General features: G+C 61.4%; 46 protein-coding genes. 22 read left to right on the top strand and 24 right to left on the bottom strand.

Features of this window, described 5'->3' with window-relative positions; translation table 11 throughout:
* Nucleotides 1-69: 69 nt before the first annotated feature.
* Nucleotides 70-369 carry a DUF1905 domain-containing protein gene (locus AC1D3C_RS28985; RefSeq protein ID WP_173426752.1) on the bottom strand — a complete coding sequence of 100 codons (300 nt, stop codon included), beginning with the start codon at nt 367-369 and terminating at the stop codon, nt 70-72.
* A 149-nt stretch (nt 370-518) separates the two neighbouring features.
* Here AC1D3C_RS28985 and AC1D3C_RS28980 point away from each other — a divergent pair, with 149 nt between their 5' ends.
* Complete coding sequence (locus AC1D3C_RS28980; RefSeq protein ID WP_477485295.1) at nt 519-989, top strand: SRPBCC family protein; 471 nt, start codon at nt 519-521, stop codon at nt 987-989.
* A gap of 120 nt (nt 990-1,109) precedes the next feature.
* Here AC1D3C_RS28980 and AC1D3C_RS28975 read toward each other — a convergent pair whose 3' ends face one another.
* Nucleotides 1,110-2,483 (bottom strand): GGDEF domain-containing response regulator, encoded by a 1,374-nt coding sequence (locus AC1D3C_RS28975; RefSeq protein ID WP_477485294.1) that lies wholly within the window; start codon nt 2,481-2,483, stop codon nt 1,110-1,112.
* A 254-nt stretch (nt 2,484-2,737) separates the two neighbouring features.
* On the opposite strand from AC1D3C_RS28975, the gene AC1D3C_RS28970 reads away from it, so the two are divergent.
* Nucleotides 2,738-3,781, top strand: a complete 1,044-nt coding sequence (locus AC1D3C_RS28970; RefSeq protein ID WP_477485296.1) for an LLM class flavin-dependent oxidoreductase — start codon at nt 2,738-2,740, stop codon at nt 3,779-3,781.
* Nucleotides 3,782-3,850: 69 nt separating this feature from the next.
* The gene (gene map / locus AC1D3C_RS28965; RefSeq protein WP_477485293.1) at nt 3,851-4,606 is read left to right on the top strand and encodes a type I methionyl aminopeptidase; all 756 of its coding nucleotides are present in this window, start codon (nt 3,851-3,853) and stop codon (nt 4,604-4,606) included.
* Between the two features lie 28 nt (nt 4,607-4,634).
* On the opposite strand, the gene AC1D3C_RS28960 is transcribed toward map, so the two are convergent.
* Nucleotides 4,635-4,850 (bottom strand): hypothetical protein, encoded by a 216-nt coding sequence (locus tag AC1D3C_RS28960; protein WP_038544383.1) that lies wholly within the window; start codon nt 4,848-4,850, stop codon nt 4,635-4,637.
* A gap of 202 nt (nt 4,851-5,052) precedes the next feature.
* Here AC1D3C_RS28960 and AC1D3C_RS28955 point away from each other — a divergent pair, with 202 nt between their 5' ends.
* Both AC1D3C_RS28955 and sbmA read left to right on the top strand, forming a co-directional pair.
* Nucleotides 5,053-6,228 (top strand): YbfB/YjiJ family MFS transporter, encoded by a 1,176-nt coding sequence (locus tag AC1D3C_RS28955; RefSeq protein ID WP_477485292.1) that lies wholly within the window; start codon nt 5,053-5,055, stop codon nt 6,226-6,228.
* Nucleotides 6,229-6,357: 129 nt separating this feature from the next.
* Nucleotides 6,358-7,629 carry a peptide antibiotic transporter SbmA gene (gene sbmA, locus AC1D3C_RS28950; protein WP_247035743.1) on the top strand — a complete coding sequence of 424 codons (1,272 nt, stop codon included), beginning with the start codon at nt 6,358-6,360 and terminating at the stop codon, nt 7,627-7,629.
* A 647-nt stretch (nt 7,630-8,276) separates the two neighbouring features.
* Here the strand turns inward: sbmA and AC1D3C_RS28945 are convergent.
* Nucleotides 8,277-9,275 carry a polysaccharide deacetylase family protein gene (locus tag AC1D3C_RS28945; RefSeq protein ID WP_477485291.1) on the bottom strand — a complete coding sequence of 333 codons (999 nt, stop codon included), beginning with the start codon at nt 9,273-9,275 and terminating at the stop codon, nt 8,277-8,279.
* A gap of 265 nt (nt 9,276-9,540) precedes the next feature.
* On the opposite strand from AC1D3C_RS28945, the gene AC1D3C_RS28940 reads away from it, so the two are divergent.
* Entirely contained in the window at nt 9,541-10,212 is a 672-nt protein-coding gene (locus AC1D3C_RS28940) for a tetratricopeptide repeat protein (RefSeq protein ID WP_477485290.1), read from the top strand.
* A 31-nt stretch (nt 10,213-10,243) separates the two neighbouring features.
* Entirely contained in the window at nt 10,244-11,671 is a 1,428-nt protein-coding gene (der, locus tag AC1D3C_RS28935) for a ribosome biogenesis GTPase Der (RefSeq protein ID WP_255759527.1), read from the top strand.
* A gap of 321 nt (nt 11,672-11,992) precedes the next feature.
* Here the strand turns inward: der and AC1D3C_RS28930 are convergent, their stop codons facing one another.
* Nucleotides 11,993-13,054, bottom strand: a complete 1,062-nt coding sequence (locus AC1D3C_RS28930) for a glycosyltransferase family 4 protein (protein WP_247138675.1) — start codon at nt 13,052-13,054, stop codon at nt 11,993-11,995.
* Between the two features lie 168 nt (nt 13,055-13,222).
* Here AC1D3C_RS28930 and AC1D3C_RS28925 point away from each other — a divergent pair, with 168 nt between their 5' ends.
* On the top strand, nt 13,223-13,630 hold the full coding sequence (locus AC1D3C_RS28925) for an OsmC family protein (RefSeq protein ID WP_477485289.1): 408 nt from the start codon (nt 13,223-13,225) through the stop codon (nt 13,628-13,630).
* A 114-nt stretch (nt 13,631-13,744) separates the two neighbouring features.
* Nucleotides 13,745-14,083 carry a hypothetical protein gene (locus tag AC1D3C_RS28920; protein WP_247138677.1) on the top strand — a complete coding sequence of 113 codons (339 nt, stop codon included), beginning with the start codon at nt 13,745-13,747 and terminating at the stop codon, nt 14,081-14,083.
* Between the two features lie 145 nt (nt 14,084-14,228).
* Here the strand turns inward: AC1D3C_RS28920 and AC1D3C_RS28915 are convergent, their stop codons facing one another.
* Both AC1D3C_RS28915 and AC1D3C_RS28910 read right to left on the bottom strand, forming a co-directional pair.
* Complete coding sequence (locus AC1D3C_RS28915; protein ID WP_477485288.1) at nt 14,229-14,747, bottom strand: hypothetical protein; 519 nt, start codon at nt 14,745-14,747, stop codon at nt 14,229-14,231.
* A gap of 155 nt (nt 14,748-14,902) precedes the next feature.
* On the bottom strand, nt 14,903-15,817 hold the full coding sequence (locus AC1D3C_RS28910) for a sugar kinase (protein WP_477485287.1): 915 nt from the start codon (nt 15,815-15,817) through the stop codon (nt 14,903-14,905).
* Between the two features lie 155 nt (nt 15,818-15,972).
* Here AC1D3C_RS28910 and bglA point away from each other — a divergent pair, with 155 nt between their 5' ends.
* Nucleotides 15,973-17,622, top strand: coding sequence for a beta-galactosidase BglA (gene bglA, locus AC1D3C_RS28905; RefSeq protein ID WP_477485286.1), 1,650 nt, complete (start codon nt 15,973-15,975; stop codon nt 17,620-17,622).
* 7 nt (nt 17,623-17,629) lie between these two features.
* Here bglA and AC1D3C_RS28900 read toward each other — a convergent pair whose 3' ends face one another.
* From AC1D3C_RS28900 to AC1D3C_RS28885, 4 genes are all read right to left on the bottom strand, one after another.
* A complete protein-coding gene (locus tag AC1D3C_RS28900; protein WP_477485285.1) occupies nt 17,630-18,043 on the bottom strand; it encodes a GFA family protein in 414 nt (137 codons plus the stop codon).
* Between the two features lie 105 nt (nt 18,044-18,148).
* Entirely contained in the window at nt 18,149-18,682 is a 534-nt protein-coding gene (locus tag AC1D3C_RS28895; RefSeq protein WP_477485284.1) for an SRPBCC family protein, read from the bottom strand.
* Entirely contained in the window at nt 18,679-19,104 is a 426-nt protein-coding gene (locus AC1D3C_RS28890) for an ArsR/SmtB family transcription factor (RefSeq protein ID WP_477485283.1), read from the bottom strand. Before AC1D3C_RS28890 ends, AC1D3C_RS28895 begins: the two co-directional genes overlap by 4 nt.
* A gap of 78 nt (nt 19,105-19,182) precedes the next feature.
* Nucleotides 19,183-20,085, bottom strand: coding sequence for an AraC family transcriptional regulator (locus AC1D3C_RS28885; RefSeq protein WP_477485282.1), 903 nt, complete (start codon nt 20,083-20,085; stop codon nt 19,183-19,185).
* Between the two features lie 209 nt (nt 20,086-20,294).
* Between AC1D3C_RS28885 and AC1D3C_RS28880 the strand changes: the two genes are divergently transcribed.
* Nucleotides 20,295-20,432, top strand: coding sequence for a hypothetical protein (locus tag AC1D3C_RS28880; RefSeq protein ID WP_477485281.1), 138 nt, complete (start codon nt 20,295-20,297; stop codon nt 20,430-20,432).
* Nucleotides 20,425-20,763 (top strand): Atu4866 domain-containing protein, encoded by a 339-nt coding sequence (locus AC1D3C_RS28875; protein WP_477485280.1) that lies wholly within the window; start codon nt 20,425-20,427, stop codon nt 20,761-20,763. Before AC1D3C_RS28880 ends, AC1D3C_RS28875 begins: the two co-directional genes overlap by 8 nt.
* A 16-nt stretch (nt 20,764-20,779) precedes the next feature.
* Here the strand turns inward: AC1D3C_RS28875 and AC1D3C_RS28870 are convergent, their stop codons facing one another.
* The 5 genes from AC1D3C_RS28870 to AC1D3C_RS28850 form a co-directional block, all read right to left on the bottom strand.
* Nucleotides 20,780-20,980 (bottom strand): hypothetical protein, encoded by a 201-nt coding sequence (locus AC1D3C_RS28870; RefSeq protein ID WP_038544353.1) that lies wholly within the window; start codon nt 20,978-20,980, stop codon nt 20,780-20,782.
* An 18-nt stretch (nt 20,981-20,998) separates the two neighbouring features.
* Nucleotides 20,999-21,244: a DUF2442 domain-containing protein gene (locus tag AC1D3C_RS28865; RefSeq protein ID WP_038544351.1), complete on the bottom strand. Its 246-nt coding sequence runs from the start codon at nt 21,242-21,244 to the stop codon at nt 20,999-21,001.
* Entirely contained in the window at nt 21,225-21,557 is a 333-nt protein-coding gene (locus AC1D3C_RS28860; protein ID WP_244446558.1) for a DUF4160 domain-containing protein, read from the bottom strand. Before AC1D3C_RS28860 ends, AC1D3C_RS28865 begins: the two co-directional genes overlap by 20 nt.
* Nucleotides 21,550-23,247 (bottom strand): adenine deaminase, encoded by a 1,698-nt coding sequence (ade, locus tag AC1D3C_RS28855; protein ID WP_477485279.1) that lies wholly within the window; start codon nt 23,245-23,247, stop codon nt 21,550-21,552. The genes AC1D3C_RS28860 and ade overlap by 8 nt, the downstream gene beginning before the upstream one ends.
* Nucleotides 23,248-23,328: 81 nt before the next feature.
* The gene (locus AC1D3C_RS28850) at nt 23,329-24,288 is read right to left on the bottom strand and encodes a threonine ammonia-lyase (protein WP_477485278.1); all 960 of its coding nucleotides are present in this window, start codon (nt 24,286-24,288) and stop codon (nt 23,329-23,331) included.
* Nucleotides 24,289-24,387: 99 nt separating this feature from the next.
* On the opposite strand from AC1D3C_RS28850, the gene AC1D3C_RS28845 reads away from it, so the two are divergent.
* Nucleotides 24,388-24,849 (top strand): Lrp/AsnC family transcriptional regulator, encoded by a 462-nt coding sequence (locus AC1D3C_RS28845; protein ID WP_247035680.1) that lies wholly within the window; start codon nt 24,388-24,390, stop codon nt 24,847-24,849.
* A gap of 79 nt (nt 24,850-24,928) precedes the next feature.
* Here the strand turns inward: AC1D3C_RS28845 and AC1D3C_RS28840 are convergent, their stop codons facing one another.
* Entirely contained in the window at nt 24,929-26,035 is a 1,107-nt protein-coding gene (locus AC1D3C_RS28840) for a branched-chain amino acid ABC transporter substrate-binding protein (protein ID WP_477485277.1), read from the bottom strand.
* A 33-nt stretch (nt 26,036-26,068) separates the two neighbouring features.
* Here AC1D3C_RS28840 and AC1D3C_RS28835 point away from each other — a divergent pair, with 33 nt between their 5' ends.
* On the top strand, nt 26,069-26,302 hold the full coding sequence (locus tag AC1D3C_RS28835) for a hypothetical protein (protein WP_477485276.1): 234 nt from the start codon (nt 26,069-26,071) through the stop codon (nt 26,300-26,302).
* Nucleotides 26,303-26,314: 12 nt separating this feature from the next.
* Here the strand turns inward: AC1D3C_RS28835 and AC1D3C_RS28830 are convergent, their stop codons facing one another.
* A complete protein-coding gene (locus tag AC1D3C_RS28830) occupies nt 26,315-26,755 on the bottom strand; it encodes a MarR family winged helix-turn-helix transcriptional regulator (protein ID WP_477485275.1) in 441 nt (146 codons plus the stop codon).
* A 274-nt stretch (nt 26,756-27,029) separates the two neighbouring features.
* Here AC1D3C_RS28830 and AC1D3C_RS28825 point away from each other — a divergent pair, with 274 nt between their 5' ends.
* Entirely contained in the window at nt 27,030-27,869 is an 840-nt protein-coding gene (locus tag AC1D3C_RS28825; protein ID WP_477485274.1) for an alpha/beta fold hydrolase, read from the top strand.
* A 121-nt stretch (nt 27,870-27,990) separates the two neighbouring features.
* Complete coding sequence (locus AC1D3C_RS28820) at nt 27,991-28,671, top strand: response regulator (RefSeq protein ID WP_477485273.1); 681 nt, start codon at nt 27,991-27,993, stop codon at nt 28,669-28,671.
* 58 nt (nt 28,672-28,729) lie between these two features.
* Here AC1D3C_RS28820 and aptA read toward each other — a convergent pair whose 3' ends face one another.
* Entirely contained in the window at nt 28,730-30,058 is a 1,329-nt protein-coding gene (gene aptA, locus AC1D3C_RS28815; protein WP_105429228.1) for an omega-aminotransferase AptA, read from the bottom strand.
* Between the two features lie 318 nt (nt 30,059-30,376).
* On the opposite strand from aptA, the gene AC1D3C_RS28810 reads away from it, so the two are divergent.
* Both AC1D3C_RS28810 and AC1D3C_RS28805 read left to right on the top strand, forming a co-directional pair.
* Nucleotides 30,377-32,380: a GAF domain-containing protein gene (locus AC1D3C_RS28810; protein ID WP_477485272.1), complete on the top strand. Its 2,004-nt coding sequence runs from the start codon at nt 30,377-30,379 to the stop codon at nt 32,378-32,380.
* Between the two features lie 4 nt (nt 32,381-32,384).
* Nucleotides 32,385-32,765, top strand: a complete 381-nt coding sequence (locus AC1D3C_RS28805; RefSeq protein WP_038588450.1) for a response regulator — start codon at nt 32,385-32,387, stop codon at nt 32,763-32,765.
* A gap of 124 nt (nt 32,766-32,889) precedes the next feature.
* Here AC1D3C_RS28805 and AC1D3C_RS28800 read toward each other — a convergent pair whose 3' ends face one another.
* The 5 genes from AC1D3C_RS28800 to choX form a co-directional block, all read right to left on the bottom strand.
* The gene (locus AC1D3C_RS28800; protein ID WP_038544336.1) at nt 32,890-33,210 is read right to left on the bottom strand and encodes an ArsR/SmtB family transcription factor; all 321 of its coding nucleotides are present in this window, start codon (nt 33,208-33,210) and stop codon (nt 32,890-32,892) included.
* Nucleotides 33,211-33,333: 123 nt separating this feature from the next.
* Nucleotides 33,334-34,092 carry a HugZ family pyridoxamine 5'-phosphate oxidase gene (locus AC1D3C_RS28795; RefSeq protein WP_038544334.1) on the bottom strand — a complete coding sequence of 253 codons (759 nt, stop codon included), beginning with the start codon at nt 34,090-34,092 and terminating at the stop codon, nt 33,334-33,336.
* A gap of 102 nt (nt 34,093-34,194) precedes the next feature.
* Complete coding sequence (gene choV / locus AC1D3C_RS28790; protein WP_038544332.1) at nt 34,195-35,259, bottom strand: choline ABC transporter ATP-binding protein; 1,065 nt, start codon at nt 35,257-35,259, stop codon at nt 34,195-34,197.
* On the bottom strand, nt 35,256-36,098 hold the full coding sequence (gene choW / locus AC1D3C_RS28785) for a choline ABC transporter permease subunit (protein WP_038549479.1): 843 nt from the start codon (nt 36,096-36,098) through the stop codon (nt 35,256-35,258). The genes choV and choW overlap by 4 nt, the downstream gene beginning before the upstream one ends.
* A gap of 81 nt (nt 36,099-36,179) precedes the next feature.
* Nucleotides 36,180-37,136 (bottom strand): choline ABC transporter substrate-binding protein, encoded by a 957-nt coding sequence (choX, locus tag AC1D3C_RS28780; protein WP_038544330.1) that lies wholly within the window; start codon nt 37,134-37,136, stop codon nt 36,180-36,182.
* Between the two features lie 197 nt (nt 37,137-37,333).
* Here choX and AC1D3C_RS28775 point away from each other — a divergent pair, with 197 nt between their 5' ends.
* The 4 genes from AC1D3C_RS28775 to AC1D3C_RS28760 all read left to right on the top strand — a co-directional run bounded on the left by AC1D3C_RS28775 (nt 37,334) and on the right by AC1D3C_RS28760 (nt 40,644).
* The gene (locus tag AC1D3C_RS28775) at nt 37,334-37,915 is read left to right on the top strand and encodes a thymidine kinase (RefSeq protein WP_038544328.1); all 582 of its coding nucleotides are present in this window, start codon (nt 37,334-37,336) and stop codon (nt 37,913-37,915) included.
* 160 nt (nt 37,916-38,075) lie between these two features.
* Nucleotides 38,076-38,522 carry a pseudoazurin gene (locus AC1D3C_RS28770; RefSeq protein WP_477485271.1) on the top strand — a complete coding sequence of 149 codons (447 nt, stop codon included), beginning with the start codon at nt 38,076-38,078 and terminating at the stop codon, nt 38,520-38,522.
* Between the two features lie 111 nt (nt 38,523-38,633).
* On the top strand, nt 38,634-39,572 hold the full coding sequence (locus tag AC1D3C_RS28765; RefSeq protein WP_477485270.1) for a hypothetical protein: 939 nt from the start codon (nt 38,634-38,636) through the stop codon (nt 39,570-39,572).
* Nucleotides 39,573-39,651: 79 nt separating this feature from the next.
* The gene (locus AC1D3C_RS28760; protein ID WP_477485269.1) at nt 39,652-40,644 is read left to right on the top strand and encodes an IS481 family transposase; all 993 of its coding nucleotides are present in this window, start codon (nt 39,652-39,654) and stop codon (nt 40,642-40,644) included.

Genomic DNA, 40,644 nt, shown 5'->3' with positions numbered 1-40,644 from the left:
CCCCAACCCCTCCCCACAAGGGGGAGGGGCTCCTCGCATCGCCTCATATTCCACATGCAATGCTCTCCGCTACCGCCTCGGCTGCCGTAACGTCATCTCCACGGCAATCGTGTCGCCTGCGGTAATTCCGGTCTTTTTCCGCACCGCGTCCTTCAATGGCAGCAGATAGGTTTCGTCCTTCGGGAAGAGCGACGTGTAGAAGGAGACGCCGCCGATCGTGGCGTCGACCGGAATTACGCCCCAGCCGTAGCTCACGAGCTTCGATAGTCGCCTGATCTCCTCCGCATGGTTCGGCGGGAGCGGCGCGAAGAAGAACGGGGACGGGCCGCGCCAGTGGATGACCGTCGCCTCAAATATGAACTGGACCATTGCCCCTCCCGATGCCTGTYACCCGGTTCCGAAAATATTTGCTGCAGACCCTTAAAAAATTACATGACACTTGTCGGATATCGTTCTCGTCACACGTCCTAGGTTCAACATCGGATGAGATGTTTTGTGAAACTCGAGGGAGACCGACGATGACCGAGAATACCGCCAAGCACGCGCTGCAGATCGTCCGCGAGATGAACGTGCCGGCCGACAAGCTCTACAAGGCCTGGACCACGCCGGAACGCATGGGCGAATGGTTCTGTCCGCAGCCCTGGAAGGTGACCGAAGCCCGGATGGACATCCGTGCAGGCGGATCGAGCTTCATCCTGATGGAAGGGCCGAACGGTGAGAAGATCCCCAATTATGGGATCTATCTGGAAGTGGTGCCGAACAAGAAACTGGTCTTCACCGACGCCTATACCAGCGCCTGGGTGCCGTCGGAAAAGCCGTTCATGACTGCAGTCGTCGAATTCGAGGACCTCGGCAACGGCCGCACGAAATATATCGCGACGGCCTATCACTGGACGGAGGAAGACAAGAATGCCCATCAGCAGATGGGCTTCGAGGAAGGCTGGGGTATCGTTGCCAGACAGCTCGAAGAGATCGCCAAGACGTTCTGAAGCAGAGAGTTGTCGCCCGGGTGAGGCTCGGGCGGCTTCGCCGGTCTCAAGGCGCTTTCGGGATTGATTCAGAAGGCTGCCGTAAGTCTTTGAAAACGGATTCGAACTTCGTTTGGCAATTCACCGGGTGCCGGGGCGCCGGGTCACTCGGGTACGGGGTTCCTCCGGTTCCTGCGCCTGGGGGATCAGCGCTTCCGGTATCGTCAGGCTTGAATAGACGCGGTTGCGGCCGTTCTTTTTTGCCATGTAGAGAAGCTGATCGGCGGCGTTGAGCTGGTTGCCGAAGGTCTCGCGCTCCTCCATTTCCATGACGCCGATGGAGATGGTCACCGATATGTCCTTGTCCTGCAGGGGGATGGTGGTGGTTTGGACGCGGCTGCGTACCTGTTCGCAGAAGGAATGAGCCTGGAAGGCGTTGGTGTCCTTCATGTAGATTGCGAACTCTTCGCCGCCGAGGCGGGCAGCGAGGTATCGCTTGTCGATGGTCATCTCCCTGAGGGTGCTGGCAAGACGCTTCAGCACCTGGTCGCCGGCCTCGTGGCCGTAGGTGTCGTTGACCGACTTGAAATGGTCGATGTCGAGGATGGCAACCGCGTCGTTTGGCGGTGCAGGCTCCAGGGGCGGGTTCTTTTCGAAGAAGAAGCGGCGGTTTGCGAGACCCGTCAGATGGTCTCGTTCCGCCAGATAACGCAGCCGCTTCAGCTGGGTCAGCGTTTCGACATTGTTGTCGATGCGGCATTGCAGCTCTTCCGGGACGAAGGGACGGTAGATGAAATCCGACGCTCCGGCTTTCAGGAAGCTTGCGGAGAGGCCGCGGTCGGTCGAAGACGAAACCCCGATAATGCGCAGTTCGTCCGAAGGCCGGGTTGCACGAATGCGCCTCGTCAGCTCGTGTCCGTCCATGTCGGGCATGTTGTAGTCGGTGATCACCAGTTCGATCGACGGATTGTCGGCAAGGATATCCAGAGCCTGCTTGCCGGAGTGCGCTTCGAGGACACGAAAATTCTGCCGCTGCATGATCTCGACCAGACCGGAACGGGCCCATCTCGCGTCATCGACGACGAGAACGGAGAAGGCGTTGTTGGTCAGGATGCGGTTCACGGTCCTGACGACCGTATCGACCGTCGTGTTGTCGCTCTTGACGATGTAGTCGATGATCTTCCGCTCGGTGTAGCGGATGGTGGTCTCAGTCTCGGAGGTTGCCGTGAAGACGATTGTCGGAACCGCGTATTCGGCCAGCAGGGCAAGGATCTCGCCGTTTGGCGCATCGGGCAGGTTGAGGCCGGTCAGGGCCAGGGTGAACTTCTGCCCCTCCAGCAGCATACGAGCTTGAGCCAGGCTCGCACAGCAAAAGGTCCTGCCGGCAGTCTCCCGCTCGAGCCGTTGTCGCAGCAAGGCCGAAAGGGCGGCGGAATCCTCCACGATAAGGATGTCATTCGACGATTGCAGGTTCGGAACGTCCGAGTCCGGCCGATTTCCGGTGCCGTCATTCATTCGATTTACCTAAACTATTGTCTCTGCTGGCCGGGGAGTCTATGCCCGATCGATTACCATTCCCTTAGGTGCTAAACCTATATTTGTGTCCGAAATCTTACAGTCCCGTGCGAGTTGTCAAATTATGGCACAGGTGCTGCCGGTCGGGCCGTGCGCCTATCCATTCCATCGAACGATGCCTTCGAAAGAATAGCATTTGCGCCTGACGTGCCCGATAACTATCTGACGGGCATCAACGAATGGATTTCTTCAAGATGGAACTCGGACTTCATACTTTTGGCGATGTCGATGCCGCAGCACTGGACAAGGGCGCGGAAGGCGCAAGGCGGATCAAGGATCTGCTGGAGGAGATCGCACTTGCCGACCAGGTGGGGCTCGACGTGTTCGGGCTCGGCGAACATCACCGCCCGGACTATGTTGTCTCGTCGCCCTCGACCGTGCTTGCCGCGGCGGCCGCGATCACCAAGAATATCCGGCTGACCAGCGCCGTCTCGGTGCTCTCGTCCGACGATCCGGTGCGGGTCTTCCAGCAGTTTTCGACCGTCGATCTGATTTCGAATGGCCGGGCGGAGATCATGGCGGGCCGCGGCTCGTTCATCGAATCCTATCCGCTGTTCGGCTACGACCTCGGCGACTATGACGAGCTGTTTTCCGAAAAGCTCGATCTGCTGCTCGCCATCCGCGACGAGGAGATCGTCACCTGGCAGGGGGAGAAGCGCGCGCCGATCAACGGCCGCGGCGTCTATCCGCGCCCGCTGCAGAGGCAACTGCCGATCTGGATCGCCGTCGGCGGCACGCCGCAGTCGGTGGCGCGGGCCGGGGCCATGGGCCTGCCGCTCGCGGTCGCCATCATCGGCGGCGAGTATCCGCGCTTTGCGCCCTTCTTCAACCTCTACCGGGAGGCTGCCCGCCGCGCCGGCCAGGATCCGGCCAAGCTGAAGACCAGCATCAACGTGCATGGTTTTATCGCAGATACGACCGAGGCCGCTGCCGACCAGTTCTACGGCCCGCAGGCGGAGGTGATGAACCGCATCGGCCGCGAACGCGGCTGGGGGCCGACCAACCGGGCGCATTTCGACGAGGCGCGCTCGACGCTCGGCAATCTCTTCCTCGGCGAGCCGGAACTGGTAGCCGAAAAGATCATCGCCGCCCACAAAGTGTTCGGCATGGACCGGTTCCTGCTGCAGATGGCGATCGGTCCTATGCCGCACGCCCAGGTGATGCGCGGCATCGAGCTCTACGGCACGAAAGTCGCGCCGCTGGTCAGAAAAGAACTGGGGTCGTCAGAAAAGAATTGACGGGCTCGGCCGATGGCGCGAAACCGGCCGCCTGATCGAGTTTGAACACGTTAGAACGTTAGGCAGACCATGGTTATCTCCACCGAAGACGAACTGGCCAAGCTGAAGGATATCGGCAGGCTTTGCGCGCAGGCGATGGAGACCATGGCAAAGGCACTGGAACCGGGGATCACTACCCGCGAACTCGACGCGATCGGCCGCAAGTTCCTGGAGGACAATGGTGCACAATCGGCGCCGGAAACCTGCTACCAGTTTCCGGGCGCCACCTGCATCAGCGTCAACGAGGAAGTCGCCCACGGCATTCCGGGCGACCGGGTGATCCAGGCGGGCGACCTCGTCAATATCGACGTCTCGGCGGTCAAGGACGGTTTTTTCGGCGATACGGGTTCCTCCTACGCTGTGCCGCCGGTCAAGCGCGAGATCGAAAAGCTCTGCCGCGACGGCCGCCGGGCGCTGTGGACCGGGCTGCAGCAGGTCAAGGCCGGAAAGCCGCTTTCCGGTATCGGCAATGCGATCGGAAACTTCGCCAAGAAAAACCGCTATACGCTGATCACCAATCTTTCGAGCCACGGCATCGGCCTGACGCTGCATGACGAGCCGAAGGAAATCCCCACCTGGCCGGATCGCCACGAGACGCGCTCGATGGAAGACGGGCTGGTGTTTACCATCGAGCCGTTCCTGTCACTCGGCGCCAACTGGGCCGAGGACGGCGGCAATGGCGATCCCTGGACGCTCTACAGCGACCCCAGGGCACCCACCGTGCAATATGAGCATACGATCGTCGCGACCCGTAACGGACCGTTGATCCTGACACTCGCGGATTGAGGGAAGACCTGCCGTCGCGGCAGGTCGGTCAGTTGTGCTTGTTGGCGCCCGACACGGCATCGACGCGACGATAGAAGGCGTCGGTACGCTCCGTCTGAAGGTTTCCCAGCATCTGGCGCGCATAGACGCGGGACGCACTCTGCAGCAATTGCGCAAAAGCGGCATAACCGACAGCGTCGGCCTGGCGAAGCTGGGCGATCAACGGATCGACAAGCACTTCGGATAGGGTCAGGTCATGTTCCATGCGCATGCCTCCGCGCCCCGATGGCGATGGCTCAGAGATTGGCTTGCTTTCATGTCAGCAGCAAGACGGTTTCGGTCATGCACTGCACCAAATCGTCGCGGCACATGCACGATCGCTTGTGTACCGATCCATCATTCCGGTGCATCGCTGCAATGAAAATTCCTTATTTGCCGCGACCGGGCGCGGCTGCGATAACCGTGCCATGCTGCAGATCAATACGAGTTATTCGCACCGCCCCCTGTTGATCGGCTTTGCCGGCGCCATCGCCATGGCGGCGGCGATGGGTTTCGGGCGTTTCTTCTACACGCCGATCCTGCCCGGCATGATGACCGGCATTCCGCTTTCGGCGGCCGATGCGGGGTATATCGCGGCGGGCAATTTCGCCGGTTATCTCGCCGGCGCCATTCTCTCCGCCTATGGCTGGGCGGCGGGGCGCGAGCGCAATGTGGCGCTCGGCGGGCTTCTGGCGACCGCGATCCTGCTTGCCGCCATGGCCGCGACCGACTCCGTCGTCGCCTTCATCGTCATCCGGTTTCTGGCAGGCCTTGCGAGCGCGCTTGCGATGATCTTCACCTCGTCGATCGTGCTGCCCTATGCGGTCGGCCGCGACAATGTGAACGTCCTGCATTTCGGCGGCGTCGGGCTTGGCATCACGCTCTCCTCGGCGTTGGTCTTCGTCGTCAATACGATGGTCGGTGATGGCGCGCACGGCTGGCGGACGAACTGGCTCGCCGGCGCGGCGATCGTGCTCGTCGTGCTCGCCGTTGTCGCGTGGATCCTGCCGAAACAGGCGATCGGCACCGGCGCGGCGGTCGAACCGCCGCTTAAATGGCGCAGGCCGCTCGTGCTGCTCACTGCCTCCTACGGACTTTTCGGCTTCGGCTACGTGATCACCGCGACCTTCCTCGTCACCATAGCGCGGATGGGGAATGCCGGCCCGGTCGTCGAATTCCTCGCCTGGTTCCTGACCGGCTCGGCGGCTGCCGTTTCACTCCTGCTCTGGAGGCCGGTGGTCAACCGCTTCGGGCTCGGCAAAACCTATGCCACGGCGCTCGGCCTGCAGATGGTCGGGGTGCTCGGTTCGGTCATGCTGCCGCCGACGGCGGGTGCGCTTGTCGGCGGGCTGCTGCTCGGCGTCACCTTCATGGTGATCACCGCCTACGGGCTGCAGATCGGCCGGAAGCTTTCGCCGGAAAGCCCGCGCCGGGCACTCGCCTCCGCCACCGCCGCCTTCGGCACCGGCCAGATCATCGGCCCGCTGGTCGCCGGCTGGATCGCTCAAGGGAGCGGCAGTTTCGTCGCCCCGACGCTTCTTGCGGCGGCGGCCCTTGTCGTGTGCGTTCTCCTCGCACTCCCGGTTGCGCGCAGCGCTTCCTAATAATCCCGTGGTTACAATTGCGTAACAAAATGACGGGGCCATTGCCGCTCCCTTGGAACTGCCTTAGTTTCCGGCTCAACAGTCGTTTCCGACATCCCGCCGACTCGAACTCAGGAAAGCCAAAGCTCCGTGTTCCACTCCTTCTTTCCCCGGCCGAAACTGTTCGCACTTTCGGGCGTCGTTTGGGCCATTGTTACCATCCTGGCCTGGTATTTCGTCTTCGACGGTCTTGGCGCATCCTTCGGATATGTGATGCCGGAGCGGGAACCTTACGATCTTTCCTATTTCCTGGTGCCTGCTAATCTCTGGTTTTATGCGTATTTCGCGGTCTGCCTGGTGCTGTTCGGGGGCGTCTGGACCGTCGTCGCCAGGGATCATTCCTGGAAGCGCTGGTCGATCTGGGGTTCGCTGCTGATCATCGCGGTGACCTATTTCAGCGTTCAGGTTTCGGTCGTCATTAATAATTTCCGCCGCCCCTTCGGCGATCTGCTGCAGAATGCTTTAGCGGGTAAGGAAGGTATTACGGTCTGGGATTTCTACGATCTTCAGATCGTATTCGCTAAGATCGCTTTCCTGAGCATGGGTGTTGCAATTCTGACGGACTTCTTCACCAGCCACTACATCTTCCGCTGGCGTACGGCGCTGAACGACTTCTACATGTCGAAATGGGAAAAGCTGCGCCATATAGAAGGCGCCTCCCAGCGTGTCCAGGAAGACACGATGCGGTTTTCCTCCACCCTGGAGGGACTGGGCATCAACCTAATTAATTCGGTGATGACGCTGATCGTCTTCCTGCCGATTCTGTTCGGTCTGTCGAGTTATGTCTCCGAGTTGCCAGTTATCGGTGAGATACCGCATGCGCTGTTCTGGCTGGCGATTTTCTGGTCGGCCTTTGGTACCGTCCTTCTGGCAACGGTCGGCATTAAGCTTCCGGGCTTGAACTTCCGCAATCAGCGCGTCGAAGCCGCCTATCGAAAGGAACTGGTTTACGGCGAAGATCACGCCGACCGTGCTCAGCCCCTCACTGTAAGGGAGCTTTATTCCAATGTGCGGAAGAATTATTTCCGGATGTATTGGCATTATCTCTATTTCAATATTGCGCGATACTTTTATATACAGGCAGATGCGAATTTCCTTATAATTATGCTTATCCCCACCATTGTCGCTCACAAGATTACCTATGGTATATTTCAGCAGATATTGACTGCCTTCGGACAGGTAAGCAACTCTTTCCAGTATCTCGTCAGTTCCTGGACGACGATCATCGAGTTGCTGTCCATCCACAAACGTCTGAAGGCCTTCGAAGCCGCCATCGAAGACAAGCCGCTGCCGGAAATCGACCAGCACTATCTGGAGCGGGAAGCCGAAGCCGGCGAGATCGCGGCCGACCGGCCGTATTGATTTCGTCCGCAGGTTTTTAGAACAGCATTTTGGGCCGCGCCGGACGTCACTCCGGCGCGGTTTTGGTCTGGGATTGGGGCAGGCGGTATCGAGTATGTGGGAGGTAGGTGGTTTTGCCTGCCCCGGCCGGTTGCTGCAGCTTTTTGGGAGTTGTCAGTTCCCGTTCCACCACATTCGACGGCCATCACCGGAAACCGGGGTCCGAAAACCCTTGAGGAGAATGCCGGTTCGCGAACCCGGTTTCCCATCCGATGACGGGGTGATTATGGCGCGGGTTCGGGAGGCGGGGATGGACGGGGAAGTGGATCTGGGTAAGGCGTTGACGGGGTTGGGCTGATTTTTGTGGACAGGGAAAATCGTCCCCGGCAAAGACCCCTCCCGGCCTGCCGGCCACCCTCCCCACAAGGGGGAGGGACATATGCCGTGCGCTCACCGCTCCAAACGAAGCGCCTATCATTCACAGACGTGTTCATAGCAATGACTGGCGGGGAGACGGTACGCCCTGACATCCGTCATTTGGCGCCGACATCGCGGCAGATCTCCCTCCCCCTTGTGGGGAGGGTGCCCGGCAGGGCGGGAGGGGTTTTTTATGCGTGCAGGCCGGGAGGGTCCTGTATCGCCCCAGCCTCACGAACCCAGCCTGAACCCTACAGCCCCGATGCCACCCGTGGCTTCTCCCGTTCGTGGATCAGCCTGATCGCCTCCGAATAACTGACGCAGGCTACGTCTTGCTTCCCACAGACTTCCGTCACCAGCCGTTCCATCGCCCGCCAATAGGCGCCGCCGTTCATTTCGACGAAATGCAGGCCAATCTGGAGGGGGATGCGGTCGCCGTCATACTCCTTGTCGAAGGCGGCCTTGAAGGCGGAGTAGGCGCGTTCCTCGAATTCGGCGGTACTGCTCGGATTGTCGATGCCGCCGGAATGGCGGATGAAGAGGTTGTAGTCCATGGCGATGATCGGCCGATTGGACGGGCCTTCCGGAATGAGCGGCAGGCCGAAGCGGATAAGCCCGCCCTTTTCCTCCGGCATGACCGGTCCCTTGGTGACGAGGCTGGCGTCATAGCGGATGCCGGCCCGTCTTTCGGCTTCGACCAGGCCGGGGCTGGTGGAAAAATAGGGGGCGCGGAAACCATTGATCCCGGTCGCGACGAAATCCTTCCAGCCGGTGGGCTCCTCCGATCCGGCGCCGGCGGTCTTCCAGGCATTGGTCAGCACGTCGCGAAAGGTGGTGAATTCCGCGCTCCAATCGGCTGCCGTCCAGTCCTTGCCATCGAAATGGCCGCAGGTATGGCTGGAAATGTCGTGGCCTTCGAGATGCGCCTGCCAGACATGGCCGAGCCGTTTGCGAGCCTCTGCGGCGGTTTGGGCAAAGCCGATATTCGACTTGCCCGGCTTCTCGTTCGGCCCCTGGTAGCTTTTGGCATTGGCGCGCTCGATCACCAGCGTGCAGGAGAGAAAGTAAGTGAAATGGGCGTTGGCGCGCTTGGCAAGGTCGCGGCTGCGCTGCCAGAGGTTGTTGGCGCCGGCACCGTCGAACGAGACCATCACCAGTTGTTTCGGCTTGCCAGCGGTATTGTCGGCGGCGCTGGCTGCAAACGGCGCTGCGAGAAGACAGAGGGCGAGGGGAAGGGCAAGCGAACGCATAAGGTACCTGAATCATGGCGAAGGGCAGCGGGCTTTGTGGCCGCAGAATAAGGCGAAGCTTTGAGCGGTCAGGTTTAAGTGTGGATTCCGCCCGAAAGGTCGCCCACGAGTGTTCCGAGCGGATGTTTTCGGGGTTGCGCTTGCCGACTTTGCAAAACCGGGGACCACTTTTGCGCGACGGGAGTTAAGGGGGGCCTTACATCTCCGGGAAAATAGGCTAGAAGGCGCTTTTCCGCATGATGGGCCGGTTGGGCCGGAGACTTTGATGGCGCAGGACGACGACAGTTTTATTCGCGAAGTGAACGAGGAGCTTCGTTCCGATCAGTTCAGGGGTGCATGGCAGCGTTACGGCAGGATTGTGATCGCGGTCGCCGTGCTGATCGTCGTCGGTACGGCTGGTTATCGTGGCTATGAATACTGGAACACACATAATTCTTCGCAATCGGGCGACCGTTTCCTGGCGGCCCTGAAGCTTGCTTCGGAAAACAAGAACGACGAGGCACTGGCCGCCTTCGGCGCGCTCGAAAAGGACGGCAGCGGCGCCTATCCCGTGCTCGCCAAGCTGCGCGCCGGCTCGGTGCAGCAGTCCAAGGGCGACGCCACTGGGGCGATCGCCACCTTCTCGGCGGTCGGCAAGGACGCCAAGGCGCCACAGTCGATGCGCGACCTTGCCCGGATGCGCGCCGCCTGGCTGCTGATCGACAACGGCACCTATGAACAGGTGGCCGCCGAAGTGCAGGCCATGGCCGTGCCCGCCAATCCGCTTGCCAATTCCGCCCGCGAGGCGCTTGGTCTTGCCGCCTACAAGGCCGGCAAGGTCGCGCAGGCCAAGGAATGGTTCCAGCAGATCGCCAATGACGCCTCTGCGCCGCGCAATGTTGCCAACCGCGCGCAGATCATGCTCGACAACATCGCCTCTTCAGGCAAGGCGCCCTGACGGTTTCCGCCCAGGGCTTTAAGGATACAGAATGAGCTTCACCGTCGCCATTGTCGGACGCCCGAACGTCGGCAAGTCCACGCTTTTCAATCGCCTGGTTGGAAAGAAGCTGGCACTTGTCGACGACACGCCGGGCGTCACCCGCGATCGCCGTCCGGGCGACGCGAAGCTCATTGACCTCAAATTCACGATCATCGATACCGCCGGTCTCGAAGAGGCCGGGCCGGAAACGCTCGAAGGCCGCATGCGCGCCCAGACCGAGGCCGCGGTCGACGACGCCGACCTGACGCTGTTCGTGGTCGACGCCAAGTTCGGCCTGACGCCGCTCGACAAGACGTTCGGCGAGTTGCTGCGCCGCAGCGGCAAGCCGGTCGTGCTGGTCGCCAACAAGTCGGAAGCGCGCGGTTCCGACGCCGGTTTCTACGATGCCTATACGCTGGGTCTCGGAGAGCCTGTTCCGATCTCGGCCGAGCACGGCCAGGGGATGATCGACCTGCGCGATGCGATCGTCGAGGCGCTCGGCGAGGAGCGGGCGTTTCCGGAAGACGATGACGAGGCGGAGACCAATATCGACGTCCGGGATTCCGATTTTGCGGACGAGGGCGAGGATGAGGCCGAGCCGGAATACGACGAGACCAAGCCGCTGCGCGTCGCCATCATCGGCCGCCCGAATGCCGGCAAGTCGACGCTGATCAACCGCTTCCTCGGTGAAGACCGGCTGCTGACCGGGCCGGAAGCGGGCATCACCCGCGACTCGATCTCTGTCGAGTGGGAATGGCGCGACCGCACCATCAAGATGTTCGACACCGCCGGCATGCGCAAGAAGGCGCGCGTCCAGGAGAAGCTTGAAAAGCTGTCTGTTGCGGATGCGCTGCGCTCGATCCGGTTTGCCGAAACGGTGGTCATCGTTTTCGACGCCACCATTCCGTTCGAGAAGCAGGACCTGCAGCTCGTCGACCTGGTGTTGCGCGAAGGCCGGGCCGCGGTGCTTGCCTTCAACAAGTGGGATCTGGTTGAAGACACGCAGGCGGTGCTTGCGGATCTCCGCGAAAAGACCGAACGGCTGCTGCCGCAGGCGCGGGGGCTTCGCGCCGTGCCGATTTCCGGCCAGACCGGCTACGGTCTCGATAAGCTGATGCAGAGCATCATCGACACCGACAAGGTGTGGAACAAGCGCATCTCGACCGCCAGGCTCAACCGCTGGCTCGATGGCGTGCAGACCCAGCATCCGCCACCGGCCGTCTCCGGCCGCCGCCTGAAGCTCAAGTATATGACCCAGGTCAAGGCCCGCCCGCCGGCCTTCATGGTGTCCTGCACCAGGCCGGACGCGCTGCCGGAAAGTTATATCCGCTACCTGATCAACGGGTTGCGCGCCGACTTCGACATTCCAGGCGTGCCGATCCGCATGCATTTCAAGGCGGGTGAAAATCCCTTCGAGGGACGCAAGAAGAAGCGGTGAGGGGTTTCTGGGTTTGTATCTGGCGTTTTTGGCTCTCCCGCGAGGCGGGAGGTCATCGCCTGTGAGGAACGGGGCGGTGCATCCTGCCGATCTCCCCCCTTGAGGGGGAGATGCCCGGCAGGGCAGAGGGGGGTGTCGCGGCACACTCTTCTGCCGCTGTATTTGCCGAACCGTCGTCACCCCCCTCTGTCACTTTCGTGACATCTTCCCCTCAAGGGGGGAGATCATTGGGAGACTGCCGCACCGTCTCTTTTCCTCCGGGCGAATATCGTCGTATGCAGGGAGAGCGCGCCTTGCGAGGCGAGCGGATGGGGATTGGCGTTATACCGTCGAAGGCCTAATTCCACCCCGTGGGGCCGGCAGTTTCGGCCGCCCTTGGGCAATCAGCACATTGTTCAAAAACTGTTTCGACGCCGCTTCCCAGGTGAATTTGCGGGCGAGCTGCCTTGCGTTTTCGCGCGAGCAGCCAAGCGCCGCAAGGCAGGCCAGGCGGAGATCTTCGTTGAGCGCCCCGGCACCCGAACCGTCCTCGATGATGTCGATCGGGCCGGTGACCGGGTAAGCGGCGACCGGCACGCCGCTGGCCAGCGCTTCCAGGATCGTGTTGCCGAACGTGTCGGTCTTCGACGGGAAGACGAAGACGTCGGCCTGGGCATAGGCGCGGGCGAGATCCTCGCCGGTCTTCATGCCGGTGAACAGCACGTTCGGATATCGCTTTTGCAAATCGGCGCGCGCCGGGCCGTCGCCGACCACGACCTTGGAGCCGGGCAGATCGAGATCGAGGAAGGCCGGCAGGTTCTTTTCCACCGCGACGCGGCCGACGGTCATGAAGATCGGGCGCGGCAGGTCGAAGGGCCGTTCGTCGAGATCCATCGGGTGGAACATCGTCTGGTCGATGCCGCGGCTCCAGCGCAGCAAGTTTTTGAGGCCGAGCTTCGAAAGCTCGCGTTCGAGGCTGGCGGTCGCCACCATGCAACCATTGCCGGCATTGTGGAACCAGCGCACGAAGCCGTGCAGCCAGCGGACCGGGATGGGGAACCGCGCCGCCACATATTCCGGAAAACGGGTGTGATAGCTGGTCGAGAAGGGAATGTTGTTCTTCAGGCACCAGCGGCGTGCGAGCAGGCCGAGCGGACCTTCGGTGGCGATGTGAACGGCAGTCGGCATCGACGCCTGAATGGCGCTGGCGATCTGCCAGTAGGTGGCGACCGACAGGCGGATTTCCGGATAGGTGGGGCAGGGAACGCTGGTAAAGTCCTGTGGCGTCACCATCGTCACGTCGACGCCCATCTGGGCGAGTTCCCGGTTGGTATTCTCGATCGAACGGACGACGCCGTTCACCTGAGGGTACCAGGCATCCGTCACGATGGTTATTCTTGTCATGGAAGGTCGAACCCGGTTGCCGATCCGTCCACGACTCGCGCCAACGGACACGTTTTCAGCCTTCTATCGGGAAAGTTTGTTACAGGCTGATGAAGGGGGCGTGGCGGGCACAGGTTGAACGGATTTCAGATAGGTAGCGTCATCAGATCAGCTGAGGAGGATTGCCCCATGATTACGTCGATCGTCGAGCTTCGCAACGTGGGCGGAACCGAGGCGGCTTTGGGCTGGGCCGGCAGCCATACGATCGTCGTCGACCGGCCGGAGGGCAAGGCCGGCGGGCGCAATCTCGGGTTCAACGGCGGACAGCTTCTGGCGCTGGCGATCGGCGGGTGTTTCTGCAACGACCTCCGATACGCGGCGCACGAGATGAACATCGATACCGAGGATATCGCGGTCAGCGTCACCCTTCAGCTCGAGGGCGCGCCGCTGATCGCCGTCGGTGCTGAACTCGACGTCATCTGCACCTCGGGCGATGGTGCCGACACCAAGGCCCTGATCGAACGCGCCAGAAGCGTCTGCACGGTCGCCAATTCGGTGATGCGGGGCTTTCCGGTGTCGTTCCGGGTTGCCGGCTGACGTCCTAGACGCGATGATCATGTCAGGGTTGTGACAGTCCTTTTTCTCTGTTTTTTCAGTTGCAAAATTCCCCATCGCATACTACCCATACATCCGTTCATTTCGGGGGATATTATGAAGCTTTCTCAAGTAGTTGCGTTAGCGGTTGCGGCCGCGTGCCTCGCATCATGCGGGCCGACACGAAATCAATATGAAGTGGTTGTAACCGCTTTGGAGGGGAGTTCCCGGGCGCGGAATGCCGTCTATGCAAATTGCCTTAAGAAAGAACGCACGACGGCCTGGAAGAAGGAGGCCTCCGTCTTCATGAACGTCTCGGAGGCGAAAGCCCCGGCTGTGTTCTGTCAACGGGCGCTTGACGGTCTTGTCAAACGCAGGATTACATTCGCGGATGTTTCCGCCGTTTATGCAGGCGATCTGACGCCGAATATCGTCAAGGTCCTGCAGGGACGATAAACTGGAAAACTGCGCAATGTAGCCGAGGCCCTGATCGAACGCGCCAAAAGCATCTGCACGGTCGCCAATTCGGTGATGCAGGGCTTTCCGGTGTCGTTCCGGGTTGCCAGCTGACCTCTGAGCGAGGCAGCCGGCGCCGGGGCGGTTAGTTGGCGGCGATGGTGAATTCCTGGTCGAAAGTCGAGGTCTGGTCACCGCTCATGTCGTGGATCGTGTAGGTCAGCGTGTATTTGCCCGCCGGCGCGCCCGTCAGCGTCAGGGTGAAATCCATCGAGAATTCCATGTTGGCGTTGTGGCTCTGGAGGACATTGGTGGAGAAGGCCTTCTGGTCGAGCATGACCTCGCCGTTCGCCGCCTTGATCTTCAGGTCCGATACGAAGTTGAGTTCGTACATGTCGTGGGGAAGCTCCTTCCAACCGTAGCCGATCGGCTCGACATAGGTGATGACCTTTTCACCCGGCTTGAAAATGCTGGACTGCTTTTCCTGGTAGATTCCGTAGCCGGTCGAGGGCGCGGTGACGAAAGTCACCAGCCGTTCCGTCAGGCCGAGCTTTCCCCATGCCTCATAGGTCTTCGTTTCGGCCTTGGTCAGGGCGTCGATCGGGGCGGAGTGTGCTGCGGGGGATAGGGTCAGGACGGTCAGGAAGGCAAGGGCGATACGCATTTTCATTTCCTCATTGGGAGCGATCGTTTAATCACGCCAACCCTTTCACAGAATGACTGAAAATTGATTTATGACACGGGCACGGAAAACAACGGAGATCTGGCGCCGATCTCGGCCTCTGTCGTCGGTCGCTGCCGGTCATGTCCGTCGGCGTTTCAGCCCGGCAGCAGCGCCGGGCTGATCAGCGCGCCGTGGTGGCCGATGACGACGGATGCGACCGAGGCGCCGTAGGCGGCGGCCTGCGCCGGCGGGATACCGCGGACGAGGCGGGAGAGGAAGGCGCCGTTAAAACTGTCGCCGGCGCTGGTGGTGTCGACGAGCTCAGCGGTCCTGACCGAAGGGACGTGGACGGGAGCGGTGCCGCCGAAGCTCAGCGTTGCGCCATCCGCGCCGTTCTTGACCACGACGTTCTCTACGCCAAGCGCATGGTAGCGGGCGATGGTGTCGGCCACCGTTGCGTCGCCGAAATGGGTGGTCTCGTCGTCGAAGCTCGGCAGGACCAGCGAGGCCGCACGGGCGCCTGCCTCCATCGTTCTCAGCATGTAGTCCCTGTCCGGCCAGAGGCGGGGCCGGATGTTGGGGTCGAAGGCGACCGTCTTGCCGGAAGCCTTGGCGCGGCGCAGTTCCGACAGCAGCGTCTCGACCGCTTCGGGGCTGAGGATGCCCAGCGTGATGCCGGAGAAATAGAGGATGTCGGCAGCCTCGACAGCACTGCGCAGGTGGTCGGCATCGTCGGCGAGTTTCTTTGCGGCGGCGGTGTCGCGCCAGTAGCTGAAGGTGCGTTCGCCGTTCTTCAGCGTGATCAGGTAGAGGCCGGGCGTCTTGCCTTCGATGCGGCGGATGAAGCCGGTGCCGATGCCGGCATCCCGCATCATCGACAGCATTTCGGTCGACAGGGGATCGTCGCCGACGGCGGTGAAATAGTCCACCGACCATTCGGCGGGCAGGCAGGCGCGCGCGTACCAGGCGGTGTTGAAGGTGTCGCCGGCAAAGCCTTTGCGCAGCAGGCCTTCGCCCGCCTGCGACAGCTCCACCATGCATTCGCCGATCGAAAGAAGCCGTCCGCCCAATTGCATTCCTCCCGTATTTTGAAACTCGCATAGGCCGAAGTTTCAGCCGTGGCAAGAGAGTGGATCCGGAACTTCGCAGAGCCTTGCTTATGCGTTGTCTTTTGAACGGGGGGCACTAGGTTGGGCTGGAACATTTGAGGAAGGAGAGTCGGACGATGGCGACACAGGCGGTGAAGGCGGTCGATGCAAACTGGTGGCGCGGCGCGGTGATCTACCAGATCTATCCGCGCTCCTTTCAGGACACGACCGGCGACGGGATCGGCGATATCAAGGGTATCACCGCCCGCCTGCCGCATGTCGCCTCGCTCGGTGTCGACGCAATCTGGCTTTCGCCCTTCTTCACCTCGCCGATGGCCGACATGGGCTACGACGTCTCGGATTACCGCAATGTCGATCCGATGTTCGGCGCGCTTGCCGATTTCGACGAGATGATGGCGGAGGCCGATCGCCTTGGGCTGAAGGTGATCATCGACCAGGTGATTTCCCACACGTCCGACCGGCATCCGTGGTTCGTCGAAAGCCGATCGAGCCGCACCAATCCGAAGGCGGACTGGTATGTCTGGGCCGATCCGAAGCCGGACGGCACGGCGCCCACCAACTGGCTGTCGATCTTCGGCGGGCCGGGCTGGGAATGGGATGGGGTGCGCAAGCAATATTACATGCACAACTTCCTGATCGCCCAGCCGGACCTCAACTTCCACAATCCCGACGTCCAGAACGCCATGCTGGACACGGTGCGCTTCTGGCTCGATCGTGGCGTGCACGGGTTCCGGCTCGATACGGTCAACTACTATTTCCACGACAAGCAGCTGCGCAACAACCCGCCGATGGTCTACGACACGGACGGTGCCGGCATGGAGACCGATACCAACCCCTATTCGATGCAGAACCACCTCTACGACAAGAGCCAGCCGGAGAATATCGACTTCCTGAAGCGGCTTCGGGCGCTGCTCGACACCTATGAGGGGCGCGCGACGGTCGGCGAGGTCGGCGACGGCCCGCGCTCGCTGACGACGCTTGCGATCTACACCAGCGGCAACGACAAGCTGCATATGTGCTACACGTTCGACCTGCTCGGCCCGGCCTTCAACGCGGCCTATATCCGCAAGGTAATGACGACCGTGCAGGACACAGTGACCAACGGCTGGGTGTGCTGGGCCTTTTCCAACCACGACGTGGTGCGGCATGTGACCCGCTTCATCGAGGCTCCGGAAGAGCAGGACCGGGTCGCCAAACTGTCGATCACACTGATCTCGGTTCTGCGCGGCTCGATCTGCCTCTATCAGGGCGAGGAGCTGGGGCTGACCGAGGCGGAGCTTTCCTTCGAGGATCTGCGCGATCCCTACGGCATCCGCTTCTGGCCGGCCTTCAAGGGGCGCGACGGATGCCGTACGCCGATGGTGTGGGAGGCGAGCGAACCGCATGCGGGCTTCACCACGGGTTCGAAAACCTGGCTGCCGGTTCCCGGCGAACATGCGGCCCGAGCGGTTGACGCGCAGGAAGCGCTTTCGGATTCGGTGCTGCACCATTACCGGGCGGCACTTGCCTTCCGCAAGGCGCATCCGCCGCTTGTCGACGGCGACATGACCTTCCTCGATACCAATCAGGACCTGCTCGCCTTCGTGCGCGAAAAAGGCGGCGAAAAGCTGCTGTTCGTCTTCAACATGACCCGCAAGGCCCAGGATTTCACCCTGCCGAAACGGCTGAGCGAAATCCTGCCGGTCAACCTGCCGGGCTTCGTATCGCGGCTTGAGAAGGGCGTGGTGCAGCTCGACGCCCTCGACGTGTTCTGCGCGCGGGTGTGACGGTCCTTCAAGCCGTCGGCATATTCTCGAATTTCGGCAGGGCCGGATCGAGGTGGTCCCAGGCGTGGCCGGCGGCATGCCAGGTCACGAATTGCGGCTTGTATAGGCTCGGATCGTCGAGGCTGCCGGCGCGGACGACGAAATAATCCGGCATGGCCGGGAACGTCATGTAGACCGGCGAACCGCAGGTGGGGCAGAAGGCCCGCCTTTTGACGGTTCCGCCGTCGCCGGTCGCCTCCCAATGGGTCGCATTGCCCTCGACCTTGACGGCAGCGCTTGGGAAGGTGAGGTGGGAAGCGTGGCCGGTGCCGCTTTCGCGCTGGCACTGGCGGCACTGGCAATCCACCATGACCGCCGGTTCGGCGGAGATTTCATAACGAATTGCGCCACAGGCGCATCCGCCCGTAAAAAGGGTGCTCATATCTTATCTCCATGGGTATGGCCCCATCGCTGACCTTTGGCTGAAACCTCCGCCCCGACTCTCCGGGGCGTCCCTGGACCATGGGGCGGAGGCGACAACGGTGCTTCAGGCCGGGATGCGGCGATCGTATTCTTCCTTGAGGCGTCTCCAGCCTTCCCAGAACGGTTCAGGCTTGGCGCCGGTCGCCCGGGCGACAAGGATGTCGAGGTGCATGTGCCAGCCGGCGCCGACCATGACCATGTTGCGGCGATCGGAAATCCGCCGGTGGGTGACGGTGAGCAGGATTTCGCTGCCGGCCGGCTGAAGTTCAAAGCTGACCTCGCCGCGTGGCGGCCACGAGAAGACGAGGCGATGCGGAGGCTCGAAGGCGATCACTTCGCTCTGAATGCTGTGTTCGGCGGGAAAGCCTTCCGGCCTGCCTTCGGCCGAGCCGGCCAGTTCGTCGTTGCGCCAGGTGAGTTCGAAGGAGCTGCCCGCCTGTGCCGGTATGATGCCCGACGCGAGCCACTGGCGGCGAAGATCGCTATCGGTGAGATAGTCCCAGATTCGTTCGATGGGGCCGGGCAACCGGCGCTGGATGCTGAAGGCGAAAGGTTCGGCCACAGCGCCGTATTTGTTCAACGATGTCACGTCGTTCATTGGTCTTCTCCCGTTTCAGGTTCAGTTTCGGATTTCCGTGAGGCAGGGGATTTCAGCGGGCTCTTCCGAATCTCGTCCCGGGCGCTCTTTTGAGCGTCCTCCTCCCTGAGAAGGCGTTCCAGGATATCGAGCCGGTTGGTCCAGAAGCGCTCATAGAAGGTGAGCCACTCATGGGCGGTTGCAAGCGGGCCGGGTTCGAGGCGGCAGAGATGGGTGCGGCCGTGAATTTCGCGGCGGATCAGCCCGGCGCCTTCCAGCACCTTGATGTGTTTCGAGGCCGCCGCGAGCGACATGTCGTGCGGCTCGGCCAACTGGCTGACGGTGCGCTCGCCCTGCGCCAGTTCGCGGAGCATGCGGCGGCGCGTGCCGTCGCTTAGGGCGTGGAAGACCGTATCGATCGGATGTGTGCTTAATTCAACCATGTGGTTGAATATGCGCTCGTGCGATTTTATTGTCAACCGATTGGTTGAATAATTTTCAGGAAGAGGGAATCGGGCGGATCAGGCCTCGGCGTAACGGGCCGGTTCGGTTCTGAGCCTGGTGATATCCTGGATCGGCGGGGCGCCGAACAGGCGGCGGTATTCGCGGCTGAACTGCGAAGGGCTGTCATAGCCGACCTGATGGGCGGCGGTGGCTGCATCCATCGCCTTGCCGAGGATGAGGCGGCGGGCCTCCTGCAGGCGCAGCTGCTTCTGGTATTGCAGCGGGCTCATCGCCGTCACCTCGCGAAAATGCTGGTGCAGCGAAGACGTGCTCATGCGTGCTTCGATCGCGACCTGCTCGATCGAAAAGGGGGCGGAAAAGTTCTGGCGGATCCAGGAGATCGCCCGGTTGACCTGCTGCAACCGGTTTTCAGGGGCGAGGATCTGACGGATCATCTCGGCCTGATCGCCACGCAGCAGCCGGAACATCAGTTCCCGCTCGATCAGCGGTGCGAGATAGGCGATCTCGTCGGGCTTATCGAGAAGCTGAGCGAGGCGGAGTGCGGCATCCAGGAATTCCGGGTTGGTGTAACTGAGGCCGATGCATTTTTTGCGCATGGCCGGGACACCTGGCGCAGTCGGCATGTCCACCAGCATCTCGCTCAGCAGCTTCAGGTCGAGATCGAGGCGCAGGCAGAGATAGGGCTCTTCCTGCGTCGCCTCGATGACTTGGCCGGTGACGGGCATATCGACCGAGACGACCAGATACTGGCCGGGGCTGTAGCGAAAGATCTCGTCGGCCAGCATGACCTGTTTCGCCCCTTGGGCGATGATACACACCGCCGGCTGATGGATGGCGTGTAGCGGCTCGGTCGGCTTCGACATGCGGATCACCGACAGGCGCGGGATCACTGTTTCGAACACGCCATCGTCGTCGGTGTTTTGTGCAATCAGCCGGGCGAGTTGATCAAGTTTTTCCATCCTGGGCCTCGTGCGGGGGTGTGAATGCCGCGGAATACAGGATGTCCGCGGTTTGGTGTGGGCATCATATGGTGGCGCCGGTGGCCATTTCAATTAAGCTTCGGAGGATTGTGCAATCATGCCGGAGGACTGGTCTACCGCTCGCCCGCTGCTTTCCACCATATTCGGCTCGTCCGATCGAACCAGCCCGGATGCAAATGGAGATGGTGATGAGCAATTTTCAGCGCTTACTTGAAAGCCCCTTCCATTGGGCCGCCGATTTTGCCAGCGGCTTCCTCAAACGCTCCCGCGGCACGGAAAGACGCCGCCGCGAACGGATGCTCAGGAGGGAATATCTCAATGGCTGAACGACTTTTCCGCGCGCCCCTGGCATTTGCGGCTTTCACCTTCGCCGCGACCCTCACGGCGCTTGCACACGACATCAGGCAAGAGGAGAAAACCATGACCGAGCATCCCTATGCCGGAATGTGGGTGACCGAGGACAACCACATCCGCCACGAACTGCTGCCGAACGGCCGTTATGTGGAAGCGCGCGGCACCCGCGAAAGGGCCTATGAGGGCCGCTACTGGGTGACCGGCGACCATATCGACTACAAGGACGACACCGGCTTCACCGCCGACGGCGATTTCCGCGACGGGGTGCTTTATCATGCGGGGATGGTGCTGAGGCGGAGGTGAGGGGAGGCGGCGCGCATCAAAGCGACCTTGTCTTTCCCGCACGGAATTCGGTCAAGGCATCCTCTGTGAGACGGTCGAATTCGCTTTCCGCATCGTCTTTCTCGATCTGGCGATCCCAGCGTTCAGCCTGAAATTCTTCGAACCAGAGCGAGAATGCTTCCAGCTCTTGTCGGTCCAGTTGGGCAACGGCTTTCTCGATCTGCTCCAGCTTGCTCATGGACGATCCTAACAGGATTTATGCGGCAGGACGTTTCACCGTCCTGTCGCCGCGCCCTTCCAGAAGGCCGGCGATGGAGATGTCTTCGTCGAGATCATCCCAGTGAATGCCACCCGGGCTCAGTTCGAATTTTTGGCGATCGGCCGGCTTAGCAAGAAGCAGACGAGGAAACCAGGCAAGCGGCACGCCCAATGTGCGGCCGTCGTTGAGCGAGACCCACATGGTGTCGTCGTCGAATTTCACCTCAGTTGCCGAAATGCTCATGCCATGCCCGCTTGATCAGAGAACGATTGTCGATGACGAGCCGGATAATAGCAGACAGGTCACGGCTGTTGAAGCCGTCGCTTTCCGCCACTCCTATGGTCGGCTCCAACCAGATCTTCGCATTTGCGCTACCGCCCCGGACGTGAATATGTACGGGCTCCCGCGGGTCGCCTTCATTGGAATAGAAATAGAATTTCAGGGCGCCAGAACGGAAGACGATGGGCATTGGGTCCTCTTTCAACCAATTTTCTTGAGGACAGAATAATTCGCCAATGGTTGTTACCACCAACGCGTGGCCTTCGAAGTCACCCAATCAGCGCAAACCTATCCACATCGACCATGCCCTTGTCGGAAATCTTCAGGTGCGGAATGACGGGCAGCGGCAGGAAAGCGACCTGGAGGAAGGGTTCCTGGAGGGTGGTGCCGAGCGCGTAGGCGGCCTGGCGGAGGTGGTGGAGGGTGTCGCGCACCACTTCGTAGGGCTCGAGGCTCATCAGGCCCGCGATGGGCAGGGCGATCTCGCCGGTGACCTTGCCGTCCTCGACCACCACGAAGCCGCCGTGGATTTCGCCGAGGCGGTTGGCGGCCATTGCCATGTCGTCCTCGCTGACGCCGACGACGCAGATGTTGTGGCTGTCGTGCCCGACAGTTGAGGCGATCGCCCCCTTCTTCAATCCGAAACCCTGAACGAAACCATTGGCATGGTTGCCGTTCTTGCCATGCCGCTCGATGACCGCGACCTTGATGATGTCGCGGTCGAGATCGACGCCGGTCTGGTTGCCGTTTGCGGGCAGGCGGTAGCGACGATGTTCGGTGATGATCTTGCCTGGCATCACGCCGATGACCGGAGTTTCGCCCTCGGTGAAGGGCACGCCGAAATGCATCGCCTGCACCGGGCGTGCCTTGACGCTGTCGAGGCCGACTGGGGCGACGGGTCTGCGGGTGGCGAAAAGTTCGTCGGTGATCTTGCGGCCGGCGGAGAACACCATGTCTGCCGTGCAGTTTTCGAGGCTGTCGATGACGACGAGATCGGCCCGCCAGCCGGGGGCGACGAGGCCGCGGTCGCGCAAGCCGAACGCCTTGGCGGCGGAAATCGAGGCTGCGCGGTAGACGGCGAGCGGCTCGACGCCATGGGCGATCGCGGTGCGGATCATGTAGTCGAGATGGCCCTGTTCGGCGATGTCGAGCGGGTTTCGGTCGTCGGTGCAGAGCGCGAGATAGGGCGACAGCCGCTCGGTGAGGAGCGGCATCAGCGCGTGGAGATCCTTGGAGACCGAGCCTTCGCGCACCAGGATATGCATGCCCTTGCGGATCTTTTCGAGCGCCTCCTCGGCGGTGGTGCATTCGTGTTCGGTGCGGATGCCGGCGGAGAGGTAGCCGTTCAGATCATTGCCGCGCAGCAGCGGTGCGTGGCCGTCGATGTGGTCGCCGTAGAAGGCCTCGAGCTTGGCGAGGCAGATCGGGTCCTTATAAATGACGCCTGGGAAATTCATGAATTCGGCAAGGCCGATGACCTTGGGGTGATCGCGGAAGGGCAGCAGCTTTTCGATCGGCAGGTCCGCGCCGGCGGTCTCCAGATGGGTGGCCGGCACGCAGGAAGAGAGCTGGACGCGGATGTCCATGATCGTTTCGAGCGAGGAATCCAGGAAAAATTGTATGCCCTCGGTGCCGAGCACGTTGGCGATCTCGTGGGGATCGCAGATCGCGGTCGTGACGCCGTAGGGCAGGACGCAGCGGTCGAATTCGTGTGGGGTGACCAGCGAACTTTCGATGTGGAGATGCGTGTCGATGAAGCCGGGGACGACGATCCTGCCGGAAATGTCGATCTCGGTCTTGCCGGTGTAGTTGCCGCAGGTGCCGACGATGCGGTCACTACTGATGGCGATGTCGGAGGCGACGAGCTCGCCGGTGACGAGATCGAAGAAGCGTCCGCCCTTCAGCACGATATCGGCGGGTTCGCGACCGGTGCCCTGGTCGATGAGCGTTTCGAGACGGGTGGTCATGGCAGGCTCCTCGCTGAATCGGTCGCCTAACCTAGCCGTTCCATGAGGAAACGGGGAGAGGCGATCGATGCAGGCGAGACGTCATGCGATATCGGTGCGGACATTGCCGCCGCAGAGGATGGTGGCAACGGTTCGGCCTTTGAGGTCCGCGCCGTTTTCCAGAAGACCTGCAATGCCGGCGGCGCCGGCTTCCTCGACGACGAGGCCGTAATGGACGCGGCAGAAATCCCGCGCCTCGCGGATGGCCGCCTCGCTCGCTTCCCAGACCTCGTCGACAGTCGTCCTCATGCAATCCAATGCGTAAGGAACGCATTCCCGAACCGCGATGCCGTCGGCTGCGGTTGCTGCGGTTTGCGTGGCGACGAGCCGGCCGGTTTCATGAGATTGCTTCATGGCGGGCGCATTGGCGGCGACCACGCCGATGACCTTGCAGTTGGGGGCCTTGGCGCGGATCCAGGTGCCGATCCCGGTCAGCAGCGCGCCATTGCCGAGCGGCACGAGGATGGCGTCGAGTCCAACGGCTTGCCGAGAGAGGCGCTCGGTGATCTCAAGCGCGATCGTGCCTGCACCTTCGGCGATACTCCGCAGTGCGCCGTCTTCGACAAAGGGGCAGCCATTCGCTTGCGCATAGGCACGCGCGGCGGCTTTGGCGGCGTCGAAATCGATGCCTTCCAGCCGCACGTCGGCGCCGAGGCGGCGCATTGCTTCGACCTTGCCTGGATTGGCGGTGGTGGCGGAGAAGATCACCACCCCGCGTCCGCGCGCCCTGCCGGCATAGGCGAGCCCCTGGCCGAAATTGCCGGCGGAGGCGGAGACGACGGGCTGGTCGCCGGCCGGTTCGTTCTGCATCCACCAGTCGGTGCCGCGTCCCTTGAAGGATCGGATCGGATTGAGCGTCTCCACCTTCGCAAGGAGGCGAAGGCCGAGAGCCGTATTGGCCGTCTGCTGCTCGATCAACGGGCTGTTGGTGAAGACGGGGTCGATGCTTTTGGAAGCAGCGAGAATACCGTCGGCGGAAGGGTGTGGCTGGTTCTGTCTCATGGCGTTAAGATGCCAACGAAAAGCCGGCAGAATTCCTGAAATCACGCTCACGATCAGGAATATCTCCCGGAATTTGCTTTAAAGCCGGGAGGTCCTCTCATGGCACTGACGAAAGCCGATCACGAAATCCTCAAGCTCATGCAGAAGGATGCAACCATCACCTTGAACGAGCTGGCCGAGCATGTGGGTCTGTCGCCGTCCTCGGCACAGCGGCGGCTGCAGAAGCTTCGGGAGGACAAGGTGATCCTGCGGGACGTTTCGATCGTCGATCCGAAAAAGGTCGGGATGGCGGTTTCCATGCTGGTTGAGGTGGAACTGGAGCGCGACCGGCCGGAGCTCATGCCGCCTTTCCTGCGCTGGGTGGCGGATACGCCGGAGGTGCAGGAGGCCTGGGGAACATCGGGCAGGGGCGATTTCACCCTGGTGATCCTCGTCCAGTCCGTCGAGCATTTCGATGTGCTGGCGGACCGGATGATGGAGATGAACCCGAATATCCGCAAATTCACGACGAGCGTCGTGCTGAAGACATTGAAGCGGACGCTGGCGGTGCATGTCGAGTGAGCCCAGCCGGCGTCCGAGAACGAGGCTCAAAACAAACGGGCGCCCGAAGACGCCCGCTGGTCATGCGATTTGAAAGATGTCACTCAGCGGCGACGATCTTGCCGTCTTCCCATTTGAAGAGGGAGAAGCTCTGCGAGGTGAGATCGCCCGTCTTGCCATAGGTGAGCTTGCCGATGGCGGTGGCGATCGGTTCGCCGGACTTGATGGCCGCGGCCACCGCTTCCGTATCCTCGGCGCTCTTTGCCTTTTCGATGCCGGCCTTGATCACTTCGACGGCGGCATAGGCGTTCAGCGTGAAGGCTTCTGCGGGGATCTTGCGGGCGGCGAGCGCTTCGGCGGCAGCCTTGGAATCCGGGCTCTTGGTCGCGTCGGAGGCGTTGGTGAACACCGTGCCGGCCGCGGCCTTGGTGCCGATGTTCCAGAACTCGCTGTTCGACAGGCCGTCACCGCCGACGATCGTCGCTTTGACGCCGAGATCGGCGAGCTGGCGTGCGAGCAGGCCGCCTTCCGGGTGGTAACCGCCGAAATAGATCACGTCGACATTCTGCGATTTCAGGCGGGTTGTCAGCGCGCTGAAATCCTTGTCGCCCGGAGTGACGGCGTCATCGAGCACTTCCTTGACGCCGCCGGCGTTCAGCGCTGCCTTGAAGGCATCGGCGAGGCCTTTGCCATAGGCGCCCTTATCGTTGATGATCGCGACTTTCTTGTCCTTGAAGGCCTTCAGGACGTAATTGGCGGCGACCACGGCCTGCTGGTCGTCGCGGCCGCAGGTGCGGAATACGTTGGTGAGACCGCGCGTGGTGAGGGCCGGGGTGGTGGCGGTGGGTGTGACCATCAGCACGCCGTTTTCGGCAAGCGCATCGGAAGCCGGCATGGCGACGCCTGACGTCACCGGGCCAACCACGAAGCGGATGCCTTCGCCGACCAGCTGGTTGGCGGCGGAAACGCCCTGCTTGGGTTCCGCAGCGTCGTCGGCCGCCTTCAGGACGACCTTTTCGCCAAGAATGCCGCCCTTCTTGTTGATTTCCGCAACGGCGGTTTCGGCGCCGTTCTTGACCTGGTCGCCATAGGCCGCGACGGGGCCGGTGAGCGGGGCGATCAGGCCGATAACGATATCGGCATGAGCAAGCGGTGCGAAGGTCAGGGAGGCGAGTGCTGTCGCTCCCAGAAACGTCTTGAGGTTCATTTTGGTCTCCTTGGATGGGGGCTCAAGCCCGCGGTGAACGCCGCATCCCTGCCTTCCGTCTTCGATGTCGCGCCGGGCGCGGTCGTGCCAAGGACGGAAAGCGATGCGGTCGATACCGTGCCGAGCCATTTTTGGCTTTCGGCGACCGGCCACCAATTCTGTATGAATTCCGCCAGATTTCCGCAAGAAGATAACAAAACGGCCGCGAATTTTGTGGTTTTCGTCAAGGATTGCCCGGAAATTGCGGATGTTTGCCGGTTTTCTTGACTCCCGGTGAAGCTAGGCGTTGCGCTCCAGAGCGCCGAGGAAGGTGCGGACCTGACGGTTGAAGGCCTGGAATTCCTTCGGAGTCATGCCGGAACGTTCGATCAGCGTTTCGCCGAGGCATGTGCTCTTCGCGATCAGGGCACGGCCGGCGTCGGTCAACCAGACATGCACCTGGCGCTCGTCGGTCTTGCTGCGGCGGCGCTCCAGCAGTTCGGCCTGTTCGAGCCGCTTGACGGGTGGGGTGATAGTGCTCGATTCCAGGCCCAGCCTTTCCGCGATCGTGCCGATCGTCGAGCCGTCCTGTTCGCCGAGCACGCTCATGACGAGGTATTGCGGATAGGTGATGCCCATGTCATCGAGCATCGGCTTATAGACGCGATTGATGGCGATGTGGGCCGTATAGAGCGAAAAGCAGAGCTGCTCGTCGAGCGGCGGAAGGGGGGAGGCGGGCATGTTTGCTCCGGTGCTGTTCCAGGTTTTCGCGACATATAGCATGATTTCGATATCGCGATAAATATTTTTGTAGACATGATCGCGGAATGCCGCTACCCATGTGTTTATCGCGATAACAAATATCGAGGTATGGAGATCGCGATAATCCGAAGGGTGCGGTTCAAAGGAACGACACGCAACGGTACTATGAATGTCTGGTCGGCCATTTTTGCTGCCGCGCCCGCCATTCATGTCGCAGTCATTGAAAAATCAGTTTCGAAAGGACACGAGAACCATGACCAGCAATTTCATCACCACCAAGGACGGCACGCAGATATTTTACAAGGACTGGGGTTCGAAGGACGCCCAGCCGGTCGTCTTCCATCACGGCTGGCCGCTTTCGGCCGACGACTGGGACGCCCAGATGCTGTTTTTCCTGCATCAGGGTTTTCGCGTCGTCGCCCATGACCGCCGCGGCCACGGCCGTTCGAGCCAGACCGAGACCGGCAATGAAATGGACACCTATGCTGCCGATGTCGCCGAGCTTGCGGCCCATCTCGATTTGAAAAACGCCATCCATGTCGGCCATTCGACCGGCGGCGGCGAAGTTGCCCGCTACGTTGCCCAGCATGGCGGCGGCGGCCGGGTGGCCAAGGCCGTGCTGATGGGCGCCGTGCCGCCGATCATGCTGAAGACGGACAATAATCCGGGCGGCCTGCCTCTCGAAGTCTTTGACGGTTTTCGCGCAGCACTCGCCGCCAACCGGGCGCAGTTCTTCCGCGACGTGCCGGCCGGCCCGTTCTACGGCTTCAATCGTCCGGGCGCGACCGTTTCGGAAGGCGTCATCGCCAATTGGTGGCGGCAGGGCATGATGGGCGGCACCAAGGCCCATTACGATTGCATCAAGGCTTTTTCGGAAACCGACTTCACCGGAGACCTGAAGGCGATCGACGTGCCGGTTCTCGTCATGCATGGCGACGACGACCAGATCGTCCCGATCGCCGACTCGGCCCTGCTTGCGGTCAAGCTTCTCAAGAAGGGCACGCTGAAGGTCTATGAAGGTTTTCCGCATGGCATGGCGACCACGCATGCGGACGTGATCAATGCGGATCTTCTGGCTTTCTTCAAGGGCTGAGGCTTTTTTTAAGGTGCACCGTCCGCTGGGTAGCCGGCGGGCGGGGTGGGATCGCGAAAGGCACCCATTGTGGGGAGCGGCTGATTGTATATTGTGGTCGCGTTCAATCAAGGGTTATGCAATGGAAGATATTGCCAAGCTTATTGACGCGTTTTCAAAACTATTTACCGCAACAATTTGGCCGCTGCTGTTTGTGTTCGTTTTTGTTCGCTACCGGGAATCTATTAGTATGTTTCTGGATACCCTCAGCGAATTTTCTTTCAACGGGTTGGGGATACAGACCTCCTTTCGAAGAAAGCAGGCCGAGGCCACAGCAGCGCTCGTTGCAGCAACGGTGGCTAGAACGGATGCCAGCACGACACCTGAGATGGTTGCGCGTGAGGCAAAGGCTGCCACCGAAGCAGTTAGCGCTGTAACGGCTAGGGCTTTTCGGCGTGCAAAGAAGGCGAGAGTGTTGTGGGTGGACGATAGGCCCAACAATAATGTTCGTGAACGCCAAGCTCTAGAGGCGCTCGGAGTTGAATTTATCTTATCCCAGTCAACAGAAGATGCTTTGGAAAAGATGAGTCACCAGGGATTTGACATGGTGATTTCGGATATGGGACGGCCACCGGATCCCAAGGCAGGCTATACTTTGCTTGATCAAATGCGTGCATCGGAAAACAATACCCCCTTAGTATTCTATGCGGGTTCGCGTTCGCCAGAGCATGTTCAGGAATCCAGACGACGGGGTGCACTAGGTTGCACAAACCGACCGGATGAGCTGTTTGAATATGTATTTTCAGAAATCGGTCGACACTGAGGCTGAGTAGCCAGCGACCTGAGGGAGGATAAACTTCCCTCAGGTCGAGATGTAAGCCTCAGATATTGCTCGTCAATATCTCGCGCAGCTTCCCGAATATCTCGTCGATATGGTGCTTTTCGACGATCAGCGGCGGGGACATGGCAATCGTGTCGCCGGTGGTGCGGATCAGCAGGCCGTTTTCATAGGCCTTCAGGAAGGCCGTGAAGGCGCGTTTGGTGGGTTCGCCGGCGATCGGGTCGAGTTCGATGGCACCGATCAGGCCGAGGTTGCGGATGTCGATGACGTTGGGCAGGTCCTTCAGCGAATGCAGGCCGGCTTCCCAATAGGGGGCGATGTCGCGGGCGCGGTCGAACAGGCCTTCTTCCTTGTAGGTTTCGAGCGTTGCAAGTCCGGCGGCGGAGGCGATCGGGTTGCCGGAATAGGTATAGCCGTGCATGAACTCGATCATGTGCTCCGGGCCGGTCATGAAGGCGTCGTGGATCTCGGAGGTGACGAAGACGGCACCCATCGGGATCACGCCGTTGGTCAAACCCTTGGCGGTGGTGATGATGTCCGGCTTGACGTCGAAATACTGGGCCGCGAACGGCGCGCCCAGACGGCCGAACCCGGTGATGACTTCATCGAAGATCAAGAGGATGCCGTGCTTGGTGCAGATTTCTCGCAGCTTCTGCAGATAACCCTTCGGCGGGATCAGCACGCCGGTGGAGCCGGCGACCGGCTCGACGATGACGGCGGCAACGGTCGAGGCGTCATGCAGGGTGACGATGCGCTCAAGCTCGGTGGCGAGATCGCCGCCATGTTCCGGCTCGCCCTTGGTGAAGGCGTTTTTGCCCGGCAGGTGGGTATGGGGCAGGTGATCGACGCCGGTCAGAAGCGTGCCGAACATCTTTCGGTTGGAGACGATGCCGCCGACCGAGATGCCGCCGAAATTGACGCCGTGATAACCGCGCTCGCGGCCGATCAGGCGGAAGCGCGAGCCGTTGCCCTTCACGCGGTGGTAGGCAAGCGCCACCTTCAGCGCCGTCTCGACCGATTCCGAGCCGGAATTGGTATAGAGAACGTGGTTCATGCCTTCTGGCGCGATGTCGACCAGGCGATTGGCGAGTTCGAACGCCTTCGGATGACCCAGCTGGAAGGCGGGTGCATAATCCAGCTCGCCGGCCTGTTCGCGGATCGCCTCGGTGATCTTCGGGCGGCAGTGGCCGGCATTGACGCACCAGAGGCCGGCGGTGGCATCGAGCACCTGGCGGCCGTCATGGGTCGTGTAATGCATATCCTTGGCAGCGACGAAAAGGCGGGGTTCCTGCTTGAACTGGCGGTTTGCCGTAAATGGCATCCAGAACGCCCGCAGGTCGTTGGGCGTGGTATTCAGGCGGTTGGACATGACATTCTCCATGGCCATTCGGTTTCTTCGGGTGGCCATTTCCCGGTCGGCGTCATTGCACCAAGTTTTGACTGCATGGTCAAATTATCAGGGGGATCGGAGGCGTCAACCGCCTTCGAGCAAAGGGCCGCTGCGAATTCCTGCGTTGGAGCGAAATCGATTCGGGCTGGCGTTGCTGGGTGGGGCAATCGATACGGATTTCGATAAAGGCTCAAGATTTCAACGCGGTTTCCACCGGTCGTGAAATTTGATTGCGTCTCTCTGGTCTTTTGGCGAAAGCTGCCAATATCGCCTGAAACTTCAATTCCGAGACCCTCATTGGCCGATCCCGATCCGAACGAACAAATCCATCTTGAGCGGCTGGAAGCGCTCGATGCCTATAATATCATGGACACCGAGCCGGAGCCGGAGTTCGACGATATCGTGCTTGTCGCTTCCACGCTCTGCGGCACGCCCGTGGCGCTCGTCAGCCTGGTCGAGAAGGACCGGCAGTGGTTCAAGGCGCGCGTCGGGTTCGAGGCTTGCGAGACGCCGATCGAGCAGTCGGTCTGCGCCCATGCGCTCGGAAGTTCCGACGTGCTCGTCATCCCAGACCTGCAGCTCGACCGGCGCACCCGCGCGAATACTCTGGTTACCGATGAACCGTATATCCGCTTCTACGCCGGTGCACCGCTGATCACGCCCGACGAGGTGGTGATCGGCACGCTCTGCGTCATCGATGTCGAGCCGCGGCCGCAGGGGCTGGAGGAGGGGCAGAAGGCGGCGCTGCAGGCTCTTGCCCGGCAGGTTATCGCACTTCTCGAAATGCGGCGCATCTCCCAGCGCAAGGACGACCTGTTCCGGCGCCAGAAGACGATCAGCGCCAATATCCGCTCCAGCGTCAATGCGAGCCTGGCGGCCCAGGAGGCAGGAAGGGTCGGCACATTCGAGATTGATATCGGGACCTCGACCATGCGGGTGTCGCGGGAATTCTGCCGCATTTTCCATCTGCCCATCGCCGATGCCTATCCTACCCGAGTGGTCGAGGAGATGGTTCTGCCGCAGGACAAGGACCTGCAGTCCAACGATGCGACCAGACGGAAGGGGAGTGCCCCGCTCGACGTCGAATATCGCATTCGCGTGCCGGGTTATGGCGTGCGCTGGATCGCCCGCAATGCCAGCTTTCGCCATGATGAGAGAGGCCGGCCGGTCAAGATGATCGGCACCGTCCGGGATGTGACCGCCGCCAAGCGGGAGGCTGCCCGCGTGCAGGCCCTGCTCGATCTTGGCGACCGGCTGCGCGACCTCAGCGACATGGAATCGATGGCGATCGCCGCCGGCGACCTGATGGCCAGGGCACTCGACGCGACGCGCGCCGGTTTCGGCATCGTCAACGCGGCGGACGAGACGGTGTCGGTGCCGCCCGAATGGTGCGCGCCGGGCGTGAAAAGCCTTGCGGGACTGCACCATTTCCGAGACTACGGGTCTTTTGTCGACGACCTGAAGCGCGGGGAGGCCGTTGTCATCGCCGACGTCGCCACCGATCCACGCACCCGCGACCACGCGCCGGCGCTTCTTGCGCTTGGCATCCGCGTGCTCGTCAACGTGCCGATCTTCGAACTCGGGCGCTTCAGGCTCGTCGCCTTCATCCATCACGACCAGCCTTATCCCTGGATGGAGGAAGAGATTTCCTTCGTCCGCAGCTTCGGCAACCGCATCCAGATCGCGATGTCACGGGTTCAGGCCGAGCTGGAGCAGCGGATGCTCAGCAGGGAAATGAGCCATCGGCTGAAGAACACCCTGTCGATGGTGCAGGCGATCGCCACCCAGACGCTGCGGCCGGTGACCGAGCGCGACCATGTGGAGGCTTTCGAGAAGCGGCTGCATGCGCTGAGCACTGCCCATGACATCCTGTTCGAGCAGAACTGGACCAGCGCCTCGGTCTATGCCGTCGTCGACCGAACGATGAACGGGATCGGCATGCGGGACCGGATCGACGCGCAGGGTCCGAACGTTCGGTTCGGGCCGAAGGGCTCGCTTTCGCTTTCCCTGCTGCTGCACGAGTTGACGACCAACGCGGTGAAATACGGAGCGCTCTCGAACGATACGGGAAGGGTTGCAATCGACTGGCGCATCGAAGGCACGGGAGATGGCGCGATCTTCTATCTCTCCTGGCGGGAAACCGGCGGGCCGCCCCCACGCCAGCCGGAGCGCACGGGTTTCGGCTCAAAACTTATTCGCATGGGATTGATCGGAACCGGCGGTGTTCTCGTTAGTTATGATCAACCGGGGTTCAGCGCTGAGATGACAGCTGTGCTCCTTCAGCTAGCACAGGCAGACTGACCGGATGGGACGATCCGCACCGCCAAAAAAACAGGCTGTCCTCGTTGTCGAGGACGAGCCCATCCTGCGCATGATGGCAATCGACCTCGTGGAGGATGCAGGATTCGAGGCGGTCGAGGCAGCCGACGCCGATGAGGCGGTGACGATCCTGGAAACGCGCACGGATATCCGAATCGTTTTTACCGATATCGACATGCCGGGCAGCATGAACGGCATGAAGCTGGCGGCTGCCGTGCGCGACCGCTGGCCGCCGATCGAGATCATCATCGTTTCGGGACAGGTCCGCTTGAGCGAGGAAGACCTGCCCGATCGCAGCGTGTTCTTTTCCAAACCCTACGATTGGCAGAAGGTGACCGCAACGCTGCGTCGCATGGCCTCGCATTAGGCGTGGTCGCGCGGATACGGAGCGTCATATCCGGTCGGCAGGCGGGCACGGAAATGCCCCAGCCGCCGGCGTTATGCCGGCCGCTGAGGCGGGTCAGCGTTATGCTATGTCAGCGCTGTCATTCCTACGCGGCTGCGGATTTCTTCTGCACCGGAGCACAGTAGATTTCTTCCAGCGTTTCAAGGACCTTGAGAACCGACTCGGACGAGCTGGAGTAATAAATGGTCTGCGCATCGCGGCGGGTCTTCACCAGCTTCTGAGCCCGCAGCTTGGAGAGGTGCTGAGACAGCGCAGATTGGCTGAGGCCAACCTGCGACGCGAGCGCACCCACGGCGACTTCGCCCTTCACCAGGCAGCACAGGATCATCAACCGCTTCGGGTTGGCCATGGCCGACAGCAGGCCTGCGGCCGCGTTGGAATGCTCAGATAGTGCCATCGTATCCATACGTTTTAAATTCCCCTCGTATTCCAAAGCGGCCCCCGGCTTCAAAATCCGGCCCATCGTCCTATGGGTGAAAATTAGCAAGGAGCAAAAGGGATTGTATATCCCTAAATTTCAGGTAACCAGTTATCGTATTTTAGTGATCTCAAAAACATAATCAAGAACGGCTTCGGGAGTCTTTGCAAGAACTTCGAATTCGTGCCTGAGTTGAAAATCCCCCGCAATAAGGTCGATTCCCGCTCGATCGACGCCTCCGAAGCGCCAGAGTTTCCCGTTTTCCGTGCCGATATGGGCAGCAAATTTCTGAGCCTGCTCGGTCATATTTTTTACATTTTCCTGGAGGTCCAGCCACTCCGCCGTGATTCCCGGCTCGGGAATCACGAGGTCAGATCCAGGCAGCATGTATGCACGGCCGAATCCTCCATTCAGGGATGCTGCCTGTGGAGTGATTCGGAAAAAGCGGAAATCACCGAAATCTGCATACAATGCAGCCTTGGGATGACGATCCAGAAAACGCTGGCGTATGCGTGCATGTTCGGGCGTGTCGCGGGCGACGTCCTCGGCGAGACATTGAACGGTGATCCGCGGATGGGCGAGCGGATCGCCCTTGCCGGGCTCGCCGGCCAGAAGCGAGCAGCGTGGGTCGGCGATGAGGCCTTTCGTATGGCCGGAGAGGCCGGAGACGAGAATGACCGGCACGCCGTCGACGTCGGTGCCAGTGAGGGCTCGGCTGGCTGAGGGGAAACCGGTTTCCGGATCGAGGACCGCCAGCGCCATGTGACGCGCTCCACGGACCAGCGTGCGGGCAAGCCGGCGGGCCTCGTCGTCGGTGTCACGCAGCACCTGCGGCCTGTCGGTCTTCCCGGTCTGCTGTTCGTCCGCCAACGCGTCCCGCTCCTTGTTCAGTTGCCGGGAAAGCGACCCGGCTCAGCCGTCGGCATACCATCCGGCGACACTAAACGAAAGGTGATTTTGCGGCTCAGCTTATCAGCCGTCGCGTCGGCGATGGCGGGTCAGGCCGGCAATCACGTCATCGGACGAAATGGTGCCGATGATCGTGCCGTTGTCGACCACCCCGATGGCGCCCGGCTGACGCGACAGAGCATCGAGGATATCGACGAGCGGCGTCGTTGACAGCGCGGTGCCAGCGACAGTCGTGGTGCCTGCCGTGGTGCTTACGCCGGCCCGCATCACGTCGCCTGCGGTCAGCATGCTGATCGGGTTGAGGTGCTGCACGAAATCGGCGACATACTGGTCGGCCGGCGCCCGGACGATCTCCTGCGGCGTACCGCATTGGATGATGTGCCCGCCCTCCATGATGGCGATGCGATTGCCGATCCGGAAGGCTTCGTCGAGATCGTGGCTGACGAAGAGGATGGTCTTCTTCAGCCGCCGCTGGAATTCGAGAAGCTCGTCCTGCAGGCGGGTGCGGATCAGCGGATCGAGCGCCGAGAAGGGCTCGTCCATGAGCAGGATCGGCGCACCGGTGGCAAAGGCGCGGGCAAGGCCGACGCGCTGCTGCATGCCGCCGGAGAGTTCGCCCACCTTGCGGCCCGCCCATTTCGTCAGGTTGACCAGTTCGAGCTGTTCGTTGACCTGCTTGGCACGCTCGGCATCCGGAACGCCGGCAAGTTCCAGCCCAAAGCCGACATTTTCAGCGACCGTGCGCCAGGGGAGAAGGCCGAACTGCTGGAAGACCATCGAGACCGTGTGCATGCGCAGATCGCGCAGCACTTTGGGGCTCGACTTGTAGGGATCGACCGGGCCCGAGGACGTGGCGACGCTGACATTGCCGCGCACGACCGGGGCCAGCCCGTTGACGGCGCGCAGCAGCGTTGATTTGCCCGAGCCGGACAGGCCCATCAGGACGAGGATTTCGCCCTCGTGGATGGTGAGCGACGCATTGGCGACGCCCAGGACGATGCCGGTCGCGGCACTGATCTCGTCGCGGGTCTTGCCCTGGTCGACCATCGCCAGCGCCCGTTCCGGCTTATCGCCGAAGACGATGTCGACATTGTCGAAAACGACGCAATCGGTTTTCTGGGCTGTCATTGGCCATCTCCCGTCGATGTGCGGAACATGCGGTCGAGGATGATCGCCAGGATGACGATGCACAGGCCCGAGTCGAAGCCGCGGGCGACATTCACCGTATTCAGCGCCCGCAATACCGGAACGCCGAGGCCGTTGGCGCCGACCAGGGCGGCGATGACGACCATGGAGAGCGAAAGCATGATCGTCTGGGTGAGGCCGGCCATGATCTGCGGCATCGCGTAGGGCAGTTCCACCTTGCGCAGGATCTGCGACGGAGTGGCGCCGAAGGCGACCGCCGCTTCCCGAAGAGAGCTTGGGGTCGAGACGATGCCGAGGCGGGTGAGGCGGATAGGCGCCGGGATCGCGAAGATGACGGTGGCGATCAGGCCCGGAACCATACCGAGGCCGAAGAGGATCAGCGCCGGGATCAGGTAAACGAAGCTCGGCAGCGTCTGCATCAGGTCGAGGACCGGCCGCATGGCTTCGTAGAACCATTGGCGCCGGGCAGCGGCAATGCCGAGCGGCACGCCGACCACCATGCTGACGGCGGTCGATGCGAGCACCAGAGCCAGCGTTTCGGTCGTCTCTTTCCAGTAACCCTGGTTAAAGATCAGGAGCAGACCGAAGAAGGTGAAGGCTGCGAGCACGAGGGAACGGCGCAGCCACCAGGAAAGCCCGGTCATGGCGGCCATGACGAACAGCGGATGCGGAGTCGCAAGACACCACAAAAGCCCGTCGATCACGGCCAGGAGAACGGAAGAAAGCCAGTCGAAAAACCAGTCGGCATTCGCCGTCAACCAGTCAACGACCGCCTTCGCCCAGGAACCTATAGGTATTCGATGGTCTGCGATCCAATCCACGAGAAAACTGCCGTCCATAAGGAGAGAAAGGGCGGGCTCCGGGGCAGGCGGTGCGCCGCCCCGGAAACATTTTCGGGACTGTTAGAGGCCGAGCGCCTTCTTGACGGCGGCAAGGCCGTCCTTGCCGTCATAGGTGGTGACGCCGGCAACCCACGGCTCGATGACCTTCGGATTGGCTTTCAGCCAAGTCTTGGCCGCGGCATTGGCATCCTCGCTGTCGTTGAGGATCTTGCCCATGATGGTATTTTCCATGTCGAGCGAGAACTTCACGTTCTTGAGCAGCTTGCCGAGATTCGGGCATTGGGCGACAAAACCGCCGCGCGCCACGGTATAGACCGTCGCGCCGCCGTAGTTCGGACCGAAGACGGTGGCGTCGCCGCCGGCGAGATAGGTGATCTCATGGGCGACGTTCATCGGATGCGGCGCCCAGGCGAGGAAGACGACCGGCTTGCTGTCCTTGTCGGCGCGGGTGACCTGGGTCAGCATGCCCTGCTCGGAGGATTCGACGACCTGGAAACCCTTGAGGCCGAATGTGTTGGCATCGATCAGCGAAACGATCATGCCATTGCCTTCGTTGCCCGGCTCGATGCCGTAGATCTTGCCGTCCAGTTCTTTCTTGTGGGTGGCGATGTCCTTGAAGTCCTTGATGCCGAGCTTGGCGCCGGCGGCATTGGTGCCGAGCGTGTACTTGGCACCTTCAAGATTGACGGCGATGCTCTCGATCGACTTGTCGTCGAGATAAGGCTGCAGCGCGTCCTTCTGCGCTGGCATCCAGTTGCCGAGGAAGAGGTCGATATCCTTGTTCTTCATCGAAGAATAGGTGACCGGGACACCGAGGGTCTTGACGTCGGCCTTATAGCCGAGGGCCTCGAGGACCTGGATGAAGGATGCGTTGGTCGAGGCAAGGTCGGTCCAGCCCACGTCCGAGATTCGGACGGTCTTGCAGGCTTCCGGTTCGGCGGCAGATGCCGTGCCGACGATCGCGAGGATCGATGCGGCAGCGACGAGCGTGGTCTTCAGTGTGGTAGTCATGCGCATGGGCTGCTCCCGTTTTTTTGGTTCCCGCCATTATCAATATATGCTGCGACGAGGCAAGCGCGCGCATTCGCGGCGGACAATGGGGTGCATTTGCGACATTTGTGACTTTCTCGCCCAGCGTTGCGCAGTCTACAGTTTCCTGTGGTTTTCGGCAAAACCCGCTTTTTTCGAATCCCGATCGCGATCAGAAGGCAGATATGGCCAAGCTTTATTTCCACTACGCGACGATGAACGCCGGCAAGTCGACCATGCTGCTGCAGGCTTCCTATAACTACCGAGAGCGCGGCATGCGCACGGCGATCTTCACGGCGTCGCTGGACGACCGCGCCGGCCGGGGCCGAGTGGCCTCGCGGATCGGGCTCTCCTCCGACGCCATTCCCTTCGAGCCGTCCGACGATCTCTTTATGGGCATCGAGGCGATGCACCGGGAGGAGCCGATCGCCTGCGTGTTCGTCGACGAGGCGCAGTTCCTCTCGCCCGAGCAGGTCTGGCAGCTCGCCCGGATTTCCGACCGGGTCGGCATCCCGGTAATGACCTATGGCTTGAGGACCGATTTCCAGGGCAAGCTGTTTCCCGGCTCGCTGGAGCTGCTGGCGATCGCCGACGAGCTGCGCGAGGTGCGCACCATCTGCCATTGCGGGCGCAAGGCGACCATGGTGGTGAGGCTCGACGAGGACGGCAAGCTGGTGCGCGAAGGTGCCCAGGTCGATGTCGGCGGCAGCGAAAAATATGTTTCGCTCTGCCGGCGGCATTGGGAAGATCAGATGCATTGCGATTGATGCTCGGAATTTAAACCTCCGTTCACCGTACGGAACGGAAGACGGCGGCGGCGCGGCAAAATTGATGCTGGTTAAAGTCTGCGGCCGGAAACATATTTATGTATCACATCCGAAACGTCCCGGCCTGACGGGGCGGTGGTTCCAAGCAGGAGTTCCCCGCATGCGCAAGACCACCAAAACCTTTACCCTTGCCACCAGCCTCGCCCTGTTCGCTCTGCCGGCCTTCAGCGCCGAAATCGAGGTGAAGATGCTCAACAAGGGCAGCGACGGCGAGGCCATGGTATTCGAGCCGGCGGCCGTGACGGCGCAGCCGGGCGATACGATCAAGTTCGTGCCGGTTGACAAGGGGCATGACGTGGTTTCGATGCCGGGCCTGGTGCCGGAGGGGGTTGCCGAAATCAAGGGCAAGATCAGCCAGGAAGTTTCCTTCACCGCAGACAAGCCGGGCGTCTACGTCTTCAAATGCACGCCGCATTTCGGCATGGGCATGGTCGCGGTGATCGTCGTCGGCGACGCGCCGGCCAATCTCGACGCGGTGAAGGCTGCCAAGATGCCGAAAAAGGCAAAAGACCGGCTCGATGCGGAGATCGCCAAGCTGAAGCTCTGATCTTTCCAGGACTTTTTGCCGCCTTCCGATTTTTCCGGCAATCGAGCCGGGACGGCGTGGCATAATTCTGCAGCGGCGTTATCTTGGTCCTCAGACGGCGGGAGAATGCGCGTGGCGGCACCTGGGAATTTCGACAGCGAGATCGAACGGATCGGCAACGTGCTGGCTGCAATGGGCGATGCGCTCGCCCCGGTCTCAACGCTGCTTGCCGAAACCGCGCGGGATCTCGCCCTGCCGGATGAGGAGAAGCTGGCGGCGGAAGCCGAGCGGCTGACGGCGGAGCGGCCCGAGCGGCAGGCGATCGAGTTGGCAACGGCCCGACTGGTCGCAGATCTGGCAGCAGAGATCGGCATCTGCGCCCAGGAATTCGACGATCGGGAGGTGCCGACGCGCTTCGAAACGCTGATCGGCTACATTTCCGGCGCTGCCAGACACCGCCGGCAGCGGGCGCGCTGGCGCAGCCCGGCGCCGCTCAACCGGCTGGGCGAGCTCCTGCGGCGCGCCGACCTGCTTGCCGGTCTGGTGCGGCAGGAGCGGGATTTCCTGATTGGACAACGCAGGGAGAGCGAGGGCGACCTAGTGACCTTCATCGACCACCGCCCGGAGATCACCGAAAAGCTGCGCGGCGAGGACGGTGTTGCGATGACAGGTACGGACCTGGTCGGCCGCACGGAGCCGGCGATCCAGGTCTTTCAGGACTTTGTCGCAGGATTGAACGCGCGGATAGGCACCTGCAACATCCTCCTGCACAAGCTGCTCTGCGATACCGAAAACCTGCTCATCCTCTACAGGGTGGTTGCCGATGCCGGGGGGCATGGCGATGCCGGCCTGAAGCCCGAACTTTTTCCGCATCTGGTGCCCGAGGTCGGGCGTTTCGCAAACGGCATGCTGACATTGCACGGGCTCGACCGGCGGCGGCATCGCGCCGACCAGGCCTTTGCCGAGCGATTTCCCGCCGAGGTCCCCGGGGAGGCGGCAAAAGCCGGTGGCGGGCAAGACGGCTTTCGACTGCCGACGATTGCCGGCTTCAAGCTCGTCCGGTCGCGATAGGTCCCGTCGAGAAGCCGGCTAGGTGTTTGATCCCAGGCTTTGATGGGGCATTCTTGTCTTGCGAATCAAAGGATGCGCTATGGGCCAGGTTCTTCATGGGAGCGTCACGACGACAGAGGCAGTCCGTCGAGCGATACAGCATAGTCAAGAGAGCCTGAGGACGCTTTCGAAGCGTTACGGGATCAATCAGAAGACCGTTGCCAAGTGGCGGAAGCGGACCTCAGTCACGGACCTTCCGACCGGCCCGAAGGAACCGAGATCGACAGTTCTCTCGGTCGAGGAAGAAGCGGTCATCGTCGCTTTCCGACGTTATACCCTGCTGCCACTCGATGACTGCCTCTACGCGCTGCAGCCGACAATCCCGCATCTGACACGGTCTTCGCTGCACCGCTGCCTGCAGCGCCACGGCATCGGCCGTCTGCCGGATGTTGAAGGCGACAGGCCGGCGGTGAAGAAGTTCAAGAGCTACCCGATCGGCTACTTCCACATCGACATCGCCGAGGTGCGCACCGAACAGGGCAAGCTGCACATGTTCGTCGCCATCGACCGCACATCGAAGTTCGCCTTCGTTGAATTGCACGAGAAGGCCACCACCGCCATCTCGCGCGAATTCCTCCTACGCCTGATTGAAGCCGTCCCCTACAAGATCCACACCGTGCTCACCGACAACGGGATCCAGTTTACCACGCCCGGCGCTGGAGGGTCGGCTGTGCCGCTGATCAAAGAAGCGATCGCCAATGGCGAGCGCTTCTGGGCCCATGCCTTCGAATACACCTGCGCCACCAACGATATCGAGCACCGCACGACCAAGCCGAAGCATCCGTGGACCAACGGTCAAGTCGAGAGGATGAACCGAACCATCAAGGATGCCACCGTCAGGCGCTTCTACTATGAAAGCCACAATCAACTTCGTCAGCACCTCGCCGACTTCGTCGCCGCTTACAATTTTGGCCGCAGGCTTAAGACCCTCAACGGCCTCACGCCTTACGAGTTCATTTGCAAAGCATGGACTTCACAGCCCGAACGCTTCACCCTCAATCCGCTCCATCAAATGCCGGGACTAAACAGCTAG

Source organism: Neorhizobium sp. P1_A6, assembly GCF_056406795.1.
This window is presented reverse-complemented; position numbering and strand designations above follow the sequence as displayed.

Bases quoted from the DNA above. Each gene is read 5' to 3' on its own strand.
- AC1D3C_RS28985 (WP_173426752.1), bottom strand. From the start codon at position 369: ATGGTCCAGTTCATATTTGAGGCGACGGTCATCCACTGGCGCGGCCCG.
- AC1D3C_RS28980 (WP_477485295.1), top strand. From the start codon at position 519: ATGACCGAGAATACCGCCAAGCACGCGCTGCAGATCGTCCGCGAGATG.
- AC1D3C_RS28975 (WP_477485294.1), bottom strand. From the start codon at position 2,483: ATGAATGACGGCACCGGAAATCGGCCGGACTCGGACGTTCCGAACCTG.
- AC1D3C_RS28970 (WP_477485296.1), top strand. From the start codon at position 2,738: ATGGAACTCGGACTTCATACTTTTGGCGATGTCGATGCCGCAGCACTG.
- map (WP_477485293.1), top strand. From the start codon at position 3,851: ATGGTTATCTCCACCGAAGACGAACTGGCCAAGCTGAAGGATATCGGC.
- AC1D3C_RS28960 (WP_038544383.1), bottom strand. From the start codon at position 4,850: ATGGAACATGACCTGACCCTATCCGAAGTGCTTGTCGATCCGTTGATC.
- AC1D3C_RS28955 (WP_477485292.1), top strand. From the start codon at position 5,053: ATGCTGCAGATCAATACGAGTTATTCGCACCGCCCCCTGTTGATCGGC.
- AC1D3C_RS28945 (WP_477485291.1), bottom strand. From the start codon at position 9,275: ATGCGTTCGCTTGCCCTTCCCCTCGCCCTCTGTCTTCTCGCAGCGCCG.
- AC1D3C_RS28940 (WP_477485290.1), top strand. From the start codon at position 9,541: ATGGCGCAGGACGACGACAGTTTTATTCGCGAAGTGAACGAGGAGCTT.
- der (WP_255759527.1), top strand. From the start codon at position 10,244: ATGAGCTTCACCGTCGCCATTGTCGGACGCCCGAACGTCGGCAAGTCC.
- AC1D3C_RS28930 (WP_247138675.1), bottom strand. From the start codon at position 13,054: ATGACAAGAATAACCATCGTGACGGATGCCTGGTACCCTCAGGTGAAC.
- AC1D3C_RS28925 (WP_477485289.1), top strand. From the start codon at position 13,223: ATGATTACGTCGATCGTCGAGCTTCGCAACGTGGGCGGAACCGAGGCG.
- AC1D3C_RS28920 (WP_247138677.1), top strand. From the start codon at position 13,745: ATGAAGCTTTCTCAAGTAGTTGCGTTAGCGGTTGCGGCCGCGTGCCTC.
- AC1D3C_RS28915 (WP_477485288.1), bottom strand. From the start codon at position 14,747: ATGCGTATCGCCCTTGCCTTCCTGACCGTCCTGACCCTATCCCCCGCA.
- bglA (WP_477485286.1), top strand. From the start codon at position 15,973: ATGGCGACACAGGCGGTGAAGGCGGTCGATGCAAACTGGTGGCGCGGC.
- AC1D3C_RS28900 (WP_477485285.1), bottom strand. From the start codon at position 18,043: ATGAGCACCCTTTTTACGGGCGGATGCGCCTGTGGCGCAATTCGTTAT.
- AC1D3C_RS28895 (WP_477485284.1), bottom strand. From the start codon at position 18,682: ATGAACGACGTGACATCGTTGAACAAATACGGCGCTGTGGCCGAACCT.
- AC1D3C_RS28890 (WP_477485283.1), bottom strand. From the start codon at position 19,104: ATGGTTGAATTAAGCACACATCCGATCGATACGGTCTTCCACGCCCTA.
- AC1D3C_RS28885 (WP_477485282.1), bottom strand. From the start codon at position 20,085: ATGGAAAAACTTGATCAACTCGCCCGGCTGATTGCACAAAACACCGAC.
- AC1D3C_RS28880 (WP_477485281.1), top strand. From the start codon at position 20,295: ATGAGCAATTTTCAGCGCTTACTTGAAAGCCCCTTCCATTGGGCCGCC.
- AC1D3C_RS28875 (WP_477485280.1), top strand. From the start codon at position 20,425: ATGGCTGAACGACTTTTCCGCGCGCCCCTGGCATTTGCGGCTTTCACC.
- AC1D3C_RS28870 (WP_038544353.1), bottom strand. From the start codon at position 20,980: ATGAGCAAGCTGGAGCAGATCGAGAAAGCCGTTGCCCAACTGGACCGA.
- AC1D3C_RS28865 (WP_038544351.1), bottom strand. From the start codon at position 21,244: ATGAGCATTTCGGCAACTGAGGTGAAATTCGACGACGACACCATGTGG.
- ade (WP_477485279.1), bottom strand. From the start codon at position 23,247: ATGACCACCCGTCTCGAAACGCTCATCGACCAGGGCACCGGTCGCGAA.
- AC1D3C_RS28850 (WP_477485278.1), bottom strand. From the start codon at position 24,288: ATGAGACAGAACCAGCCACACCCTTCCGCCGACGGTATTCTCGCTGCT.
- AC1D3C_RS28845 (WP_247035680.1), top strand. From the start codon at position 24,388: ATGGCACTGACGAAAGCCGATCACGAAATCCTCAAGCTCATGCAGAAG.
- AC1D3C_RS28840 (WP_477485277.1), bottom strand. From the start codon at position 26,035: ATGAACCTCAAGACGTTTCTGGGAGCGACAGCACTCGCCTCCCTGACC.
- AC1D3C_RS28830 (WP_477485275.1), bottom strand. From the start codon at position 26,755: ATGCCCGCCTCCCCCCTTCCGCCGCTCGACGAGCAGCTCTGCTTTTCG.
- AC1D3C_RS28825 (WP_477485274.1), top strand. From the start codon at position 27,030: ATGACCAGCAATTTCATCACCACCAAGGACGGCACGCAGATATTTTAC.
- AC1D3C_RS28820 (WP_477485273.1), top strand. From the start codon at position 27,991: ATGGAAGATATTGCCAAGCTTATTGACGCGTTTTCAAAACTATTTACC.
- aptA (WP_105429228.1), bottom strand. From the start codon at position 30,058: ATGTCCAACCGCCTGAATACCACGCCCAACGACCTGCGGGCGTTCTGG.
- AC1D3C_RS28805 (WP_038588450.1), top strand. From the start codon at position 32,385: ATGGGACGATCCGCACCGCCAAAAAAACAGGCTGTCCTCGTTGTCGAG.
- AC1D3C_RS28800 (WP_038544336.1), bottom strand. From the start codon at position 33,210: ATGGATACGATGGCACTATCTGAGCATTCCAACGCGGCCGCAGGCCTG.
- choV (WP_038544332.1), bottom strand. From the start codon at position 35,259: ATGACAGCCCAGAAAACCGATTGCGTCGTTTTCGACAATGTCGACATC.
- choX (WP_038544330.1), bottom strand. From the start codon at position 37,136: ATGCGCATGACTACCACACTGAAGACCACGCTCGTCGCTGCCGCATCG.
- AC1D3C_RS28775 (WP_038544328.1), top strand. From the start codon at position 37,334: ATGGCCAAGCTTTATTTCCACTACGCGACGATGAACGCCGGCAAGTCG.
- AC1D3C_RS28770 (WP_477485271.1), top strand. From the start codon at position 38,076: ATGCGCAAGACCACCAAAACCTTTACCCTTGCCACCAGCCTCGCCCTG.
- AC1D3C_RS28760 (WP_477485269.1), top strand. From the start codon at position 39,652: ATGGGCCAGGTTCTTCATGGGAGCGTCACGACGACAGAGGCAGTCCGT.